Genomic DNA, 57671 nt, shown 5'->3' on the forward strand with positions numbered 1-57671 from the left:
CCGCACATAAGGGACTTTCACCCTCTGGAATAATTTGATATCTTCGATACCAGATGCCCATGCTGGGCACACACAAGGTGTATAGTGCATACCCTACGGGATACGCACCATACACAGACCGTTAGCACTCACCCTAAAAGACAAGGGCAACAATGAAGAACTTTTTTAAAAACATATTCAACAAAGAAAAAAAAGAAATAGAAAAAGTGACTGCAGAACCTCTAACAGAAAATCAGATATTAGAAATATTAGGTGACGCAATTTCTGACGTTGGATATTGGAGTTGGTGGACGACTAACTTGCCGAAAGTTATTCAAATTGAGTTTGGTGGAACACAACTTTATTTACCACCATCAAACAATTCACAACCACCTAACACCCAAATCGCAATTCAGTTTAGAAATCCCAAATCAATAAGTTTTATAACAAGAGAAGAACTTAAAATTGATAACAAAAACTGGTTTGATGACTTACATAATGACAAAATGGAACCACCAACTTGTAGTCACGGAGAATTTACTTTCACAGACCAAACCTTAATGGCACAAATTTTTAATGATGCAAAAACTATAAATACAATTCACGGCTATTCACCTAAGAACAGTTTATTTCAGACAGAAAAATATAAACTTGTCTTTTGGGCAGGTGACTATGGTTTGGCAGTCTCATCAGAAGAGATAAGACTTTTAACGAAAGACGGAGATATTGAATTAGACCAAATCCCATCAGTTCATTCTCAATGGTGGACATATTGGAGAAAATATTGGGACTTAATCAATACTAAAAATGCTTTGCCAAAAGATTACGCTTGTGAAGTAACAATACCAATAAAAAATGACTAAAAACAGAACGGACGGAAAAGAAGGGCGAAGTGCTAATCGAGTAGACGGCCTCGCCAGTTGTAACTGACGAGGTGCGCCTCTCACACCACCGTATCCCGAAAGCTTTCGGGAGGTCTCGTATACGGCGGTTCGTAAAGCAAAATGCAACGCTCTTTACACCGCTACATCTTTCCGCTACTTTTAAGATAAGGCTACGCAGAGGCTCCTTATCGAATTTTCACTTCACAATACGTTCAGTATCCACTGGATCTACCATCTAAGCACATGTTGGTTACCCAACCTTTGGACGTCAGTATGATGTGCTACCTCATCCGACTTAAATAGCCTCCGTATCCAGTTCCTGTTCGTTGGAACCAAGGTTTGCAGTCTCGCTTCCTTCAGTGCAAATCTCACGACAAACCATGCCGATAGCTATCGGCACCACTTGCTAATGCTTCGGGACGTTACCCCCGCACATAAGGGACTTTCACCCTCTGGAATAATTTGATATCTTCGATACCAGATGCCCATGCTGGGCACACACAAGGTGTATAGTGCATACCCTGCGGGATGCTACGACACAATACACGGAACGTAAGAGGCAATTATAAAAAAACGATAAGAGAATTCAGGAATTGTTATTGATGTTTTCATTTTGCCAAAAGAAATAATCGCAAACTAAAACCTTACCGAACAAATGAGAAAATCTAAAATAATAATTTCTATAATAACGTTGTTCATATCCTTCCAAGGAATAGCACAATTTAAGGAAAATGACGAAAAGCAAATAGTAATCGGGAAAGTTGAAAGCTTGTATTCTAATATACTACAAGAGCAAAGAGAAATTTGGGTACACATACCCGAAGATTTTGATAATACAAAGCAATATCCTGTTATTTACGTATTAGATGCAGCTCAAAATTTCTATGTTGTTACTGGAATGTTAAAACAACTATTACCTTGGCAAATTCCTAACTCTATTATAGTTGCTATTACAAATACAGATAGAACCAGAGATTTCACACCAACCAACGTTCCTTTTCAACGCGGACAACAATCTGAAACTTCAGGAGGTGCCAGTAATTTTATAAAGTTTATAGACGAAGAATTAAAACCATTTATAAACAACAAATACCCAACCGAAAACAACAACACAATTATTGGTCATTCTACTGGAGGTCTGTTTGTACTTTATTCATTCCTGCATCACGAAAATTCTTTTGATAATTATTTAGCAATTGACCCAAGCCTTTGGTGGGACAAAGAAAATTTGGTTAAAGAAACTCAAGAACAACTAAATAAAGGAAATCGAAAAGAAAAGTCATTATATATAGCTGTGGCTAATAGTATTGGTAAAGAAATGGATACAGTTAAAGTTAGAAAAGACAAAACAGTTCCTACTGAACAGATTAGAGCCAATTTAAAGTTTCACGACCTATTAGTGAAAAATAATAAAGAGCTTAATTTTAAATGGGAATACTTTGAGAATGAAGACCACGGAAGCATTGTTGTTCCAGCCCAGTATAATGGATTGCGGTCTATTTTCTCTTGGTTTCCATTTCCAGAAATGTGGCGTTTTAACACACCAAAAGAATATTCCGCCAAAGAATTAACAGAACCATTTAAAACCCATTATGAAAAATTGAGTATTCGAATGAAACGTGAAGTAAAACCTGATTGGGAATTACTAAATCAAATCGGGTCCTTTATGTTGGATGGGCATAATCTTCCTGAAAAAGCTTTAGCATATCTAGAATTAAATGCCGATTTCTATCCTAATGAATCAAAAAGTTTTGTCGCTTTAGGAAATTATTTTTTATCTCAAAAAAACAATTCAGAAGCAATTAAGTATTATAAAAAAGCAGTTGAAATAGATGCAAATCAAGAAGCTCAAGCTAAATTAAAGGAATTAGAATAGTAATAAATAACTGCCACTAACAACTAGAACAACTTGTATATTTCATGCTTACATTTGAACTTCAATTTAAATTTATATCTTTAAACAACTGATTTGCAACGACTGAAAATCCTGCGGATTCTAAGTCGCACAAATCATACACGAACACGTTGTTCGTCAGCTGGAATATCTAATAGTTTAACATTAAATATCTTATAATGTCAAAAACAAAAGATAAGGTAGTTTGGATAACTGGAGCTTCCTCTGGTATTGGCAAAGCGATGGCCTTTGAGTGGGTAAGATTAGGATATAAAGTGGTGCTATCTTCCAGACGCAAAGAACTATTAGAAGAGATTGCTCTTGAGATTAAGAATTCGGGTGGCGAAGCATTGGTTGTACCAGTAGATATTATGGAAGAGAAATCGATAGAAAATGCTGTTAAAAACATAATTGAGCATTGGAAACGTATAGATATTGCTGTGGCCAATGCTGGATTTGGAGTTTTTGGAAGTATTGATACGTTGACTGCAGAAGATTGGGAAAGGCAATTACAAGGTAATGTCACTGGACTAGCCTTGACAGTAAAATATACTCTACCACATTTGAAACAAAACCAGGGTCAAATTGGATTAGTTGGTAGTGTTGCAGCCTATCTTCCTAATCCTAATGTCGGAGCTTATGGAGCCTCAAAAGCTGCGGTATATTCTATTGGTCAAACCTTGCAGGTTGAATTAATGGGCACTGGTGTGAGCTGCACTACCATTCATCCTGGATTTGTGGTGTCCGAGATAGCAAGGATTGATAATGAAGGTACGTGGCATCCTGAACGACCAGACCCACGACCAGCAAATTTAATGTGGCCTACGGATAAAGCGGCAAAAGTTATGGCTAACGCAATACTCAAGAGGAAAAGAAATTATATTTTCACAACCCACGGGAGAGTTTTTGTTTGGTTGCAACGTTGGTTTCCTAGTATAATGAGAACTATTGCTTCAAAAGGCCCAAAACCAGAATAAAAAAATAAAGTGCAATCTGACTTCAACTCATGATTAAGGAAAGCCGAACTCACAATGTATAACCGCAATTATGGCGGATTCGACTAGGTCCGAATCCACTCGGAATTGCTAAAGCCAGTGCTTAACCGAAAAGTCTGCGTATATTAACCCGTAACTGACGGTTATACGAGACCCTTGGCAACAATTAAAGACATGAGACTATATTTAATTATAATCCTTTCAATAATAACTCTTAGTTGCAATAATAAAAAACAAGAGCTTAATTTACTTAGCCAAGATAGAGCCTACAATGGACCTATAATTGACATGCACATTCATGTTGATAAACCAGAAGACTTACCTCCATTCTCTTTATCCTTATGTCCTCCATTTTCCAATTTAATAGAACATTTTGACCCAATTAATGAATTTGAGGATGTGTGGAATGAAAAGTTTAATAATCCAGATTGTGAAAACCCTTTGGTTTCTCCAAAATCCTACCAAGATTATCAACAAAGAATTGAAAAACAATTAAAGCAGAATAAGGTTATTGCTGTTGCTAGTGGAGCTTTTGAGGATATTGTAAAATGGAAATTAGAATATCCAAAACAAATTATACCAAGTTTGGAATTCCGCATTGGAAGAGATAGTATTTCTCCTGAACAGATGAAAACTATTTTGATTGACAATGATATAAAAGTTATTGGAGAAATTTCTAATCAATATTTTGGGATTGCTCCAAATGACCCAAGAATGTTTCCTTATTACAAAATGGCGGAAGAATTAGATATACCTGTTGCAATTCATTTAGGAAGTGGTATTCCAGGCACTCCATATATGGGCTATCCGAAGTATGAAGCGAAATTATCTAATCCATTACTATTAGAAGACGTTTTAAAGAGATATCCCAAATTACGTGTATCAATAATGCACTATGGTGAACCCTTTATTGATGAATTGATAACAATGTTATATCACTATCCTCAAGTTTATGTTGACATTGGGGGAATCCAATGGGCATATCCTAAAGAGTATTTTTATGAATATCATCTGAAAAAAATTGTAGTTGCTGGGTTTGGAAAACGTATAATGTATGGTTCTGATATGATCATTTGGCCTGAATTAATTGAACATTCAATAAACATAATAAATGATGCTCCTTTTCTTTCTTATGAACAGAAAGCAGATATTTTTTATAATAACGCGTCTCGTTTTTTGAGGCTTAATCCAAGACAAAATTAAACAGTGCAATAATGTATATAATCCATAGCCTAACTCTTATAAGATTAAGAAAATTTACTACCTTTAATTCATGCTGATTCCTACGACTGAATTCTATTCGAATTCAGTCGCTACGGAATTATATATGAACACGTTGTATATAATTTAAAAAACGAACATCTAAATTGAATATTAGAAAAGCAATAGAAACTGATATTGACCAAGTTTGGGAAATATTTTCAAAAGTGATTGAAACTGGCGACACTTACGTATTTAATCCAAATACACCAAAAAGTGAACTAAAAAAACATTGGTTTGCTGATTATATGGAAACTTATGTGATTGAAGAAAATGGACAAATACTCGGAACATATATCATTAAACCCAATCAAATTGGTTTAGGAAACCACATTGCAAATTGCAGTTATATGGTAAACCCAAATTCTCACGGAAAAGGAATTGGAAAAAAACTTTGTGAACACTCTCTCAAAATAGCAAAGGAAAATCAATTTGAGGGAATTCAATTCAATATAGTAGTAAGTACGAATAAAGGAGCAGTTGAATTATGGAAAAAATACGGATTTGAAATAATTGGAACTACACCGAAAGGGTTTAGACACTCTAAATTAGGATTGGTTAATACTTATATTATGTACAAGGATTTAAAAGAATAAAAAACTACCTACACCGTATATATTTTATTGCTAGTTCTAGCCTTCTTACCAAAATCAATCAACCTTTTTGCCATTTGACAAATTCCGAATAAAATGCAATGACAACCTTTGTGACTATGGACAAATTAATAAACTATCTGTTGGAATTTGGGCAGCTAAATCAGCAGCAAATTGACTTGATAAAGAGAAAAGCACAGGTATTGGAGTTGAAAAAGGGCGATTACTTTTCCGAAGCAGGAAAAATACCAAACCAAGTAGCTTTCATTGAAGAAGGCATTTTACGAGTATGTTACTATAACAGCGAAGGGGATGAAATCACCAAATACTTTATTGATGAAAACAATTTTGCAGTGGACATAAACAGCTTCAATCAAAAAATCCCCTCTTCCGAATATGTTCAGGCTGTAACAGATTGTTCACTACTTGTATTTTCTTCAGAATCACTCAACGATTTATCAGCTACTATCATTCAGTGGGACGGAATAATCAATAAAATAACCGAAAAAGCATTGATTGAAAAGGTAAATAAACTAAGTCCCATGTTAGCCGAAGATGCCACAACAAGGTATCTGAGTTTTCTTGAAAAGTTTCCGGAATTAGCCAACAGAATTCCGCTTTCCTATCTCGCTTCCTATTTAGGAATCACGCAATCATCCTTAAGTAGGATTCGAAAAAGCATCTGAAATAAGCACCGAAGGCTTTCGGTACGAATTCCAAGTAACCTTTAAAATGAATTAAATTTACATGAATTCATTATTTGCCAAATGGCAAATGTTTTTGCTTTTGAAGTGCTGAGCTTTGCTTCATCATTTTAATAAAAGACAAAAAAATATGGATTCAATAATTATTACAGGAGCAACCAGTGGAATTGGCTTTGAGTGTGCTTTACAAATGGCTCAAATTGCCAAAAACGAACAAATTATCATTCCTGCCAGAAATATAAAAGCAGGAAAAGAAGTGATTGAAAAGATAAAGGACAAGACAGGTTATAAAAGCCTAAAATGCTTGGAATTGGATTTGGCTTCTTTAGAATCTATAAGAAAGTTCTCTGAATCATTTGCCAAAGAAAAAAACAATTCCATTTCTATCTTGATAAATAATGCAGGAGTACAGAATATTGGCGCCACACAATATACGGCAGATGGATTTGAGCAAACATTTGGTGTAAATCATCTCGGTTCCTTTGCCTTGACTATGCGATTGCTACCCTACATGAAAAATGAAGGGCACATAACATTCACATCTAGCGAAACACACGACCCAGCACTTAAAAAACCAATAGAACCACCTGTTTATACCAGTGTTCAAGAGCTTGCTTTCTCAAAAGAAACTTCCGAAAAACCTAACATAGTTGGACAAAGAAGGTATTCTACTTCAAAATTGTGTAACATAATGACCGCTTATGAATTGCAAGAGCGATTAAAAAATACAAATATTAGGGTAAATGCCTATGACCCAGGAATGACACCAGGAACAGGACTAGCTAAAACTTATTCACCTGTTATGCGATTTTTATGGAAAAACGTATTCCCTGTTATGACCCTATTAAAAAGCAACATACATACACCAGCTCAAGCAGGAAGAAATTTAGCAAACCTTGCGTATTCTGAGAAGTACAAAGACTTAAAGGGAATTTATTTCTCGGATGGGAAAGTTGTTAAAACATCTGTTGATTCTTATAACAGGATTTTTCAAAAAAGCCTGTGGAATGGTAGCCTCGAACTAACAAAAACCACATTTAATAAAGAAACTTCTGAAAAAAATGGCAGCAGGTAGTCGAGTAGACGGCCGTGAGCCATAAGCCCAGGGTATTTCACCCGTTGGAACGACCATCTTTTTGGTCTATATTCACCATTCAAGGCACACACAAACACTAAAATGAATATGCGAACTGAGCCTTTTGATATGACAGGTCAAACCCGAAATCACTGTGCTTCTAGCAACTGGGGCGCATACTCATTTTAGTTGGGCGTGTGTATGCCATGCGAAAAAGAAAAGCCATCGCTCATTTGACACATCTATTAAGCCACAGAGGCCAACCCACAAACCAAGCTTTGCAAAAGAGCCAAATCTCTGGCCCTCCTAGAATTCCAATATTTGCCAGTATTCTGATTTACTGGCGTTTTTTTGATTTCCAATATTAGCCAGAATTTTGTAGTTTTGGTAAAAATTGGAATTGAAATGCCAAAGATCATAGAGGATAGGTTGATTGAAGAATTTAAGGACAGGGAGTATTTTACCCGAGAAGACCTCTTAGAATTCTATCGTTATTTTGAACCTGACCTGAAAGAGGGAACCTTTGGCTGGAGAATCTACGACCTCAAAGACAAAAACATAATAAGAACACTCAAGAGAGGGCTCTATGTTATTTCATACAAACCCAAGTATAAGCCCGAAATATCGCCAGAGCTTATTAAGATCACAAAGCGAATCACAGACAAATTTGAGGACGCCAAACACTGCATTTGGGAAACAGAATGGCTTAACGAGTTTTCACAACACCAATCCAGCAGACGAATTATCCTGATTGAAATAGAAAAGGATTTCATTGAGTCCCTGTATTACGAATTAAAGGACTCGTCAAGAAACGAGCTTTACCTCAACCCTGATGATAAAGCTTACGATTTTTATATCGCTGAAAGTGACAATCCGGTGATTATTAAAAAATTGATTACGCGCTCCCCTATTGCCAGAAGATCAGAGAAAAGGGTGAAGTTTTATACTCCACTACTTGAGAAAATCTTGGTGGATCTGTTTGCAGAAGATAGGCTTTTCTATTACCTGCAAGGTTCTGAATTGATGCACATCTACGAAAATGCCATTAGCAACTATGCCATCAATTTCACCAAGCTCTTCAGCTACGCAAAAAGAAGGGAAAGAGACCAAGACATTAAGCAGTTCATGACGAACCACATGTACCACCTCGTAAAAGACATTATTGAATGATAAAGGCACATTGCTTTACTGATGAATGGTTAGAGCGTTTTAAGAAACAAAAAGACCACAAACGAATTGACAAAATCATTTTGGAAAAGATGATTTACGCTTTGCATTTGCTGGAGCGGTTGAAAAACAATGGACTTGATTTTGTTTTCAAAGGAGGTACCAGTTTGGTGCTTTTATTAGAAACAGGAAACCGATTCTCCATTGATATCGACATAATCAGCAAACCTGACCAGAAAGAACTGGAGGGTATTTTGCAAAAGGTTATAGACTCTTCCAATTTCACGAGTGTTGAACTTGACGAACATCGGAGTTACAAACCAGGAGTACCAAAAGCACACTACAAATTCAAATTTGATTCTGGCAAACAAGGTTCTGGTACCATACTATTAGATGTTCTACTCGAAGATTCAATTTATCCGGATGTGGTCGAAAAACCTGTGATAACCAAATGGATCGAAACAGAAGATGAGACTATGGTCACCATGCCATCTATTGATTCAATCACAGGAGATAAATTAACAGCATTTGCTCCAAACACCATTGGCATCCCTTACTTCAAGGGTAAAGACCAACAACCGTTCTCCATGGAGATTTGTAAACAGCTCTTCGATCTGAGCAAACTCTTCGAGAACATTCAAAACATGGAAGTGGTAGCGGCTAGTTTCCAGGTATTTGCTGAACATGAAATTGCTTACCGGAAAAATGGAAACCCAGAAGCAAAACTCACTCCGGAAATGGTACTGCAGGACACGATTGATACTTGCATAATCCTGGCCAAGCGTCATGGTGGCAATGATGATGAAAAGGCAAAATTCAAGGAATTGCAAAAAGGGATAATCGCTTTTGGTACCGGTTTTCTAATGGAAGAAAACTTTAGAATTGATGATGCGGTACCGGCATCGGCCCGAATTGCATACCTGGTAGCAAAAATCAAGGTGAATGATCTTTCCCCGATTATATATTATGAAGGCCAGGATATTAAAGGTATGACGATTGAAGATCAGGATTGGAATTTTCTGAATAGGTTAAAAAAACAGCCTGATAAATCTTCCTTCTTCTATTGGTTCAAAGCGGTTGAACTTTTGACAACCAAAAAACAATAGCTATGGGAATGAATGAGCTAGCTATGGCTTTGAAAGGAGACTCATTCAACTTGAGGGAATTTCACGAGCAATTCTTAAGCTATGGTATTGTACATGTAAAGCATATACCTGAGTTGATGATAAAAGAGTAAAGGTATTTAGGAAGGAAATATCCTTATTGGAATTATGAAAGTAACCCAAATACATACTTTTGGCATCTCGGCAAGCCTTTGGAGAGAATTTGGGTAACATTATACTAGGTAACCTGGCTGTATCCAAAATTCAAGGATACACAAAACGGTGCTGAGAGGGTCAGCTTGAGCGCCTGCCTGTCCGCTAAGCAGGAAGTCGAAGGCCCTGCACACTAGTAAGTAAAACTGGGCTCCTCGATTAAAGGTGTTAATCAATTCAGGACAATTGTAAAGACTACAGGCAAGGTAGCATATAATCATTAAAACGAGTAAAATCAAAACGCTGAGCATGGCGCAGAATCCACAATCGATATTAAAGAATGTCTTTGGTTACGATGCATTTCGCCCTTTACAAAAGGAAATAATAGACCGCACCTTAGAAGGAAAAGACAGCTTTGTGCTAATGCCAACCGGCGGTGGAAAATCGATGTGCTTTCAGATTCCCGCTTTGTGCCTGGAGGGCATTACAATTGTGGTTTCACCTCTTATTTCCTTGATGAAGGATCAGGTACAGGCCTTGCAATCCAACGGAATTAAAGCTGATTTCTTCAACAGTTCTATTTCTCCAGAAGAAGAAAAAGCGGTGATTGAACGGGCTAGAGAGGGTAAGATAAAGTTGCTGTATTTATCCCCTGAGAAATTGATTTCGGTAAGCAGAACTTGGTTGAACCTGCTGAACATAAAATTAGTGGCGATCGATGAAGCGCACTGTGTGAGTATGTGGGGCCACGACTTTAGACCTGAATATACACAGCTCAAGGTCTTTCGAAATTCCTTGCCTGAGGTTCCATTTATGGCACTTACGGCTACCGCAGATAAATCTGCAAGGGCGGATATTGAGAAACAGTTGGGACTGAGAGAATCCAAGTTATTTATCTCTTCGTTTGATCGAAAAAACCTGAGTATAGAGGTTCGCGGACAAGTACCCAAAAAGAAAAAGCTGGAAGAAATCGGGCGATTTGTAGATCGGAAAAAAAATGAAAGTGGCATCATTTACTGTCTGAGTAGAAAGAATACCGAGGAGGTGGCCAATTACTTACTAGCTGAAGGGCATTCGGTGGCGTTTTACCATGCAGGTATGAGTGCTGAGGAAAGAGAACGTGTGCAAACCGAATTCATACTTGACGATACCAAGATTATCGTAGCCACTATTGCCTTTGGGATGGGCATTGACAAATCGAACGTGCGCTGGGTAATTCATTACAATTTACCCAAAAACTTAGAGGGCTATTACCAAGAAATTGGTAGGGCTGGCCGTGATGGATTACCATCCGAAACGCGCTTGTATTACAATATGGCAGATTTTGTGATGTACAGTCAATTTGCCGATGATGGGGCAAATTCCAGTATGCAAAAAGAAAAGCTAAACCGCATGTTGCAATTTGCGGAAGCCAAGTCTTGTCGTAGAAAAATACTGCTCTCTTACTTTGGCGAACACCTCAGTAAAGATTGTGGCAATTGCGATGTCTGTGACAATCCGCCTAAAGATTTTGACGGCACTATCTTGGCTCAAAAAGCACTTTCAGGCATAGCCCGCATGCAAGAAAAAGAAGGGATAAGCATGTTGATCAATGTGCTGAGAGGCTCTAACAATGCCGAGGTTTACGAGGCTGGTTATACCCAACTTAAAACCTATGGCGTGGGCAAAGACCTCAGCTTTTATGATTGGCGAGATTACATTATTCAATTGGCCAATCAAGGGTTGATTGAGATTATGTACAGCGAAGGTTCGGCTTTGAAGATTTCACCCATTGGCTGGAAAGTACTGAAAGGCGAACAACCCATAAAACTAACTTTCCCAGTAACAGCGGAGGAGAAAAAAAGTCGCAAGCCCAAGGTACTGAGAAGTACAGAAGAAGGAGAAGTCAACAGCGATATACTTACGGAATTAAAGAAGTTGCGGTATTCTATTTCACGCGAAGAAAATGTGCCGGCTTACATTATTTTCAATGATAAATCTTTGAAAGCTATGGCCATAGAATTGCCTGTTACTGAAAATGCATTTTTGGCTATTTCTGGTGTTGGAATGAACAAAATGCAAAAATATGGTGCAGAATTTATTGAGGTAATTAAAAAGTATAAATCCGTAGCTCGTCCCAAAAAGGGATCCACCACGCTAGATACCTTTGCACTGTATAAAGAAGGTCTTACGCCAAAAGAAATTGCAGCAAAAAGAAACATACAAGTCACGACAGTCTACTCGCATTTATCACAGTTGTACACTGCAGGTAAGAATGTTGAATTAGAAAAAATGGTAGACAAGGAGGTGGTAGATAAAGTACGAGATGCTTTTAACGAACTGGATAGAGCCATATCTCTGAAACCAATTTATGAAAAGCTAGGGGAAAGCGTTTCTTATGGCGAGATACGCATGAGCTTGACCATTATTTTGAAGAATGAGTAATGCTTGGACTGTCCGATTTGGATAATAGATATGTCAAGCTATTACTCATATTAAACCTGAAAATGGTAAATCCTTCATTTCAGATTTTTCACAAAAGTTGATTTACTTGGAATTCATAACCCATAGCTACTTCAAAATGCCTTTAGGTATACAGCTGAATAAGAAGGATACCAATTTTTTAACTGATTGAAGGATTGATATAGATATAGGGGGCTTTTTAGATTATCATTATTACCTTGGTAATCAGAGTCAATATATTTAATTAACATATCCCAAACCTATTATGAGAAATACATACACTAGAAATACTACGAAGATCAAACCAAGTTTAAAACAAAGTGTTGCAATTTCGGGGACATTCGTAATCCCAAAACCTGCTAAAAATGCTAAAAAACCGCTTTAAATCAACGCTAGCACTGGTTATTTGTGCTGGGCTGATTTCTTGTAGCCCTGGAAATAATTCCAATAAATCGGTCACTATAGTAGATCGAATCCCCACAGAAAATACTAATGAATTCTATATAAGCAATCGGGCGCCTTTGGCGCCCAGTGCGCTGATCAAGCTTCCTGTAGGTGCGGTGAAACCTGAAGGATTTCTCAAGGAATACCTGATTCGCCAGAAAAATGGCTTGACCGGAAATCTCGGCGAAATCTCAGCTTGGCTTCAGAAGGATAACAATGCCTGGCTTTCCAAGGATGGAACGGGAGAATGGGGCTGGGAAGAGGTTCCTTACTGGCTAAAAGGATATGCCAATATCGGCTACATCATGGAGGATCAGCCGATGATCGACGAGTCCATGATCTGGCTAGAAGCTGTACTTACCAGTCAGCGGGAAAATGGTGACTTTGGCCCCCAGGTCATGGATGGTGATCATCCTGATTTCTGGGCAAAGATGATCATGCTTTATTGTTTGCAGTCCTATTACGAGCATTCTCAGGATGAGCGGGTGATCGCTTTGATGACCAATTATTTCAAGTACGAACTGACTGTTCCTGATGAGGAATTCCTGGAAGGATACTGGCAGAGACTGCGTGGAGGAGACAATCTACACAGCGTGTTATGGCTTTACAACCGTACAGGAGACGAATTTTTATTGGAACTGGCAGAGAAAGTTCATCGAAATACTTCTGACTGGGGAGGTAGAGATTTGCCAATAGAGCAGGTAAAAAATTACTATGAAGTGCGTGATGGCGGTGAAGTTCCAGACTGGTATCGTGATCAGGTAGATTGGCACAATGTCAATCATGCGCAGGCTTTTCGTGAGCCAGCTCAGTATTACTTGCTGACCAAAAATGAGAAAGACCTTCAAGCTACTTACGAAAACTTTAAAATCATCCGGGAGCATTTCGGTCAGGTTCCTGGTGGGATGTTTGGATCGGATGAAAATGCCAGACCTGGCTATGCTGATCCTCGCCAAGGAGTAGAAACCTGCGGAATGGTCGAGCAGATGAATTCAGATGAGCATTTGCTGAGAATCACTGGTGATCCATTCTGGGCAGATCATGCCGAGGAAGTTGCCTTCAATACTTATCCAGCAGCTGTGATGCCTGATTTCAAATCCCTGCATTACATCACTTCGCCGAATATGGCTTTGCTGGATGCAGAAAACCATTCACCGGGAATCGCCAACTCAGGCCCTTTTCTGATGATGAATCCCTTTAGCTCTCGATGCTGTCAGCATAATCATGCGCAGGGATGGCCTTATTTCATAGAAAATCTCTGGATGGCAACTCCAGACAATGGCGTAGTGGCGGCAATGTACGGAGCGAGCAAGTTGACGGTGAAAGTCGGAGATGGCACTGAAGTGAATATCGAGGAAACCACGCATTATCCATTTGAAGAAGAAATCAAGTTTGCGATAAGCACAGAAAAAGCAGTTGAATTTCCGCTTTACCTGCGTATTCCTGCTTGGGCAAAAGGAGCTTCCATCTCTGTGAATGGAGAGGTGCTGAAAGACAATATTTCCGGAATAGGCTATGCGAAGATCAGCAGAACTTGGGCAAATGGAGATCAGGTAGCTCTGATGCTTCCAATGGAAATCCAGACTAAAATCTGGGAGAAAAATAGCAATAGCCTTAGTGTGAGCAGAGGCCCTCTAACTTATTCACTGAAGATTAGAGAGAAGTACTTCAAAAAAGAAAGCGACCAGACTGCACAGTGGGACTCCAAATGGCAGAAAGGTGCTGATACTAAAAAGTGGCCTTCCTGGGAAATTCATCCGGTGACGGATTGGAACTACAGTTTGGTGGTGGACGAAAATGATCCCGCTTCCTCATTTGAAGTGATGAAAGGCCATTGGCCTAAGTCAGATTTCCCGTTCTCTCTTGAAGAAGTTCCGATTAAAATCGTAGGCAAAGCTCGTCAGATTCCTGAATGGCAATTGGATCAATACGGATTGGTAGGAGAGTTGAAAGACCTACCAAAGACTTCCGATCAGCCGGTCGTGGATGTGACGCTGGTGCCAATGGGTGCTGCGAGATTGAGAATCACCGCTTTTCCTCAGTTAGAAAATAACCCAAAGACCAATGAATAGTCTACTCAGTTTGCGAAAAATAATTACCGCAGTTTTCATTATTGTTGGCTTTTGCAGCATGAGTTTAGCACAAAGTATCAAAGTTGACAATCCTGTTTTGGCGGGCGATCGACCAGATCCATCGGTGATCAGAATCGACAAATATTTCTATGCCTCTGCCACTTCCAATGAGTGGGCACCACTTTTCCCCATTTTCAGATCAGAGGATTTGGTCAACTGGGAATTGGTGAATTATGTATTTCCTGATGGAGCACCAGATTGGGCAAAAAATAACTTTTGGGCACCAGAGCTTTCTTATGACTATGGGCAAGGCGTGCTTTATGTCTATTACACTGCAAGGGATAAGGAGAGCAATCGACTTTCTGTGGCTGTAGCAAGTGCTAGTTCTCCCCTTGGCAAATTCAAAGATCATGGCCCTTTGGTAGCACAGGAATATGGCTCTATCGATGCCTTTGAAACAAGAGATGAAAATGGAAGAAACTATGTCTTATGGAAGGAGGATGGCAATAGCAAGGGACAAAAAACTCCGATTTGGGCTCAGGAGATTGATTATGATCGGAAAAATCTGATTGGAGAGAAACACGAGCTTTTTCATAATGATCAGCCTTGGGAAGGCGGATTGGTAGAAGGCGTAGCAATTTTCCAGAAAAATGGCTATTTCTATGCGACCTATTCGGCACGGGGCTGCTGTGAAATTAGCTGTGATTATGTCACTGGGGTAGCGCGAAGCAAAACGCTTTTAGGCCCATGGGAAAAGTATGATATGAATCCGGTTTTGAAAGATAATGCTAACTGGAAGTGCGCAGGGCATGGAACCGTTGTGGAAAAAGACGGAGACTTGTGGATGCTTTATCATGCTTACAATACTGAAGGTAGCGTGTACGTGGGTCGGCAGGGAGTCTTGGAGAAAATCGAATGGACTGAGGACAACTGGCCTGTTTTGGCAAATAATGCCGGCTATGAGCGTAGCAAAAAGTCACTTGAATTTACTGATGATTTCAAGGAGAGACTAGATCCCGTATGGCAATGGCGAGTAACTCAGGATATACAATACGAAACGGGCCAAGACGGGCTCAAACTTCAGGCTTCTGAAGAGAATGAAATGCTCGGTACGCTATTGGTGCAAGGAACTAAATCATTGGATTATCAATACGAAGCTACAGTAATACCTGATTCAAAGGCGGCGGCTGGATTGGCGGTGATTGGTGCTGCAAATAATGGGTTCGGTGCGCCGCCTGCAGGAATGGGTATTTCTGTGAAAGGAAATCAGCTGATACTTTGGGAGACTATCAACCAAAAGACAAGAGAAATTGCAACACAGACAATACCAAAAAGCAAAGAAGTGAAGCTGATATTAAGTATGCAAGATGGCTATAAAATGACGACTTCAGCTATCGTGAATGGAAAGACTATTCAGGTTGGTGAGTCTCAAGATGTAAAGCATTTGGTACCTTGGGGAATGGGATTCCGACTTGGATTGGTGGCAAAAGGATCGACAGATTCCTATGCGTATTTTAAGGAAGTGAAGATTTATTAGAAGTAGCAAGTAATTAGTAGCAGGTATCAAGTATCAAGATGCAGTTTTCCATCGAGTATGTTATAGTAAACGGTGATTCAGACAATGAGTGATGTAAATAATTTTCTGCTTTATACAGCCCCCTCCGGTGAAGTTCGGGTACAAGTTTTTCTGAAGGACGAGAGTCTTTGGTTAACCCAAAAGGCTATGAGTGATTTGTTTGGTGTAAATATACCTGCGATAAGTAAGCACCTAAGCAACATTTTTGAAGAAGGTGAACTTCAAGAGAATTCAGTTATTTCCATTTTGGAAACAACTGCTTCTGACGGCAAAAATTACAAAACAAAATTCTACAATCTGGACGCTATTATCTCGGTAGGTTACCGTGTAAACTCATCAAAAGCTACTCAATTTAGAATCTGGGCCACACAGACTTTGAAAGAGTACATCATCAAAGGTTTTGTGATGGATGATGAGCGCCTAAAACAAGGAACCAACAGCTTTGGTAAGGACTACTTCAAGGAATTACTGCAGAGGATTCGTTCCATACGTGCTAGCGAACGTAGAATCTACCAACAGGTGACCGATATTTTTGCCGAATGTAGCATTGACTATGATCCTAAATCGGAAATCACCAAGGAATTCTATGCCATGGTGCAGAATAAGTTTCACTTTGCTATTACAGGTAAAACCGCAGCTGAAATCATTCATCTTTCTGCCGATTCGAAGAAAGAAAAAATGGGACTCACCACCTGGAAAAATAGCCCAGATGGAAGGGTTCTAAAATCCGATGTCATTGTTGCCAAAAACTATCTTCAAGAAAAGGAAATCCTACAATTGGAGAGAACAGTAACTGGCTACTTTGACTACATAGAAGGCCTGATAGAAAGAGAAAATACGTTTACCATGGAAGGATTAGCCGAAAGTGTAAACAAGTTTCTAGCTTTTAACGAATACAAAGTACTTATCGGCAAAGGGCGCATCTCTAAGTTACAAGCGGACAAAAAAGCTGTAAATGAATACGATAACTTTAATAAGACACAGAAAATCATTTCTGATTTTGATAAGGAAATTAAAAAATTAAAAAAGAAGTAATAGAGTTGTGCCTTGTCTAAAAACACAATTCACTTCAATCAGGAAATCGAATAATTCAATAAACCTCTTATCCCTATGAAGAATACTATTCTCATCGGAGCCTGCCTACTTTTTGCGCAGCAGCTAGTGAAAGCCCAAAGCTCCTCCTACAAACCCGTAGAAGGTAAAATCATGACTGAATGGGCTGCTCAGGTGACTCCTGAAAATGTGCATCGGGAATATCCAAGACCACAGATGACTCGTGAGAACTGGGTGAATCTGAATGGGCTTTGGAACTATGCGATCAGGTCAAAAGGCCAAGCTGTTCCGACAAGCTATGATGGAGAAATCCTCGTTCCTTTTGCCGTGGAATCTGCGCTTTCGGGTGTCGGGAAAACTGTAGGCAAAGACAATGAATTGTGGTACAACACAACTTTTTCCACACCAAAGAAATCAAGGAATGACAAAGTCATATTGCATTTCGGTGCGTCTGACTGGGAAACTGAAGTTTTTGTCAATGGTCAAAGCGTAGGAAAACACAAAGGTGGTTATGATCCTTTTGACTTTGATATCACTGATCACCTAAAGTCTGGTAAATCGCAGAGTCTGCAAGTGCGGGTCTGGGATCCCAGTGATGAGGGTCCTCAGCCACGTGGCAAGCAGGTAAATAATCCACATGGTATTTGGTACACTCCGGTGACTGGAATTTGGCAGACAGTATGGTTAGAGACTGTTCCCGAAGTATATATTTCCGGCTTAAGAAATGCGTCTGACATTAAGAGTAAGCGGATTTTGGTTACACCAGAAGTTGCTGGGATTGTGGATGGTCAGCAAGTGAAAGTATCTGCTTGGAAGGATGGAAACATGATCGCAGAGCAAACGGTGAATCCAGCTGAGATGGCAAAATTGACTATTAAAGACGCTGAACTTTGGGCTCCTGGAAATCCTGTTTTATATGATTTGAAAGTAGAATTACTTGATGGAAAGAAGGTAGTCGATGCGGTGGGAAGCTATGCGGCATTGAGAGAAATCAGCATGGCTGCAGACGAAAACGGCATTCAGCGAATGATGCTAAATGGTGAGTTTTTGTTCCAATATGGCCCACTTGATCAAGGTTGGTTTCCAGATGGTTTGTACACTGCGCCAAGCCACGAAGCCCTAGTTTTTGATATTCAGAAAACTCAGGACATGGGTTTCAATATGATCAGAAAGCATGTGAAAGTGGAGCCTGCAACTTGGTATCATGCCTGTGATAAGATGGGGATGCTCGTGTGGCAAGATATGCCAAGTGGTGATATGGGAAATGGTTGGGAGATGAAGGTCGGTGTTTTGGGTAACCAATCAGATCGAGATAGAACACCTGAATCTGAAGCGATTTTCAGAGAGGAGTGGAAAGAAGTCATGGATGATTTCTACAATTTTCCTTCGATTGTAGTTTGGGTGCCATTTAACGAAGCTTGGGGTCAATTTAAAACCAAAGAGATCACTGAATGGACGATGACTCATGATCCATCGAGATTGGTGAATAGCGCAAGTGGAGGAAACTTCGAAATGGAAGGGACTAAGATCACTGGCGACATCATCGACTTGCATAATTACCCTGATGCAAAAATGCCTGATCCTGAAATTTTCGGTAAAGATAATATCCTGGTGTTGGGTGAGTATGGAGGTTTAGGACTTCCGGTGGATGGTCACGTTTGGCAGCAAAAGGACAATTGGGGCTATCAGAGTTTTAAAAATCAGGATGAGCTCTATGCGCGCTATGCTGGATTAATTGAGCATTTGGGAAAATTGGTGGAGGCAGGACTTTCAGCAGCTATTTACACGCAGACCACAGATGTGGAAGTGGAGACAAATGGCTTGATGACCTATGATAGAAAGGTGATCAAATTCGATGTGTCGAAGATGAAGAGCTTACATTCGCCACTTTATAATAAATGAGATTATGAAGAAGCACTTTAATATAATCGTAGCTGCGGCAGCTTTAGGAGTTATCTTATCTAGCTGCGAGAGCAAACCAAAAGGAGATTCTAACGTCGAAGCACCTGTGCAAGAACAGGTTTTTGGCACAACTTTTCAAAACAAAAAAGTGGAAACATACGAGATCAAGAATGCCAATGGCATGAAAATGAAAGTCACCAATTTCGGTGCACGGGTTACAAATCTTTGGGTGCCGGATAAAGACGGAAACCTAGTAGATGTTGTCTTGGGATTTGAAACCTTGGATGAATACCTAGCGAGTGGTGAGAAATACTTTGGAGCAGCTATCGGTCGCTATGGTAATAGGATCGCTAATGGGAAATTCACGCTGGATGGCGAGGAGTATACTTTGCCTACCAATAACAATGGGCAGACGCTTCACGGAGGGCCAGGTGGTCTGGATTATGTGATTTGGGATGTAGAAAAGTCAGGAGAAAATGGATTGATCTTTAGCTACACTTCTCCAGATGGGGAGGAAGGTTTCCCTGGGGAACTGAAAGTGAAAATGATCTATACGATTACTGATGACAATGAATTCAAGGTCTCTTATGAAGCAGAAACTGATAAAGCGACGCCAGTTAACTTGACCCATCACTCTTTCTTCAACCTGAATGGTGCTGGAAATGGAACGGTGCTGGATCATACGCTGCAGCTGAATGCCAGCAAATACACTCCAGTGGATGAGGTGCTGATTCCTACGGGTGAAATACCAACTGTGAAAGGAACTCCTTTTGACTTTACGACTGCTACTAAAATCGGTGAACGTATCGATCAGGAAAATGAACAACTAAAGTTCGGTGGAGGATATGACCACAACTGGGTGCTGGACAAAACAGGAAATGACCTGACTCAAGCGGCGGTGATCTCATCGCCACAGACTGGAATCGAAATGGAGGTTTGGACTACCGAGCCAGCTATCCAATTTTACAGTGGGAATTTCCTAGATGGAACGATCAAGGGAAAAGGCGGAAAAGTCTATGAACTGAGATCAGCATTCTGCTTAGAAACACAGCATTATCCGGATTCTCCGAATCAGCCGAATTTCCCTTCTACGATCTTGAAGCCGGGAGAAAAATACGAGCAAATTTGTATCTATAAGTTTGGAACGAAGTAAAAGCAGAAAGCCATCTCGATAATTCGGGATGGCTTCCTGCTTTTATACTTTTTCGTCTTAGTGGCTCATTTCAACATTAAAATTAACTTTGGCACCTAAGGCATCAAACACTTTTAGAATAGTTTCAAATCGAGCATTTTTCACGCTGTTTTCAATTTTAGAAATTTGTGCCTTCTGCACTCCCACAAGGTCACCTAACTGCTGCTGAGTCAGATTACGTTCCTGCCTGGCTTGTTTGATTGCTTGGCCTAGCAAATCTATTCTCAACTCATTTTCAAACGCATCACGATGTTCAGTGCCACGCTCGCCAATGTGTTTTTCTATCATTGAATCAAGCGAAACGGTTTTGAATTTTTCTTCCATAATTAATTGCCTTTTTATTTATTCTTTATGTCTGATTCACGATAAGCTAGATATCCCTTTCTTATTTCTTCAGCCTTCCTAATCTCTTTCGAAGGTGTTTTCTGTGTCTTTTTCAATATTCCATGTGTTGCAACCACTATGATATCTTTTCCATCTACTTTATCCCAAAATGAAAATAACCTATACGCTTTTCCATTGTACAAAGTCCTGAATTCCCAGATGTACTCATTCAGTTTTTTGAATAGATCATTGTCCTTTACACTTAAGCTTTTCTCATATTATAATAGATTTTATCTCTTGTCTTAGGACCAAGATTTTCTAAAAACTCAACTGCATCTGGCAACAATTCTATCTCAAAATTCTGCTTCATACATTTTTTGTTAAAGCTAATAATTTCCCAATAAGGAAACAATAGTAATTTCTTTATAGAAATGGAAAGAAATTTAAACTGAAAGCCACCCAGTATAACTAGATGGCTTTCATATATTTTATTACTGAGAAAGAAGATTAAATTTTCAATCCAAGTAGGCATTCACAGCAGCTGCACGTGAAGTAGCATGAGTTTTTAGCTGATTGACGGCGGTTTGAAAATCAGAAACACGATTTAGAAAAGAATATCCTGGAATTTCAGTAGTCGCATAAGGTGAGACCAAGTCTCCATAATTGGTATACAATTCTTGCATTGCATTGGCTTCAAAAGCACCGCTTGTCACCTCTTCCACATAGCCATCGTAGATTGATTTATAATTTTCGTCAGCATACAAATAGCCGATTAGCGGCCAGCCTGCAGTATTCAGATCGGAGAAATCAAGATTTAAGGATCCTTGCATATTCCCTTCTTGCAAAGCTTCATTATTGTCCCAAGGAATCCAGGTGAGCTTGTTGTTCTCCGGATTGTTATAGAGGAAGTAATTGTGAGTCATTCTACCGTAGGTATCCCAGTTTTGGATCACGGTATTAGTCGCCAAATATTTTAAGAAAGTATCTGTATCAAATACTTTTTCCAAGTTTGTTCTCCATGTGGCAGGGTCGGTAGTTCGTGATCCGTCATGTAGAATGGCAAATAGACTTTCTATATCCGACCAGTCAGCCTCATCTTCATTATTCTCTTTGACAAAGTCAGCTTCGCTAAATGATCCGCTAGAAAAACTGGCTCCATCACCATCAGGCTTGTAGAGATTACCGTCATTATCCGAAAACTGCGTATCGATAACCGTATCGTCGACTTCCTCCACCATCGTGTAAACTCCAAAATATACTGGGCCATCTCCATGATCTACATACACTTCGTAGATGGCTGTATGTGAACTTGCAAGACCAACATTCCTGAAAATATCTGCCGCCACTTTTTCACGAAGCATAGACCTGTCATTGTAATTGTTTTTAAGGCTGAGTTTTTTGAACCCGTAGAAACGCTGGTTCTTGATTTGAGGATAATCATCTTCAAACTCATCGAAATCAAGTTTAAAAGACAATTTCATGTTTCCAGACTGCCAACTGTTCTGCAAGCTTGAATTTCCCTTAAACCGAACCCCTACTCTATACCATTCCTTGCCTTCGTAAAACACTTCTGCAGGAACAAAAATCGGATTCTCATCTGAAAATGAGCCTCCATTTCTTGTGCCAAAGGTCCCATACATGCTTGTCATATCGGACAGCATACTCGCCCAACGCGTAGAAGAGATTACGATATCCAATCTCTTTACCGTGTTGTCCTCAAATACTTCCTCAAAATCTGGATCAGCGTCGTTGCTGTGTGTCGCAACTGTCCAATCGGTAGGCTCGAATTCTGTGTCATCTGCTTCTTCTTCTATTACTTCCTCTGGTACATCGGAATCCATAGTATCGCTGCAAGAAGTCAGGACAGTTAAAAACAGAAATAGGACGGGAAGGATCCGTAGAAGGCTTTTCTTTTGATTTATCATATCTAATCTTGATTAACTTATTGTTATTTGATTAGACGCCACAAAAGTTTCTATCCCTCGCTGGGCTTGTATTTTATTTTAAAAATTGCTCTAATACAAAGTAATCAAGAAGCTAAGCCCACAGACAAAAGTTATTCTATTTACTTAGCATATAATCATAAACCGTCTTGGATATTCTTGCCAATTGATCAGTTCCTTGGTCGAAATCTTCAAGATTTTTGGAAAGTAACACCAACACATATGATCGGCCATCTGGCAAATACACTATTCCTGCGTCCTGATGCACCCCTGTGATAGACCCAGTTTTATGTGCTACGCTTACATCTTTTGGAAGGTAAGCTGGGATGATTTCATTGAATTGCTGGTCTTTTAGAATTGAAATCATTTTCTCGCAGTCATCTGGCGTTCCAGCTTGATTAGTAGCAATTGCCTTCATGATAATCATCAAGTCTTTTGCAGTCGTGGAGTTGCTCAACCCCAAGTCATAAGCTTTTTGATCTTCCACACCTCTCAGCACTTCTATTTTATCGGCTCCCAGATTACGCATTGTAGCAGTCACGTTTTTGGCACCAACTAGCTCTATCAGTACGTTGGTTGCCAAGTTGCTGCTCACCGTAATCATGGGATACAAAAGATCATTTAGGCTAACTTTTGTTCCAATTTTCCCATAAATAACATCATCGCTATCGTCACCAATATCCATGCTATAGCGGCTACTATCTACTATACTTTTGAATTCATTCTTTAGCAAGATCGTGTCGTTCAGGTTCAACTTTCCTGCTCTCTGTTGCTTGAAAAGCTCAATCATCACCGGAACTTTCATGGTGCTAGCAGCATGAAATTCCTCCTCTGCATTGATCATCAGCCTATCTGTGCTATCCGAAAGATTATAGAAGGCAATCGCCACATCACCTTGTATGGAGTCAAGTTGGGCGTCTATGGTACTAAGTAAAACTTCCTTATTGGATTGCTTCTCCTTGCAGGAAAAGAGAATGGAAATGAAAATAAGACTGGCAATGTGGAAAAACGAAAAGGTGGATCTCATGATTCTGGTGAAGACGTAAAATTGACAATAGATTCAAGATCTATCTAAGGTAGATATTTCCCCCTTGGTCTTCAAGCCAGATAAATGAACCAACAGCAATAAGCTACCCTCAGAAAATCATAAAGGAGCTCAAGTGTTTTGGGGTTTTGACTCCACTATCCCCTCTACATTCTACCAAATTCCATCTTCCCTTCATCCATATTTTTTGGTTTTAGCGACCTGTTTCAACTGTCCAAATTCCTTTCCTTCCATTTTTTCCCATTGACCCTCCCAAAAAGGGGGATTTCTCCTATCTTTGTGCCTGCTTTTGAGGGGGATGTTCTCTCAAAGCCTGAGGGATAGAAGCGGCATCCAGGCAATGGATACAGCGGATAGCCCGGCCCCGGCTTTTTCAGACGGGGACAGGTCCAAAAAATTAATTATCACCTACTTGCCCTTAAGAAAGGATACAGTGAAGACATATCAGGAATTTAAACAAGTGGATTATCCCGAAATCGGGGAGTCCGTATTGAAGTACTGGAAAGAAAACCAGATTTTCGAGCAATCAGTAGCCAACCGTGACGGTGCGGAGACCTTTACTTTTTTTGAAGGCCCGCCTTCGGCAAATGGTACTCCGGGTATTCACCACGTGATGGCGCGTACGCTGAAAGATATTTTCTGCCGATACAAGACACTTCAAGGTTTTCAAGTGAAGCGAAAAGGCGGTTGGGATACGCATGGCTTGCCTGTAGAATTGCAGGTGGAAAAAGAGCTGGGTATCACCAAAGAGGATATCGGAAAGAAAATCTCAGTAGAAGAATACAACCAAAAGTGCCGTGAGACGGTCATGCGATTCAAAAATGAATGGGATGACCTGACTGAGAAAATCGGTTACTGGGTGGATTTGGATGATCCCTATATCACTTTTGAGCCGAACTATATCGAGTCTGTTTGGAGCTTGCTAAAGAAGCTTTATGAGAAAGATCTGATCTACAAAGGCTATACAATTCAGCCATATTCTCCAGCTGCGGGTACCGGTTTGAGTTCGCACGAACTCAATCAGCCAGGTACTTACAAGGATGTAAAGGACACTTCTATCACTGCTCAGTTTAAACTGAAAGGCGAGGAAAACACCTATATCCTAGCTTGGACGACTACGCCTTGGACTTTGCCAGCCAACTCGGCTTTAGCAATCGGAGACAACTTGGATTATGTGAAAGTGAACACTTTCAATCCTTATACCTACGATGCCTGCACAGTGATTTTGGCGAAAGCTAGAATCAATGCTTATCTGAATCCAAAGGCTGCTGAGCTGAAATTGGAAGATTATAAAGGAGGCGACAAGTTGATTCCTTTCGAAGTAATCGAGGAGTTCAAAGGAAAGGATATGCTAGGTTGGGAGTACGAGCAACTCTTCCCAATAGCAGGTTTGGCACTTGCGCATCCAGCATTCACTATTGTTTCTGGTGACTATGTGACTACGGAAGACGGTACTGGTATTGTTCACCTTGCGAAAGCATTCGGTGCAGATGACTTTAGAACTTTGGCACAGAATAATGTGCCTGGTGTCTTCGTACAAGATGAGCAAGGGAAAGATATTCCGATTGTGGATAAGCAAGGAAAATTCATCACAATGGTCGGTGAGTACCTAGTGGATAAAGTAGCTGAACATGCGATCACTGCCCATAAAGAATATGGTGTGGATGATTTCTATGTGAAAAACTACACTGAGGATGATGAGAGCGCAGCGGACTTCAAAAGCACCGATGTGATCATTTCTATCATCCTGAAAAATGAAAATAAGGCCTTCAAGGTCGAGAAATATGAGCACAGTTATCCACATTGTTGGAGAACTGATAAGCCAGTACTTTACTATCCAATGGACAGCTGGTTTATCAAAACCACTGCTTACAAGGATAGACTTGTAGAGTTAAATAAGACGATCAACTGGAAGCCGGAGGCAACTGGAACGGGTCGTTTTGGCAACTGGCTGGAAAACTTGGTTGATTGGAACTTGAGCAGATCTAGATTCTGGGGCACCCCGCTTCCGATCTGGAGAACCGAAGATGGAACGGAAGAGCGTTGCATTGGGTCTATAGCAGAACTAGAAAAGGCTATTGAGGAGTCTATTGCCAAAGGTTTTATGGAGAAGTCTCCGTACGAAGGCAAGGAACTTGATCTCCACCGTCCATATGTAGATGATGTGATTTTGGTTTCTGACAAAGGTGAAAAAATGTTCCGCGAGTCAGATCTGATAGATGTTTGGTTTGATTCTGGATCCATGCCCTATGCACAGTGGCATTATCCTTTCGAAAACGAGGATATTTTCAAAGCTAATTATCCAGCGGACTATATCGCTGAAGGAGTTGATCAGACACGTGGCTGGTTCTTCACACTGCATGCGATTTCAGTAATGCTTTTTGATAGCGTGGCTTTCAAAAACGTGATTGCTAATGGACTGGTGCTGGACAAAAATGGCAACAAAATGTCTAAGAGATTGGGCAATGCCGTGGACCCTTTCAAAACATTGAAGGAATACGGACCAGATGCTGTGCGTTGGTATATGCTAAGCAATGCCAATCCTTGGGATAACTTGAAATTCAATCTGGATGGTGTAACTGAGGTGCAGCGTCGCTTCTTTGGCACACTGCAGAATACTTATAATTTCTTTGCGCTGTATGCGAATTTGGACGCTTTTGTCTATGACAAATCCAAGATAATTCCTGTGGAAGAAAGAGCTGAGCTCGATCAGTGGATCGTGTCCAAGCTTCAGTCCCTGATTGCTGAGGTCGAGGAATCGATGAATAATTATGATGCGACCCGAGCTACTCGTGCGATCATGAATTATACTGTCGATCAGCTTTCCAATTGGTATGTGAGACTTGCCAGAAAGAGATTCTGGAGAGGTGATATGAATGCAGACAAGCAGGCAGCTTACGAGACTTTGTATGAGTCCTTGTTGACGCTTACGCAGTTGATGTCCTCCTTTGCGCCTTTCTACTCAGATTGGTTATATCAGAATTTGACTGAGTCAGGATCCGACGCAAAGCCTTCTGTGCATTTGACAGATTGGGTAGCTGCTGATTCGGGCTTGATCAACAAAGATCTGGAAGAAAGTATGGAATTGGCTCAGAACATTTCTTCTTTGGTACACTCACTGAGAAAGAAAGAAAAGATGAAAGTGCGTCAGCCTTTGCAGCGTATCTTAATTCCGATCTTGAAAGAGAAGACCAAAGCTCAGATACAACACTTGGATGAACTGATCAAATCAGAAGTAAATATCAAAGACATCGAGTTCATCGATGATGCATCAGGTATCTTGGTGAAAAACGTAAAGCCAAACCTTCCTGTTCTAGGAAAGAAGCTTGGTCCAAAAATGCGTTTTGTAGTTGGAGCTATCAACAAATGGGGACAAGCCGAAATCGCTGAAATCGAACGCGAAGGCAAAATCTCCGTTGATGTGGACGGAGAAGGTCTAGAACTGCTATTGGAAGAAGTATTGATTTCTTCTGAGGATATTCCAGGCTGGTCTGTAGCTTCTGACCAAGGAGTAACTGTCGCACTAGATGTGACGCTTTCTGACGAGCTGAAGCAAGAAGGAATAGCGCGGGATCTCGTCAACCGTATCCAGAATATACGTAAGGATATGGGACTGGAAGTACAAGACAAGATCAATGTAACCCTCGCTGATGACAACGACTTGGTGAAAAATGCAGTAAAGTCTTTTGGGGAATATATCCAAACCGAAGTACAGGCCTTGAAGCTAGAACTAGCTACACAACTGGATGGCGCCACAGTACTTGATATGGATGATTTTGAACTAGCTGTTTTGGTAGAAAAAGCCTAATAGCAAAACATAAATAATGAATAAATACCTGAAATACTTTGGCATCGCGCTATTGGTGATCATCATAGATCAAGCGGTGAAAATGCTAGTTCATTTTGAGATGGATTTCGGTTCTCCTGGACAGATACCTGTTTTTGGAGACTGGTTTAAACTACACTACACCACGAATCCAGGAATGGCGTTTGGAATGGAACTGGGTTCAGACTATGGCAAGTTGCTACTCACCTCATTCCGTCTGGTAGCGATGGTGGGTATTGGATATTATCTTTATTACATCATCGATAAAAAACAGCCGACTTTATATATAGTATGTATTGCTATGATTTTGGGCGGAGCAATAGGCAACTTAGTTGATTCTGTTTTCTATGGTGTATGGCTAAACAATGCTCCTTACAATGCATCTACTCCTTGGTTCCATGGTCAGGTGGTAGATATGTTCTATTTCGACATTTGGGAAGGATATTTGCCAGAATGGCTTCCGGTATGGGGAGGTTCTTATACCGCATTATGGCCGATTTTCAATGTAGCCGATGCTGCGATATTTATTGGCGTTGCGATGATTCTGGTATTTCAAGGTCGATTTTTCCCTGAGAAAGCAGCCGAAGCTAACCACACAGTGAAAGAGGATTTAGATTAGATTTCAGCTTAATAAGTTGCCCAAATTTCACCAAAAGTCTTTAGAGTCAGAATCCCTGATTTTAGAGACTTTTGGTGTTTTATAACAGATAATTGCCTCAAAACATGAATTTGAGCAGTATTTTTTGTAGTTTTCAACTTGCTTTTCCCTTTTTTGGGATATCTAAACTCGACTTAGCTTCCTACGCTTAATCCCTAAACTATGGAAGTTCTGTCATTCCGATAATTATATGATAGTTGATTCTGATAAACCTTTTCAGATAGTTTATTCCATTTACAGCCATGAGTTTCTTGGGCTTCTCATTGAATCCTTTGTAGTACAGATAGATCCACAAGGAAGACTTTCTTTGGCCTATCAAAATATTAGTTCCGCCAATGCGAGCGAATTTGACGCTGGCTTGAACAAGGCAGATTATGATTTGATAAAAATCATGGATTCTACCAATCCAGAGGTAGTGGTGAAGCCTTTTATTAAAAGAGGAAATATCCGCCCGAAGCAATATTTGGCCAAAATCTTTGATCCAAAAACCGAGGACAAAAAGACTCAGGATGCTATAGAGGAAGTAATCGAAAAGAAGCGTTCTAAAATAATGCCTTTGCTGATTGGTAAGAGACTTTTTGAAATGGGTTCTGATGGAAACCCAGTATGGAGAGAAATTACAGTAAATGCTGAGCGTGCAAGTGTATTATTTCATTTCCACAAAAATGAAGAAAACACGCATTACTGGCCAACGATTAAATTCAAAGGTGAAAAACTTGACTGGCAATATAAGAACGGCTATTTCATCAGTAATGAACCTGGCTGGTTGATTGTCGATGGTCAACTCTACCATTTCGAAAAAGGAATTGATGGGAAGAAGCTTAGAGCTTTTCTGAACAAGAAGTTTATTGTAATCGACAAGCGAATTGAGCCTAGTTATTATCGAGGTTTTATGGCCAATTTGATTTCTCAGTTCGATGTAGAGTCAGTTGGTTTTGATATCAATATAGAACGAGGCACTCCTGAGGTATTTATCAATATCTCTGATTTGCCGGGTGGATCTGGAAAGAATCTCTTTGGAGAGGATGGAGAAAGGCTAGAGGAAGATAAAATTGTCTTCGAGCTTCGATTCAAGTATGGAGACATTGATTTCCCCGTGCAAACACCAAGTTCTGAAAAGCATGGCGCTTCGGTAAGGCTGGAAGAAGGGGATGATAGCTACACCTTCTATAAGACTATCCGCAGCACGCAAAAAGAAAAGGCCTACCTGAAATTACTTCGAGACAAAGGCTTGGAGTTTAAAATCGGAAAAGACTCTTTGCCAAAGACTGAAGCCTTTGAATGGATTGGTGAAAATGAAGATTTTCTAGATATAGAGAAGATCAAGATTGTTCAAAAGCCAAATGCTAAAGGCAAGGTTTATAACATAGGCAAAGCACAGATTTCTATTGAAGTCAATGAAAATATTGATTGGTTTGACGTCAAGGCACTGATCAAATTTGGAATTTATCTTGTGCCCTTTGCAAAGCTGAGAAAGCTACTGCTGCAAGGTAAAACAGAATTTGAATTACCAAACGGCGAGATCGCAGTGATTCCAGCTTCCTGGTTTGTGGACTATTCTGAGCTTTTCAACTTCATGGAGGATCGTGGAGATGAGAACTCTATGGTACTTCGCAAGCATCATTTGGCGCTAGCCCGCGAAATGGAAATCGGGAATCTTGTACAGGTTACCTTGAGTAGAAAACTAGAAAGGCTGAGAGATTTTGAGTCTATAGAAGAATATAATCTACCGACTGCTTTTGAAGGCACATTGCGGCCTTATCAGCATGCAGGTTACAACTGGCTTAGATTCCTAAATGAATTTAAGTTTGGTGGCTGTCTAGCCGATGATATGGGTTTGGGTAAAACCGTCCAAACACTGGCTTTGCTTGCCCATGAAATGGAAGAAAATCCAGGATTGACTTCACTTTTGGTGATGCCTACATCCTTGATATATAACTGGGAATTGGAAGCAAAGAAATTCACCCCGGAATTGAAAATCCTAGTGTATTCAGGCACGCAGCGTATCAAAGATCCCTGGAGATTTGGCGAATATGATTTAGTCCTTACTTCCTACGGTATCACTAGGTTGGATATTGCAGTCCTGAAAGATTTCTATTTCAATTACATCATTTTGGATGAATCTCAGGCTATCAAAAACCCGGGAAGTAATATTGCGGCAGCTGTAAATCAGCTGAAGAGTAAGCAAAAATTGATATTGACTGGTACGCCTGTAGAAAACAGTACCATGGATCTTTGGTCACAGATGAATTTCATCAACCCAGGATTATTGGGCAATCAGAATTCATTCAAGAAGCAGTTTCTGCAGCCTATAGAAAAGCAGGGCGATTTAGAAAAATCAGCCAAGCTGCATGCGATGATCAAGCCGTTTATCCTCAGGAGACTGAAATCACAGGTAGCAACGGATTTGCCAGAGAAAATCACCAACGTGAAGTATTCTGATATGACTGCTGCCCAAGAGGAAGTTTATGAAGAGGTGAAGAATTACTATCGTGAGAAGATTATTTCTGATATCCAGAGTACCGGAAGAAACAATCAGCAGTTCACCTTGCTTCGCGGTCTTACCCAACTTCGTCAAATTGCCAATCACCCTAAATTAGTTCGAGATGACTACGAGGGAGAATCTGGCAAACTGGAAGATGTGACTTACATGCTTCAATCTACGATTTCAGAAGGGCATAAAGTGCTTGTATTTAGTCAATTTGTGAGACACTTAGGCATCGTGAAAGAATACCTAGAGCAGGAAGGGATCCCCTATGCTTACCTCGATGGTAGCACAAAAGACCGACAGGCTCAGGTGGAGAAATTCCAAGAAAATGAAGATATCAAAGTGTTCCTAATATCTCTGAAAGCCGGTGGAGTAGGTTTGAACTTGACCAAGGCGGAATATGTATTTCTGCTTGATCCATGGTGGAATCCTGCTGTGGAAGCTCAGGCGATCGATAGAGCGCATAGAATTGGACAAGAAAATAAAGTGATCATCTATAAATTCATCACCCGAGGATCTGTGGAAGAGAAAATCATGGCACTTCAAAATCGGAAGCTTGCTCTGGCAGGCGAGCTGATCAATACAGAAGAAAGCTTTATGAAGAGCCTAGGCCAAGATGATATTGCAGCATTGCTGGATTAAAAAACATCTATTTTTACGAAAAGGGCAGAACCATAAATTCTGCCCTTTTTTTATTGGATTGATTGTCAACAGCATAGAGAATGGACACAATTAATTAACCATAAATTCTCACTGAAACCTTGTCAATAGCCCAATTATTTTTCTAAATTAAATAACATAGTACCACTACAATACCTGCGCATGCCTAGAGCCAAATCCGATAAAGATCGGAAAATCTTTGTGCTGGATACTTCTGTAATCCTTTACGCACACAACTCCATTATGAACTTTGCCGAGCACGATGTGGTCATCCCAATCACTGTGCTGGAGGAACTTGATCAATTCAAGAAAGGCAATGACTCCAAGAATTTTGAAGCCCGAGAATTCATCCGATTGCTGGACAAACTCTCAAAGGATCAAATGATTCACAATTGGACTCCTTTGAACGGGAAGACCAAAGGGAATTTTAGGGTGCTGATGAATCCAGAAAATCAGATCAACGCCAATGAGATTTTTGGTGAGGAAAAGAATGATCACAAGATTCTAAACTGTGCGCTCTACCTCAAACAGCACGAAAAGGGTAGAAAGGTGATCTTGGTCAGTAAGGATATCAACCTGCGCCTAAAGGCCAAATCCATAGACCTTTTAGCTGAAGACTACGAAACTGGTAAGATCAAAAATATCACTGAGCTGGAAAATACCGGGAAATATATTCTCGACAATATAGATACAGCGCATATTGATAGGCTTTATGACCAAGGGTATGTGGAAGCTAAGGCTGTGTTAGGAACACGAAAAAGGAAATCCAATGCCTACTATATCCTCAAAAGTGATAAGAGCTCAGTACTAGCTTATTACAATTCGGAGGAGAGTATCTTGGAGCGAGTCGATAAAAAATTGGCTTATAATATCAAACCAAAGAATGCTGAGCAGACCTTCGCGCTACATGCCATCACCAATCCTAATATCCGCTTGGTATCTATCCAAGGCGTAGCTGGAACGGGTAAAACCTTATTAGCTTTAGCGGGAGCACTGGAGCAAAGAAGAGAGTACAAGCAGATTTTCTTGGCAAGGCCGATTGTCCCCTTGAGCAATAAGGATATTGGCTATTTGCCAGGTGATATCAAGTCCAAATTGAATCCTTATATGGAGCCACTTTGGGATAATTTGAAATTCATCCAAAACCAGTATAAGGAGACAGATAAGGAGTTTCAGAAGATCACAGAACTGGTCAATCAGGAAAAGTTGGTGATACAACCATTGGCCTATATTCGAGGTCGATCACTATCTAATATCTTCTTTATTGTGGATGAAGCGCAGAACTTGACTCCTCATGAGATCAAGACGATTATCTCAAGAGCTGGTGAAAACACCAAGATTATCTTCACCGGTGATGTGTTCCAGATCGATACACCGTATTTGGACTCACAGTCGAATGGACTGTCCTATTTGATCGATCGGGTAAAAGATCATCCACTTTATGCTCATATCAAGCTAGAGAAAGGCGAAAGATCTGAGTTGGCGAATTTGGCGAATGAACTACTTTAAAAACTTTACACAATATACTTGAAATAAAAAATGCTCCATTTTGGGGCATTTTTGGTTTAATGCAGACGATTTAAGATGCACCGGAGCACAGTGCTTAGTATTAGCCTATCCCTATTTTTCAATAATTCCCGCACTTTTCTGTAACCCAGGATTTTAGAAAAAATTGTCCATCTCTGGTTTTATGCTGTTCACAATCGTACATCATCATAAGCAATAATTTACTTAAACTATTGATTACTAGGCATTTAAAATTTTGGGTCGCTTTTTGGCATATAGTAGTTATAGAAATTAAACCAACTTATTACTGCCATGATATCTTCACTATTTTCCCAAAAAAACATTTGTGCTGCACTGGGCTTGGCAATGGCATTTACCATTGTTTGGAAAGCTAAAGTAGAGACAAAACTTGCACAGCATACTGCCCTTATTGAATATACTGAACCAACTTACAATACAGGCATGACATCAAATTCTGAAGCAGATCAAGCTTTGGAATACCAAAAAATAAGGACCGAATATACGGTCCTTAGATAATCTAACTGGGTGAAAATCCCAAAACGAATACTCGTAAGGGTAGATTTGGTTGATTGGTTAATCTAAATAGGCGGGTAGTAACCCGCCTTTTTTTGTACTTAACTTTCTGTAATGGTGCTGAGTTTGGCTAAGAAACTGTTGTAGTACTGTCGACCTACTTGAACCGTTGCACCAGATTGAAGCATGATTTCCTTGGTATTGAAGCTTTCTATTTGTCCCAAGTGGACTATATATGATTTTTGCACCCTGAAGAACAACTGAGAAGGAAGTATTTCTTCGATTTCCTTCATTGACTTCCGGATATTATATTCTCTATTTTTAGTGAAAATGGTCACCATATTACCATTCGCTCCCACATAGTAGATATCAGCGTAATATACCCGCTCAAAGGAATTGTCAGACTTGATGAACACAGCGTCAGTTACTAAGTAGCTGCTCTCGGGTGTAGAGCTTACAGTAGTTTTTTCAGAAACTGGTTTTGTACGCCTATTGTAGAGCACAATCTCCACTATGGCATGAATATCATTTGTATTGAAAGGCTTTACGATAAACCCTGCTGGATTTATGCGCTTGGCTCTTTCTATAATGGTAGGATCTGAGTATGAAGTCACATAGACCAGTGGTGCATCCACCATTTGCTTCACAATTTCTCCTAGTTCAATTCCATCTTTATCACCCTTGAGTTTGATATCCATGAAGATCATATCAGGACGAAATTTCTTGATGATTTTGATGCATTGATTTGCAGAATTAGCGATGTCCGTGTTGACATAACCCAGGAGTTCTAATATTTCCTGAATATTTTCTGCGATGCTGATATCGTCTTCGACGATTAAAATCCGCTCTTCTTTCATACGTAGCTGGCAGATGTTGCGTTTTGAGGTGAAAACTAATAGTAACTACTGTTTTTTTACAGTATTTAACTAGTTACAAAATTTATCAGGGAAATCAAATGCTTTTAATTGCATGCGAAATTTTTAGAGACTCATCATTTCTTTGAATCTCGCCGCTTGTCTTCTACTGACCTCAATTCTATCTCCTCCTTTGAGCGTCACTACTAGACCACCATTGAACCATGGCTCTATTCCTTCTACCCAACCGAGATTGATGATGTGCTTGCGACTTGCCCTAAAGAAAGATTTCTCATCCAATCGCTCATCCAAAGCATTGAGTGATTTGTGTATCATTGGCTTAAAGTTGTCAAAGTACACTTTAATATAGTTGCCGTCAGATTCAAACAAACGAACATTAGATAGTCTCACAAACCAACATCTATCTCCGTCTTTCACGAAAACTTGGTCTTCAAGCGTTAACTTCTTTTGGCTATGGCTGTAAGGAACATCTTCACCTTTGGTAAAGCCGTCTATTTTTCCCTGAAGTTTGGTAATGGCTTCCTCGAGACGCTTAGGCTCGATGGGTTTCAATAAGTAGTCCAAGGCATTAACCTGAAATGCTTTCAAAGCGTATTCATCGTAAGCAGTGGTAAATATCACATGCGGAACGTTATCAAGCTCTTCCAGAAGTTCAAAGCCTGTTTTCTCTGGCATCTGAATGTCTAGAAAAATAACATCAGGGTTCAACTGATCGATTTTTTCCTTGGCATCGTCCACGTTTACTGCTTCACCTACAACTTCTACACTTTCTAGTTGATTTAATAAGTTGATCAGCTCTTTTCTTGCTAATCTTTCATCGTCAATTACAATGGCTCTCATTTTTGTTGAGTTGGTTATTCAAATGTAACTTTTTGTTTCGGAATCTTTATTTCAGTGATAACGAATTGATTTCCTGAGTTGAAGATACGGAAGCTAGCTTTAGCTCCATAAATTAACTTAAGTCTTTGTACCGTATTACTTAATCCGTGCCCTTGTTCACTATCAGAATTCAGGCTAGGCTGCCGGGTAAGCTGCCCACTATTCTTGACTTGAATATACAAATCATCGTGCAATCCTTCCCTACACTTGATTTCAATCGTACCGCCTTTCACCAGATTTGACACCCCATGTTTAATGCCGTTTTCGACGATCGTCTGAAGCATCATGGGAGGAATTTTATAGGTATATGACTCATCTTCAATATGGTACACTACTTTCAGTCTTTCTTCAAAACGAATAGACTCAAGCTCCAAGTAGTCTTTTACCGTATTCAATTCCTCACCGAATTCAATGGTTTGCTTTTTGTCCATCATCAAGGAAAACCGAAGCATATTCGAGATTCTAGTGATTGCAGTTTTAGCTTTAATTGGGTCTTCATCTACCAGCGCTCTTACGCTATTGAGTGCGTTGAAAATGAAATGTGGATTGAGCTGACTTTTTAGATGATTAAGTCTGATTTCATTGATCTTCGCCTCGTATTTCAGAGTAGAATTATAGTTGTCAAGAAAATGGACTAGGAAGTACATCAGAAACCAAAGCGCATACAATAAAACCGCCTGAAGAAGATTGGCCAGAATAAGTAATATTTTGAAATCCTCTGATGGATTCAGCGTACCGAAGGCAATATTGATTAATATCTGGGCTACAATATTGACGAACGAAAGCGCGATAATAGCCAGCAGCGATTGAAATAAAAGCTGCGAAATGCTGAGCTTAAACCAGTTGTAGGTTTTGACTATATATCGTAAAAAATGAGTAGAAATAAGGTTAGTCGCAGCTAAGACTATAAAAGCCCAAATTTGGACAGAAGTAACTCCTTTGGAAAGCGAAGCCAAGAAAATACTCACTAGGGCAAAGCCTCCCCATCCGAATATTTGTAACAACCAATACAGCCTTGTTCTATTCATAACCGCTCAAAGATAAATAACCCGATTGTCTCCTCTTTCTTAATTTGATAAAAGGGGGATTCGATTGATTATTAGCCTTCTTAGCTATTTAATTCCATCTTAAGGAATTTTCCAGTATAGCTCTTTGCATTGGAGGCGATTTTTTCGGGAGTCCCCTCCACTACAATTGTTCCTCCTTTATTTCCTCCTTCTGGCCCCAGATCTACGATATAATCAGCCATTTTGATCACGTCCATGTTATGCTCGATAATCAAGACCGTATTGCCTTTGGACACTAGCCCATTCACCACGAGCATCAATAATTCTATGTCTTGGAAATGCAATCCAGTGGTAGGCTCATCAAGGATATAGAAAGTCTTGCCCGTGTCTTTTTTGGAAAGTTCGGTTGCCAATTTGACGCGTTGTGCTTCTCCTCCAGAAAGTGTAGTGGCGTGCTGACCAAGGGTAATATAGCCCAAACCAACATCATTGAGGGTCTTAATTTTTCTGAGGATTTTTGGAAGCTTATCGAAAAATTCTACGGCTTGCTCTACGGTCATATCGAGCACATCAGATATCGATTTTCCCTTGTATCGGATCTCTAAAGTCTCTCGATTGTAACGTTTTCCTTTGCAAGTTTCACAAGGCACATGGACATCTGGGAGAAAATCCATCTCGATCAACTTCATTCCTGCACCTTCACAATCTTCGCATCTTCCTCCCTTTACATTGAAGGAAAAACGCCCTGGCTTATAGCCTCTGATTTTGGCTTCAGGAAGTTCTGTAAACAAAGTCCGTATATCGGAGAAAACGCCCGTGTAAGTCGCTGGGTTTGATCTCGGAGTTCTTCCAATCGGCGATTGATCTACTTCTATGACCTTGTCCAAGTGCTCCAAGCCTTCCACAGATGCGTAGGGCATTGGGTTTTTCTTGGAATTATAAATATGCTGATTTAGAATAGGGTAAAGAGTCTCGTGAATCAAAGTGCTTTTCCCAGATCCCGAAACACCCGTGATACAAATTAAGGTACCTAGCGGAAGATTTAGATCAATATTCTTGAGGTTGTTACCAGTTGCCCCTTTAATTACTAGGGATTTGCCTTTCCCTTCTCTACGCTCTGTAGGAACAGGAAGACCCACTTTGGCAGCTAGGTATTTTGCCGTGAGCCCATCAGTCTGTAGAATATGCGCTGGTGTGCCGCTGGCTACAATATGCCCGCCATGACGTCCAGCACCAGGCCCCATATCCAAAAGATAATCCGAGGCCAGCATCATGTCTTTGTCATGCTCCACTACCAATACCGAATTCCCCAAATCACGCAAGCTTTGAAGTGCTTGGATTAGTTTTTCGTTGTCCCGCTGATGAAGTCCAATACTTGGTTCATCCAATATATAAAGCACTCCTACCAGCTGGGTTCCAATCTGAGTAGCGAGTCGGATTCTCTGTGCTTCTCCCCCAGAAAGTGTCCTTAGCGGTCTATTGAGAGATAAATAGTCCAATCCTATATCGAGTAGAAAACCGATTCTTTTCCGAATTTCTTTCAGGACTTCTGTTGCTATCACATTTTGCTTTTCGGAAAGTCTATCTTCCAATCCTACAAACCATTCTCCCAGTGAGCGAATGTCCATCACAGCCAATTGACCAATGTGAGTATCATCTATTTTGATATGAAGAGCCTCTTGCTTCAGTCTATATCCATGGCAATCTGGACAGGTTTTGGTAATGGTAAACTCACTCACCCAATCTTGGATTTTGTCTGAGCTTCCCTCCTGATATTTTTTCAAAAAGTTTATAATCCCTTCAAAAGTAGTATGCCATTTGGTTCCAGGGTGTTTTACAGAATCTACTGCTACTTCTATTTTGTCTCCATTCAGCAGGATTTCTACGACATGATCAGGAAGATCTTTGATCGGCGTACTCATGCTGCACTTATAGTGCTTGAGAATGGCTTCTATTTTCTTGAAAATCCAGATATCTCGGTATTCTCCAAGCGGCGCGATGCCTCCTCTGGTGATACTGAGTTTGGGATCTGGGATAATGCTTTCACGGGTAATTTCCTCTGTAATACCGAGGCCTTTACAAGTAGGACAAGCACCATATGGGCTATTGAATGAAAAGGTATTTGGTGCTGGTTCTTCGTAGGAAAGACCAGTCTCCGGATCCATCAGATACTTGGAGAAATGATGAATTTCACCTGCCTCATCACGAATCATAATAACTCCTTTGCCATGCTGCAAAGCTGATTTGAGAGACTGTGTAATGCGAAAACGGTCAGATTCTTCTGCTACGATTCGGTCTATTACGATCTCAATATCATGGATTTTATAACGATCCACCTGCATTTTGGGAACCATCTCCATCACCACTCCATCTACTCGGACTTTTGAGAAACCCATTTTTCGGATTTGCTCAAAAAGCTCTCTGTAATGCCCCTTTCGCCCTTTGACTACTGGAGCTAAGACATAAAGTTTTTGATCTAAGAAATTGGTAAACAGCAAATCGATGATCTGATCTTCAGTTTGACGAACCATTTTTGACCCTGTCAAATAAGAATAGGCATCTCCAGCTCTCGCATATAGCAAGCGCATGAAATCGTAAATCTCAGTAACGGTACCTACAGTAGATCGTGGGTTTTTGGAAGTAGTCTTTTGCTCGATTGCAATAACAGGAGAAAGCCCATTGATTTTATCCACATCAGGGCGCTCCATACCTCCGAGAAAAGATCTGGCGTAGGCTGAAAAAGACTCCATATATCTTCGCTGCCCTTCGGCATAGATGGTGTCAAATGCTAGTGAGCTCTTACCGCTACCACTAAGTCCGGTGATTACCACCAGCTTATTACGTGGAATTTTAAGGTCTAAGTTTTGAAGATTATGCTCTCGGGCTCCAAAAATCTCTATGTATTCTTCCTTTGCAGGAGTGACTTGACTCATATAATCGGCGGGCAATTTTAAACGGCGAAGGTACGTATTTTCAGCTGTACACAGAAGTAAACTTCAAAGAGTATAACTCAAGAACGTCAGATTGGTTCATAGATCGAATGATAGATCCTCCACCTGTGCTTATTCTCTTTCTTCAAATGGAATAATGATGCCCTTCTCCAGGTAATTCTTTAAACTATGAAGCAAAATTGCCCAGCAATATGAAGCAACCTTAAAGTGCTCATTACATGCTGGCCATCCAGAATGACTAAAATTGACAGTAACATTGGTCCCAGACGTCTCCAAATCAAAACCAAAGGTAGTCGGATCCCAATCTGGATCTGCCTTGGTCATCTTTACATGAAAAGTTGTATTTGAATCAATCTTACTCACTCGGCCAAACCAGTTATATGACTCTCCGAAATAAAAATTGTACTGTGCATTAAGTTCTGGCTTGCCTGTGCAGCTAAGTGGCCACCAATTGATCAGGTGCTTCGGCTCCGAAATAGCCTCGAAAACCTCCCCAACGGAGGCAGAGATAATTAGTCGGTGGTAAATAGCAAAATTGTCATTAGGCGTAGTTTCCATAACATCATCAATTCAGAGAAAGTTAAGACTTGAAAGCCAATACACAAAGCCAAAGTTGTCACAAAGCAGATTTTGAGGCTGTTAGGCATCCAGTGCTAGCCTGAAATGACATCTCCGTTCTGTTTATCAATGTTGCCTTTTTACTAAACCTATCCTGTTTGTGGTCAGTGTAAGTAGCTTATATCCAATTATGGTTTTGTCTAGCCTAGCTAATTTGACTCATATGATTCCTCCACTTATTGCTATCATTCCGGCAACTGGATTTCATAACTTTTACCGCGCTTTATATTCAAATCTTTATCCCGAAGCCATGGATTGTATAGCTTCAGTTCTTTGTAAGTACTTCCATGCTCTTTAGCCCAAGAGGCTAGATTCTTGATATCACTGCTAACAGTGACTTTTTTGAAAGTAGGATTACTATAAAAATCTGAGTCGCGAAGGTGAAAACCGAATGCTCCAGGATTCTCGAAAATCACTTTGAAGGCTAGAATTCTAAACAGATACCTGCTCGTTTCATCATTCAGGTACAAGTCGTAGTAGTTTTTGGCCAATTGATCATTTTGTCTCCGCGCAAATCCTGACTGTCCCATATTATAACTTGCCGCCACAGCAGTCCAATCTCCAAATTTAGCATGTGCCTTATTGAGATATTTTGAGGCTGCAAGAGTAGCTTTTTCCAGATGATAGCGCTCGTCCACATCTTTGGAAATTTCTAGTCCATATTCTTTACCTGTAGACTCCATGATCTGCCAAAATCCTCGTGCTCCGGCAGGAGAAGCTACATTCATCAATGCAGATTCTGCCATTGCGAGGTATTTGAAATCATCTGGAATAGCATTTTCTTTAAGCATTCTTTCGATCTCTGGTAGGAATTTGCTTGATCGCTTCATTAGCAAGATCATATTGGACTGCCAATAAGCATTCACGTAGATCTCACGCTCCAATCTCTCTTTTACATCTTCTATCTCTAGTGGGACTTTCTCTCCAGCAAAGGTCAGTTCGGCAGGAATATCAAACAAGCGAACCGTATCTCTGGAGGATAAAGGCATGGTTTGTAGCATTTGTACATTGGCTACTGAGGGTTCTGCGGTTATTTCCGTCTGCGTTTTCCAAATGGCATAGGCTGCCATTGCGAGGCAAAGAATTATAAGGCTGTATAGCGGAATGAGTTGTGACTTATTCATTAAATAAATAGGATGAGTTATTAATTAAAAACCTGAGTTTGGAGGCTCAGGTTTTGGTTTGTTGATTAGAATTTGAACCAAGGATATTTGTCATCGATAAAATCCAAAGCTCGTGGCAATTTATCATCAGGCGTCCCAGCTAGGGCCGGTAGGGTAGACGGATTGGAAGGATAAGTTGTTCCATCAAACTTCACAATACGGTTTTTACCTCCACTATAAATAAGCAAATCATTCCAACCATTGGATTTGTTGGCATCGATGATCACTGGATAGCCTGACACTGAAAATATGGTAATTACATTTCCTGCTTTATCCAAAATGAATTGGGTACAACCGCCAGATCCACAAAAATACGGACCTGAAAGTCCAACAAGAATTTCATTTGTGCCATCAGCATTCAGGTCGTACTCAAACTGGACAAATTTGCGATCATTCTCTTCCAAAAAACCCTTTTCAATATCATCTGTGAACTTCTTCTGCAATGCTGACCTGACGATTTCGGCAGTTTCTATTGATACTGAGGCTTTTTGGTATTGATCCGCTGGAATATCATCACTAGGATCTGGATCGACTAATACTACTGGCTTTTCGACTAGCTCTGTGCTAGCAGTAGGATCAGCCATTTCTTCTGATTCACTCTTGGATGTTTCTTGGGAACCACAAGCTGAAACCGCTAGAACAAGAAAAAAACTAAGATAAAAGGAGCATGTTTTCATGATATCTGTGAGGTTAGTCATCATCCAATTTTGCGTTTATTCCTTCACATTCAAAGCTGCAATGCTAGAAATTTGGGCTGAGCAAATACTTGTTATAAAATTCGTCAATCACATGCACCGCTTCCGTAGCATCTTCCACCACAGAGAAAAGCTCCAAATCTTCTTCATTAATATAATGATGGCTAAGCAGCGTTTTTTTGATCCAATCAACTAATCCTGTCCAGTAATCCTTACCCACCAACACAATAGGAAACTTGCCGATTTTATTGGTCTGAATCAGTGTCAAAGCTTCAAAAAACTCATCCATTGTTCCAAAACCTCCTGGAAGCACTACAAAACCTTGGGAATATTTAATGAACATCACTTTTCGCACAAAAAAGTAATCAAAGGTCATCAACTTGTCCCGATCAATGTAAATATTATCAAACTGTTCAAAAGGCAACTCTATATTCAAGCCGACGGATTTTCCACCTTCAGAATGCGCCCCTTTATTACCAGCTTCCATGATACCAGGGCCACCACCAGTGATTACACCATAGCCGTGGCGTACCAGTTTGGCGGCGATATCCTCTGCCATTTTATAATGCTGATGATCTCTAGGAGTCCTAGCGGATCCAAAAATTGAAACGCAAGGACCTATTTTGGAAAGCTTTTCAAACCCCTCCACAAACTCGGACATCACTTTAAAAATCACCCAAGAATCTGCGCTTTTTATTTCACTCCAATCTCTCTCCTTGAAGGCAAGGCGGATTTTGTCTTCTGCATTTTTAATTTCTTGATTGCTCATATCCTTATTTTTATTAAAGAAAACGATCTCTATGCTTAAATGAACAGTATATTCTCTACTATTCGCCTGCCGTCAAGTTAACTCACTGATTTTCAATACAAAAAAATAGTCAGTTAAGAGAATCAATCGGCTCAACTTGGCGTACTTTTGCGCACCAATATGCATATAAAGAGATGAATCTCGCTGAAAAATCTCAAGCTGCCCTGGACCTGTTCGGTGAGCTTGAGTCAGATACCAAGCAATTTGTAGCTGAAAGTGGATTAAGCTGTGTATCTGGATGTGGCTTTTGCTGCGCAAATCCAAAAGTTCCAGCTTCTCCCTTAGAATTTCTCCCATTGGCCTTTGACCTCTATGACAAAGGCCTGGCCGAGTCCACCTTAGTGGATTTGGAAAGCAAAGAGGATCAGGATAGCTGTGTCATGTATAGACCACAATCTATCGATGGGAAAAAGGGTTTTTGTGGAAACCACTCCAAAAGAGGAATGATCTGCAGATTGTTTGCCAGCTCTGCGCGAAGAACCAAATATGGTAAAAAAGACCTCATAATCTGCAAAGTATTGAAGGATGAGAAGTCTGCTGAGTTTTTAAAAACAAGCGAAAGAATAAATATTGATATGGATATTCCGCTTGCAACTGCCTTTTACTCCCGTTTAGACGAAATAGATCAGTCACTTTGTCAGCAATTTACCATAAATGAAGCCATTGCTTTTGCGTTGGAACTAGTTTTGAGATATAAATTCTACGAAGAGCAAGAATTTGATGCAATTGCGTAATTTTTTTGCTCCTCCCAATTGAAGTATATTGTGACATATTTTAAAGATAACGTCTCACAAGTTTTTAATTATGCTAAAAATCGGAGAAATAATACAGACTGTCAGAGGAATAGTGGAGACCAAAATAGACATGGTCAAACTGGATATACAAGATCAGTTTGCTGGTGTGTTGACAAGGATGATTTTCTTAATCATGATGGGCGGCAGCCTTTTATTGGTGCTTTTATTCCTTAGCCTTTCTTTAGCTTTTTTTCTCAGCCAATATTTCGAATCACCTCACATGGGATTCCTGATCGTTGGCGTACTTTATCTATTTGTACTTCTAGTTCTTTTCCTGCTAAGGGACCATGATCCTACTGAAGAAAAAATGCAAAAGGGCTTGAAAAATTTTATATTTAGATCTAGAATTTTTAAAAAACGTCGTGATAATGAGTAAGGACTTAGAGAAAAAAGAAGAAGAACTAGAACAGTCTTTAGCGCGGCAGCTAGAATTATTTAAGGCTGAATCAGAAGACTGGTTAAAAATCGGCGGAGTAGTTTTAGCGGGAGGATTGATAGCCCTAGCTATCGTCAAAACGCGCAGAAATCGCAAGGATCGCAAAACCGATGAAGCACTTGCTGTGCTTGAAAGAGAAGGATTACTCACCAAGGATATTGAGAAAAAGCTTACTGAAGACTCTAAGTCCACATTCTGGCCTAGCATCAGCCAGCGCTTACTTATTTTAGGACTTGCTTTTGCCAAGGAGAAATTTCTTCCTAACCTATTTGCCTCTCAGCCAGAAGATGCCGAAGTCGAAGAAGCAGGTAAGTAAGTTATTAAAAGAGTTTCACACCACTGGTAGCAAGGGTTTAGCTTGGCTGGTAGATCCTGACAAGTTTAAAAATGCAAGTTCTTTTGAGAAAGAATATGCCTGGGTCAAAGCTTCAGCCTTAGATTTAATTTTTGTAGGTGGAAGCCAACTGAGCAGGGATAATTTCCGAGAAGTTGTCATTTCCCTCAAGAAAATCGCAGGAGAAATTCCTGTTGTTATTTTTCCAGGATCCCAAATGCAACTGGCTGAAGAAGCCGATGCCATTCTATTCCTTTCATTGATTTCGGGAAGAAATCCAGAATATCTAATAGGCCAGCAAGTGCTCGCAGCGCCACTAGTCAAGAAAATGAAACTGGAAGCTCTACCCACAGCCTACATGCTTGTAAACGAAGGTGAAATCACCAGCGTGCAATACGTGAGTCAAACACTACCCTTACCCAATTCCAAACCTAGTCTAGCCAAGGCGACAGCGCTTGCAGGACTCTATTTAGGGATGAAGTTTTTTTACTTAGATGCAGGGAGTGGCGCCAACTCTCCTGTTTCGGGAAAAGTGATAGAATCCGTAAGATCTGCGACAAATCAGCCTATTATTGTAGGGGGAGGATTAGATTCATTAGAAAAAGTAAAAACTGCCTACGAACAGGGTGCAGACCTGCTAGTAATCGGCAATGCTATCGAAAAAAACCCCAGCTTTTTGGCTGAGGTCTTAGCATATAAACGCTTGTTGAATCTGTCTTTAAACGTTAATTAAGGACTCTCTTCTCCTCATTTTACCTGCAGGAACTCCATACATCATCTTGAATCTACGGCAGAAATAAGCCGTGTCCTTGTATCCCACTTCTTTTCCAATATCCCGAATTGATTTTTTGGTCGTGCGCAATAATTCTACCGCAGCTTCCATTCGTTGGTACTCAATATAATCTTGAGGATTTATTCCGGTTAGCATTTTGAAATACTGCCCCACATAGTCTTCTGATACATTGGCAACTTTAGCCAGAATCTTATTGGACAAATCGCCTCCCAGGTTTGTTTTGATAAAATTGAACAAATCTATCAAGCGAGGATCCTTGAAGTAGGTCGCATTGGTAGAGAGTTCTTCTAAAAACAATCTATTTTTCAGAATATGTCGAAGAAGTTCGATGACTAATAATTCCGTATGGGATTTTAATGCTCTTTCTTTACCCACATTACTTACTTCTACTTCCTTCATCAGATCCTCAATAATCGTAGCGAGACGATCATTGAATCGGATAATAAAAGGAGGGATATCTAAGGAATTAAAAAAGTTGACCACATCAAACACCTTGGATTCAAAACCAAGAATAGAGATGCAATCATCCTCCGTACTCATGATATCTCTGAAAGAAATACTCTGTAGATACTTCTTTTTGTTCTCCTGAAATTTTTCTTTTGATATTTCCGCCTTCTTAGTGCTACCCCCAATGGTCAATTTTGTCTTCTGCTCAGCTGGCAAAAAAAGTACCTCACCTTCGTTAAGTATTTCTTGATCTTCACCAAATTTAAGCGTACCGTGGTGCAGAAGAATCAGAGTATTATCTGATTCAGCATAGTCATTCACCGAGATTGGTTTTTCTACTCGAAAGTTATTCCCTCGAATAAACCTTACATTGACCGATTCGATTACCTTGTTGTAATATTCCATGAATAATTATTAAAAAAACAGAATAACAAAAGTATAATTTTTCTAGCAAATATTCATAGATTTTCTATAGAAGGTCTTAAAAATAAAAAAGGGTACTGTTTTAATTAACAATACCCCTCTTGTGTATGAAATAGTTAGGACCTGAGAATTCCTCTGGATATGACTATTTTCTGAATTTCGGATGTTCCTTCATATATCTGGGTAATCTTTGCGTCCCGCATCAGTCGCTCTACATGATATTCTCTAACATAGCCGTAGCCACCATGAATCTGTACTGCCTCGATACTCACATCCATTGCGACTTGAGAAGCATATAGTTTTGCCATAGCAGATGCATGTGAATAATCTACTCCCTGATCCTTGAGCCAAGCGGCTTTGTACACCAATAGTCTCGCTGCCTCAATAGAAGTTGCCATATCAGCCAACTTGAATTGGATTGCTTGATGCTGAGAGATGGCTTTGCCAAAAGTCTTTCGTTCTTTGGAATAAGCTAGGGCGAGTTCATAGGCTCCAGCGGCTATACCGAGTGCCTGAGCAGCAATCCCTATTCTTCCTCCATTCAAGGTTTCCATGGCATATTTGAAACCGAATCCCTCCTCGCCTATCCTATTCTCAACGGGTACTTTCACATCCGTAAACATCAGCGAAGTGGTGTCAGATGCTCTGATTCCTAGCTTATCTTCTTTGTGACCAGGAGTGAATCCCTCCAAACCTTTTTCCACGATAAAAACTGATATTCCTTTATGACCCTTACTGTTGTCAGTTTGGGCGAATACTAGGTAAGAATCTGCTTTCGAACCGTTGGTAATCCAATTTTTGGTGCCGTTTAGGACATAATGATCACCTTCAAGATAGGCTTCGGTTTTTTGCGAAGTGGCATCCGAACCAGCTTCTGGCTCCGACAAGGCAAATGCACCGAGTTTCTTTCCAGATGCAAGTGGTTTAAGGTATTTCTCTTTTTGGGCTTCTGAAGCGTATTTTTCCATTCCCCAACATACCAGAGAGTTGTTTACCGACATGGCTACCGAAGCAGAGGCGTCGATTTTTGACAATTCTTCCATGGCGATGACGTAGGAAACGGAGTCCATTCCACCTCCATCGTATTTGGGGTCTATCATCATTCCCATGAAGCCTAGTTCTCCCATTTTTTTGATTTCCTCAGCGGGAAATCTTGACTCAATATCTCGTTGGATTACACCTGGAAGTAGCTCGTTTTTTGCAAAATCTCTCGCCGCTTCTTGTACTGCCAAATGCTCCTCTGTAAGTTCAAAATGCATAATATTCTCTTTGGGTTTAGCTATCTGCTAGGAATATATGGCAAAAAAAGAAGAGGGACAACGCTTGCCCCTCTTCCAATATTTTATTTGATCTGTATCAATCCCGATTGCCAAAAAAGATGAAAATGTAATAGGCTAAGGTTGCCATGGAGGCTAAAGCTGCCACAACATAAGTCATTGCTGCCCACTTCAGTGAATCTTTGGACATGGCATATTCGTCAGGTGTCACGATATTTCTAGTCTTGATCCAAGCAAGAGCACGGTTACTGGCATCAAACTCTACCGGCAAGGTAACGATGGTAAATAGCGTCATCACACTATAGGCTCCTACGACGATATATCCTACCCACTCATAAGGAAGTCCTAAAGCAAAGCTTCCAAAAAACGAAGCGATCAAGACTATGTTTAGGATTTTACCAGCACTATTTTGAAGTGGCACAAGGGTAGATCTTAAATTAAGCCAAGCGTAGGAAGTGGCATGCTGTACAGCGTGACCACACTCATGCGATGCAACTGCTGCTGCAGCAGCATTTCTACCATAGAAAACATCTGGACTAAGGTTGACTGTTTTGTTGGCAGGATTGTAATGGTCTGTCAATTGTCCTTCCACCGAAAGCACTTGTACGTCTGTGATGTTATTGTCAGCAAGCATAAGCTTGGCTATTTCCGCTCCCGAAAGGTTAGCTTTTAGCGCTACCTGAGAGTATTGCTTGAATTTACTCTTGAGCTTTCGGCTCACTAGAAATCCAGCAAGTCCAAATACGACTACGATTAAAATAAGGAGTATCATAAGTTATGTTGTTTGCAGGGTTGAATACGTGTTAAGCTTCCTCGGGTTTTGTCCAAGAGGGTAATTTCATCATAATTAGCCAGCTTACAAGACCAGCGACTAATACAAGTATTACCTGAGTCCCATGGATAATTGCTGCGAAAATTTTCCCATCTACCTCCGAGATACCCAATTGTATCAAAATGAAGGCCACGAGTGCATGGAAGGTCCCAATACCTCCCTGCACAGGAGCTATCATGCCAATACTACCCATTACCATGACTAAGAGCACCTCGCCTGAAGACAAATTGGCAGTGCTGGGTATCCCAAAGGCAATGGTGTACATCGTCAAAAAATAGATAAGCCAAAGCATAGCTGAGCTGATCCAGAAACCTGCAGGATTGGATAAGGTGCCAATTCGTTTTAGCCCTGATATGATTTCTCTGAAAAAATGCTGGGCTTTATTAATTAACCCATGATCACGAAACCTTCTAAATATGTACCAAATCAACAGTACAAAAACTGCTAATGCTCCAATTACCAGGGGAAGGTTTGATAGTACAGCTTGTCCCAAGGATTGTAGATCGACTAATTGGCTAGCGAGATTTAGGAATAAGTCCCTTTCTATAAAAAAAGCTAGCGTAATCGTAAAGACTAGAAACAATAAATCCACACTACGCTCTACGATCACTGTCCCAAATAGATAGCCTAATGAGATCCCATTGGTACGGGTAAGTACTCCGCATCGCGCCAGCTCTCCAGCTCGTGGAAGCAACATATTGACTAGGTTGCCAACCATTACTGCATGATAGGCCCGTGGCACAGATACCTGCTTTCCCTCATCTGTTTGGATCAGCAGAGTCCAACGCCAACTTCTCAGTAGATATCCGAGCATAGAGATCGACAGTGATAAAATAATCCAAGCCCAATTACTTGATTTGATTTGCTCAATCAGTGACTCTAGCGCAATGTCCTTATACAAAAACCAAAAAATCCAGACTGCAATTCCTAAAGAAATTACGATCTGGATAAATTGCTTCATGTATTTATTACTCATCAGATGAGTTTATTTTGCTCATCGGGAAAGACCAAAACAGGCTTGAATTTTTTGGCTTCTTCTAATTCCATTCCAGCATATGAAATAATGATGACAATATCTCCTACTTGCACTTTTCTAGCAGCTGGACCATTCATACATATCTCTCCTGAGCCTCTTTCACCTGTAATCACGTATGTCTCTAGTCGCTCGCCATTATTGACATTGACAATTTGGACTTTCTCATTTTCGATAAGATTCGCAGCGTCCATCAAGTCTTCGTCGATGGTGATAGAGCCTACATAGTGCAATTCCGCCTGGGTAATCTTCACCCGGTGAATCTTAGATTTCAGTACCTGAATTTGCATTGGTTTAATTTTGCGGCAAAATTAAGGAATTATTGGCAGGTTGTCGATTAATCTAATATTTCCTAGATAAGCAGCGACACATATGGATGACTTCTGGGTAGGGTCAAAATCTGAATAACTCGTAAAGCTTTCAGGATGAATCAGTTCGAAGTATTCTAAACTAGCCAAGGGTGTTTCCTCAAAATCGCGTTTGATTTGATTCTGCACCTCAAACCATGGGCTATTAGCTAAAAGTTCCTGCTTAGCCTTGGACAAACTATAAATCAAAATCAGAGCTTGGCTTCTTTCCTCTGCAGAAAGCCGCAGATTTCTAGAAGACATCGCCAGTCCGTCTTCTTCCCGTCTAGTTGGCACGATTACCAGTTGTACGTCCATTGAAAGGTCTTTGACTAAGCGATCAATAATCGCCGTTTGTTGAAGATCTTTCTGTCCAAAGAAAGCTTTATTAGGTTTGATAATATGGAACAGCTTCGCTACGACTATTCCTACTCCATTAAAATGTCCAGGACGAAATTCCCCTTCTAAGCAATTCTCCAACTCACCAAAATTGATGCTTAATTTAGGTTTTTCAGGGTAAACAGTTTCTGTTTTAGGAATGAAAACAAAGTCTACTAGTTCACCTTTAAGCTTAGCTAAATCCTCTACTAAGGTATTAGGATAGTTATCAAAATCTTCCTGCTTATTGAACTGTGTGGGGTTGACAAAGATAGAAACGATCACTACATCAGATTCTTCCTTAGCTTTTCTTATGAGGTCAAGATGCCCCTCGTGAAGCGCTCCCATCGTAGGTACTAAACCAATGGATTTGTCACTTTTAAGAGATTCAAGCCAGTATTGGTGCCAATCGGCTCCAGTATAAACTACTTGCACTGGTAAAGGGTTTAGAATGGGTAAATAGGGGCAAATGTATATTATTAATCAACAAAACAAGGCTTTTATCGCTTTTTTTATTATCTTTGCGCAGTTGTTTTTTCACCTCAACATTAAAATCCAATAAGCATGTCCAAATTACGTATCCTCTACGTTGCCAGTGAAATCAACCCTTTTCTCGAAACATCAGCAGTCGCCAACTTCCTAAGATCACTTCCTCAAGCTATGCAAGAGCGTGGAATGGAGATTAGAATCTTGGTACCTAGATTTGGACTGATCAACGAGCGAAAGAATAGACTTCATGAGGTGGTTAGATTATCAGGAATTAATATAGCAGTAGGAGAAGAAGAGAAACCATTGGTAATTAAAGTGGCTTCCATACCAAACGCGAAGCTGCAAGTTTACTTCATTGATAATGAAGATTATTTCCAGCGCAAGCATGTATTCCATGATAAGCAGCAGAAATTCTACGAAGACAATGACGAGCGTGCGATTTTCTTCTGTAAAGGAGTAATCGAAACTGTCAAGAAACTAGGCTGGGCGCCGGACATCGTGCATTGCAACGACTGGATGACAAGCTTAATCCCAATGTATTTGAAGACCACTTACAAGAGCGAGCCTTTATTTAAAGACACGAAGTCTGTATTTGCGATCTACAACAACGGATTTTCTCATACCTTTGGCGATGATTTGTTAAACAAGGTTAAGATGGTAGATATAGATGACGCTATTTTAGCACCTTTGAAAAGCAAAGATTTTACAGGATTTATCAAGTTAGGCATGGAGTACGCCGATTTGGTAGTCAAAGGCGGTGAAGTTTCCGCAGAATTAAACCAACTAATCGAGGATTTCTCAAAAGACAAGAAGTTTGACATCAGCATTGAAGCAGAATCAGAAGCACAGGCTCACGAAGAGCTATTCGGCATTTACAACGATCTCGCCGGTTAAATTGGCCTTTGGGGCCATCTTGTCCCTATTTATCATCAGTTCTTGTAGTGACCCTGCCAGAGTAGGTATTGAGCTTGCTCCCGGAAACAACCAAATCGGTGTGGTTTTCGAGGAGTTTGAGCTTCCTGCTGAGGTAGTATTACTCGACTCATTTAAGACGACTAATCAAGCAATTTTGATTGCAGGAGAAGAAGTGGATCCGTTCTTCGGTAAGACTTCTGCTACTGGCTATTCCAGATTGTTTATCAGCTCGGCAACAGCAAGACCAACTTCTGATGCAATGTTAGACTCTGTTCATTTCAGTCTTAACATTGCAAATGTGGATGGGACGGATTTAGATGAGCCAAAGTATTTCGCTATTCATAAGTTGGCAGAGCCAATCTTGGATACGACGTATTACAACTTTGATAAGCTAGAATATGAGGCCAGCCCATTCTCTTCTGGAGAATTAGTATTTGGAGAAGAGACCGATACACTTGCCACTTTCCAAGTAGACGAAAAGTTTGCTGAGGAGATTTTCAGCAAGATGCAATTTGGCCTTGAGTTCAACGATTTATTCACCTTTAGAGATTATTTCCCAGGCATTGCTGTGAAAGCAAGAGAAGGAGATAATTCATCCATTGGAATTGCAATAGGTAGTTCTACGGGTTTGAAAGTGTATTATCATTATGAAGGGGATACTTTATCTACTTTGTACAATATCTCCACAGCCTCTTCTAGAAGTTTTAATGGTATTAAAAATGATAGGGCTGGAACGCCAACTGCGGTAGTGACAGAACCCAAAACAGCATATGATGTTGGTCCAACAGTAGGTATGAAGGCTGGATTGGGAATGGTCATCAAACTAGACACGAGTCCCTTTGATGCCTTTTTGGATACACTTGTAGGAATTACTTTCAATCAAGTAGCCCTAGAAATCGGAGAGCTGGAACCGCAGGATGAAACCCAACATGTCCCGGCCAATATTGCAATGTATTTCACGGATTCAAATAATGAAGTGTTAACAACCTCCACAGGAATACCATTGAGTGTACAAACTGACGGTTATCCACAGGTATACACAGATGAAAATGGAGATGAAGTTCCAAATACAAATTCTCCAGCTGCATTAATTTACGATTCGGAATCAAGGGAATATAGCCAACTTATTACCTCCTACGTCAATGCAATTTTCAGGGGACAGTTAACCAGAAAAGACTGGCTACTTTATGGAGGATTTCTATCAAATGATGGCAGTGATGCTTTCAAAAAATCTACGCGCCAATTTGTAGTAAATAAAAATAACGTGAAAGTGAAAGTGATTTACTCCAAATCCAAGTAACACAATCGATTTCGACTAAGATCAGCTAATCCACTTTCTAATTTTTAGGAAGTGGATTATTTTTTTTGGCATGAAAGCTGTTTCTTTGCCGAAGTTTAATTTAACATTAAGAATTTTTCAGTATGTGTGGAATCGTAGCTTATGTAGGGAAGCAAGAAGCCTTACCTATAATTATCAAAGGACTTAGAAGATTAGAATATCGAGGGTATGATAGTGCTGGTGTTGCATTATTGGACAAAAAAGGCCTCAGTATTTACAAAAAGAAGGGAAAAGTCTCCGAATTGGAAAAGCACCTTGGATCGAATACTGATCTAAGCTCTTCTATCGGAATTGGTCATACCCGCTGGGCAACTCACGGCGAGCCTAATGACACCAATGCCCACCCGCATTACTCTTCGTCCGAAAAAATTGCAATGATCCACAACGGAATCATTGAAAACTACGAGGTACTCAAGCAGGATCTGCTTAAGAAAGGCTACACTTTTCAATCGGATACAGATACCGAAGTCTTCATTAAGTTTATAGAAGATATTCAGCTCAATAATCATTGTAGCCTAGAGGAAGCTCTAAGACTTGCCCTTCACAAAGTAGTAGGAGCTTATGCGATCGTATTAATCAATAAAGAAGAACCTGATACGCTAATTGCCGCGAGAAAAGGATCTCCACTAGTCATTGGTGTAGGAGAGGATGAATACTTCCTTGCTTCTGATGCCACCCCAATTATAGAATATACCAACAAGGTCGTTTATTTGGATGATTTCGAAATCGCTGTAATCCGCAACAATCGTCTTCAAATAAAAACCATTGAAAACGTAGAGACCAATCCATATATCAATCAACTCGAAATGGAGTTGGAAGCCATCGAAAAAGGAGGCTATGAGCATTTCATGTTGAAAGAAATCTATGAGCAGCCAAAATCAATTGCAGATTGCTTGAGAGGTCGATTAGACGCCAAGTCAGGACGCTTAGTTCTTGGCGGCCTACGAGATTATATGAATAAATTTCAAAATGCTGAGCGAATCATTATCACTGCTTGTGGTACTTCTTGGCATGCTGGACTAGTAGCAGAATATCTTTTCGAAGAATTTGCACGCGTACCCGTAGAAGTGGAATACGCCTCCGAATTCAGGTATAGAAATCCAGTTGTAAGAGAAAAAGACTTTATTATTGCTATTTCTCAATCTGGGGAGACGGCGGATACTTTGGCTGCTATTGAGCTGGCCAAATCTAAAGGCGCTACTATTTTTGGAGTGTGTAACGTAGTTGGATCTTCCATTCCGAGAACTACTCATGCAGGATCCTATACACATGCAGGCCCAGAGATCGGGGTAGCATCTACGAAGGCGTTCACAGCTCAAATTTCGGTTCTTGCTATGATGGCGCTGAAGCTGGGATATCAGCGAGGCACTTTGCCAGAAAGTAGATATATACAGTTGCTACATGAGCTTGAAGCAATTCCAGGAAAAGTAGAACAGGCATTGAAAACAAATGAGGCGATTAAGTACATCGCTGAGGAATACAAGGATGTAAGAAATGCTCTCTACTTGGGTAGAGGATACAATTTCCCAGTTGCACTTGAAGGCGCATTGAAGCTGAAAGAAATTTCTTATATCCATGCTGAGGGATATCCAGCGGCGGAGATGAAGCATGGCCCTATTGCTTTGATAGATGAGGAAATGCCTGTATTCTTCATTGCTACCAAGGATAGCTCTTATGAAAAAGTAGTGAGTAATATTCAGGAAGTAAAGGCTAGAAAAGGAAAAGTAATCGCAGTGGTCACAGAAGGAGACACTCAAGTGAAGGCCATAGCCGATCACGTGATTGAGATCCCTGAAACCCATGAAGCTTTTGCCCCACTAGTAGCAGTGGTTCCGCTACAACTCCTCTCTTACCATATCGCAGTCATGAGAGGCTGTAACGTAGATCAGCCAAGGAATTTGGCGAAATCGGTAACGGTAGAATAAATAGTAAAGGCTGTCTGAAAAAGGCAGCCTTTTTACTTGCGCTTGTCTCTCGTATATATTCTGACTCCCATTCCAGCTTAAATACATTTAAAGCGCCCCTCTTTTTTCAGTCATGCAGACTAAGGGGAAACTATTACGATTTAGGACTGGATATTCAGTTTTATTAGTTGCACTGTATATTCAGCCTCCGGATAAATTTGCATACTTTTGCGCAGCGATTAAAATACTATGCTGGACAAATTACAATCAATCAAAGAACGTTTTGAAGAAGTAGGTCAACTCATCATTATGCCTGAGTCTATGGCCGATATGAGCAAATACACCAAGCTTACGAAGGAATACAAAGAGTTAGAAAAAATTGTAGCAGTATATGATGAATACAGCTTAGTCTTGCAAAATATTGTCAGTTCCAAGGAAGTTCTCGATAAGGAAAAAGATCCAGATTTCAGGGAAATGGCCAAGGCCGAACTGGACGAACTAAGACCTAGGAAAGAGGAGCTTGAAGAGGAGCTCAAGCAGTTGCTGATACCGAAGGACCCTAATGATTCCAAAGATTGTATCTTGGAAATCAGAGGTGGAGCTGGTGGTGATGAAGCATCTATTTTTGCTGGAGACCTATTCCGTATGTATGAGCGCTTCTGCGAAAGACAGAATTTGAAGCTAACCGTGTTGGATTTGACCTTTGGATCAGCTGGAGGATATAAGGAAATCATTGCCACTATTTCTGGAGGAGAAGATGTGTATGGCAGAATGAAGTACGAGTCAGGTGTTCATCGTGTACAGCGAGTGCCTACCACAGAATCTCAAGGCAGAGTTCATACCTCCGCTGCCTCTGTGGCAGTTTTGCCAGAAATGGATGATGTAGAAGTAAACATCGATATGAATGATGTGCGAAAAGACACCTATTGTTCTTCAGGTCCTGGTGGACAATCTGTGAACACTACCTACTCAGCGGTACGATTGACACATGAGCCTTCTGGATTGATTGTGACTTGTCAGGATGAAAAGTCTCAAATCAAGAACTTTGAAAAAGCGCTGAAAGTATTGAGATCAAGACTGTACGAGATAGAACTAGCAAAACACAACGACGCTGTAGGAGCTCAACGCAAGTCGATGGTGGGATCTGGGGATAGATCGGACAAAATTAGAACCTACAATTACCCACAGTCGAGAGTAACGGACCATAGAATCAATAAAACTGTGTACAATCTCCCCGAGGTAATGGATGGACACATTGAGGATTTTATATCCGCATTACGATTTGCAGAAAACCTTGACCGTATGAATAACAGCGGATTAGAAGAATAGGCTGGGCATTTGCATAAAATATAGTAGAATTTTATTGATTCTGCGATTAGCCTATTATCTTGAAGAATTAACCATCAGACTTTTATGATTATTACTGGAGAAAGAGAAATTCGATTAGTGACCTGGAATGAGGCTCATTTTCATCAGCTCTATCCTTTGGCCAATAATCCCAAGATCGCAATGAATCTTAAGGATAGCTTTCCGCAGCCTTATACTATTCATGATGCACGCTATTGGATAGAACACAATCAAAAATTCAATCCTCCACAAAATTTTGCTGTGGAATTTGAAGGTAAATTGGCAGGCTCTGTTGGCTCTGAAAGAGGAAAGGATGAACTCCGCACCAACATGGAATTGGGATTTTGGATTGGCGAGCCATTTTGGGGCAAGGGTATAGCTACGGAAGCGGTAAAATTATACAGTAAGTATATTTTTGAGAAATTTGATATTGAGCGAATCTTTGCCCAAGTCTATGATTTCAACGGACAATCCATGAATGTCCTAGAGAAAGCTGGCTATTTCCCTGAGGCTATTTTGAAAAAAGCTTTTGTGAAAAACACCACCGTGGGAGATATCTTCCAATATGTGAATATCCGTGGAGAGCAGTAAAAAGCAACTTTAATTCTCATTAATTGACCATCACTTTTCTTACCAAAACATTGGACTCAGTATAGACTTGGATTAGATTCATGCCTCTTGGTAACTGTTCCAACTTGATCTCTTTGGTATCAGCACTCAAGTCAATCGTCTGGATCACTTGCCCAAAAGCATTGATTACTTGCAGACTTTTATAATTTCCGGCTCCTAGATGAAGGTTTACGGTGCCTGAAGATGGATTTGGAAATAAACTAACGCTTAAATCTTCCTTTTCTGGCAAGGCAGTGATTACGTTGACGTTTACGTCCAGCACTCTGGCTTCACCATCATTGCAGTCGTTTTCGGGCGTAACGATTAGCTGGAAATCCCCTTCTTTTTCCCAAAGCACAGTAATTTTTTCTGTGCCCTGCCCCTGTAGTATTCTTCCGCCTTGATTTGAAATTGTCCATTTTAAGTTCACCTGATCTTGTGCAGGTACCTCATAGCTTGTTTCCCAAAGCCCTGTTTGAGTTTCTCCTGTTATTTCTCCAGGCTGTGCTGGAGGTATATTCACTGCAATTGGCAGAAGTACTGGACTTGCTTTTCCGCAAGCATTTTCTTGAATTACCCGCAATTCCTGCGCTCCAGCAGTATTCCATTTCACGCTTATAGCAGCAGAACCTTGACCTTGCAGTATTTCACCTCCACTTGCTTCCCAGGTGTAGCTAATTCCATCTAACTTAGGCAGAGAATAATTTGTTGTTTCATTCAAGCACACTGCTCCATTTCCTGCTATTTGTACCTCTGCAGATGGAATCGCTGTAACTATAACTTCCAAAGAGGAGGTATTTCCATTGCCGCAGAAATTCTCCATACTCACAAAAACACCATTTCTTCCTGGGGTTTTCCAAAGCACCTCAACCTCATGAGTACCCTGCCCTGAAATAATTTCACCACCATCCACACGCCATACTAATTGCGCTCCAGGAAAATTAGGGTCTTCAATTGAATAGATGTTAGTTGTAAGGCAGACTTGGTTCTCGCCAGAAATCTCACTTACCTCGATAGGAGGAATGCATTCATATCTCAAAATTGTTCCATCATCTCCGACCGCGAATGCTACTGTAGGTGTACCTACACTTATGCCGGTGATATTTCGAGTCGTTCCACTCGGAATTTGTACCCAGGATTCTCCCCCATCTTTGGTCTGAAGAATAAGCCCATTATCGCCAGAAATAAATCCTAAGTATTCATCCCAAAAATCCACAGAATTGAAATTGTCAGAGAAGGGAACATTGATCTTCTTCCATGTTTTGGCCATATCCACTGACTTGAGGATTACTCCTGCATCTCCTACGATCACGGCAGTATTGGAGTCTAGTTTCGATAAGGCATTCAGATCTTCATCCGTCAGTTTTGGAAGGTTTTCCCAGACACTTCCTCCATTCGTCCAGCTGATCTGCCCATTATCTCCCATTGCAAAACCCACTTGATAATCAAAATAAGCGAGGTCTCTTAGGTTTTCACTCGTATTGGTCTCAATACCCGCCGCATCCC

The 57671-nt window shown here is 40.3% G+C and carries 48 protein-coding genes (1 of these 48 running past the window's edge); 29 read left to right on the forward strand and 19 right to left on the reverse strand.

Annotated features, from left to right (window positions below; translation table 11 throughout):
• Positions 1-152 precede the first annotated feature (152 nt).
• From LV85_RS00005 to LV85_RS00075, 15 genes are all read left to right on the forward strand, one after another.
• Entirely contained in the window at positions 153-842 is a 690-nt protein-coding gene (locus tag LV85_RS00005) for a hypothetical protein (RefSeq protein ID WP_111316137.1), read from the forward strand.
• A 676-nt stretch (positions 843-1518) separates the two neighbouring features.
• Positions 1519-2739, forward strand: coding sequence for an alpha/beta hydrolase (locus tag LV85_RS00010; RefSeq protein WP_111316138.1), 1221 nt, complete (start codon positions 1519-1521; stop codon positions 2737-2739).
• A 197-nt stretch (positions 2740-2936) separates the two neighbouring features.
• A complete protein-coding gene (locus LV85_RS00015) occupies positions 2937-3734 on the forward strand; it encodes an SDR family NAD(P)-dependent oxidoreductase (protein WP_111316139.1) in 798 nt (265 codons plus the stop codon).
• Between the two features lie 192 nt (positions 3735-3926).
• On the forward strand, positions 3927-4955 hold the full coding sequence (locus LV85_RS00020) for an amidohydrolase family protein (RefSeq protein WP_111316140.1): 1029 nt from the start codon (positions 3927-3929) through the stop codon (positions 4953-4955).
• 164 nt (positions 4956-5119) lie between these two features.
• Positions 5120-5608 (forward strand): GNAT family N-acetyltransferase, encoded by a 489-nt coding sequence (locus LV85_RS00025; RefSeq protein WP_111316141.1) that lies wholly within the window; start codon positions 5120-5122, stop codon positions 5606-5608.
• 116 nt (positions 5609-5724) lie between these two features.
• Complete coding sequence (locus LV85_RS00030; protein WP_170125590.1) at positions 5725-6291, forward strand: Crp/Fnr family transcriptional regulator; 567 nt, start codon at positions 5725-5727, stop codon at positions 6289-6291.
• Between the two features lie 148 nt (positions 6292-6439).
• Positions 6440-7384, forward strand: a complete 945-nt coding sequence (locus LV85_RS00035; protein WP_111316143.1) for an SDR family NAD(P)-dependent oxidoreductase — start codon at positions 6440-6442, stop codon at positions 7382-7384.
• 405 nt (positions 7385-7789) lie between these two features.
• Positions 7790-8554, forward strand: a complete 765-nt coding sequence (locus tag LV85_RS00040; protein WP_111316144.1) for a DUF6577 family protein — start codon at positions 7790-7792, stop codon at positions 8552-8554.
• Positions 8551-9657 (forward strand): nucleotidyl transferase AbiEii/AbiGii toxin family protein, encoded by a 1107-nt coding sequence (locus tag LV85_RS00045; protein WP_111316145.1) that lies wholly within the window; start codon positions 8551-8553, stop codon positions 9655-9657. Before LV85_RS00040 ends, LV85_RS00045 begins: the two co-directional genes overlap by 4 nt.
• Before the next feature lie 459 nt (positions 9658-10116).
• On the forward strand, positions 10117-12231 hold the full coding sequence (gene recQ, locus LV85_RS00050; RefSeq protein WP_111316146.1) for a DNA helicase RecQ: 2115 nt from the start codon (positions 10117-10119) through the stop codon (positions 12229-12231).
• A gap of 383 nt (positions 12232-12614) precedes the next feature.
• The gene (locus LV85_RS00055; RefSeq protein ID WP_170125591.1) at positions 12615-14765 is read left to right on the forward strand and encodes a beta-L-arabinofuranosidase domain-containing protein; all 2151 of its coding nucleotides are present in this window, start codon (positions 12615-12617) and stop codon (positions 14763-14765) included.
• Positions 14758-16302, forward strand: coding sequence for a glycoside hydrolase family 43 protein (locus LV85_RS00060; RefSeq protein WP_111316147.1), 1545 nt, complete (start codon positions 14758-14760; stop codon positions 16300-16302). Before LV85_RS00055 ends, LV85_RS00060 begins: the two co-directional genes overlap by 8 nt.
• A gap of 186 nt (positions 16303-16488) precedes the next feature.
• On the forward strand, positions 16489-17376 hold the full coding sequence (locus LV85_RS00065) for a virulence RhuM family protein (RefSeq protein ID WP_317046418.1): 888 nt from the start codon (positions 16489-16491) through the stop codon (positions 17374-17376).
• Positions 17377-17451: 75 nt separating this feature from the next.
• Entirely contained in the window at positions 17452-19296 is a 1845-nt protein-coding gene (locus tag LV85_RS00070; protein ID WP_111316149.1) for a glycoside hydrolase family 2 protein, read from the forward strand.
• A 4-nt stretch (positions 19297-19300) separates the two neighbouring features.
• Positions 19301-20449, forward strand: a complete 1149-nt coding sequence (locus LV85_RS00075) for an aldose epimerase family protein (RefSeq protein ID WP_111316150.1) — start codon at positions 19301-19303, stop codon at positions 20447-20449.
• Positions 20450-20506: 57 nt separating this feature from the next.
• Here the strand turns inward: LV85_RS00075 and LV85_RS00080 are convergent, their stop codons facing one another.
• From LV85_RS00080 to LV85_RS00095, 4 genes are all read right to left on the reverse strand, one after another.
• Positions 20507-20812, reverse strand: coding sequence for a helix-turn-helix domain-containing protein (locus tag LV85_RS00080; RefSeq protein WP_111316151.1), 306 nt, complete (start codon positions 20810-20812; stop codon positions 20507-20509).
• Between the two features lie 14 nt (positions 20813-20826).
• Complete coding sequence (locus LV85_RS22280; protein ID WP_245942064.1) at positions 20827-21015, reverse strand: type II toxin-antitoxin system RelE/ParE family toxin; 189 nt, start codon at positions 21013-21015, stop codon at positions 20827-20829.
• Between the two features lie 312 nt (positions 21016-21327).
• Complete coding sequence (locus LV85_RS00090) at positions 21328-22737, reverse strand: CotH kinase family protein (RefSeq protein WP_111316152.1); 1410 nt, start codon at positions 22735-22737, stop codon at positions 21328-21330.
• 136 nt (positions 22738-22873) lie between these two features.
• On the reverse strand, positions 22874-23782 hold the full coding sequence (locus tag LV85_RS00095) for a serine hydrolase (RefSeq protein ID WP_111316153.1): 909 nt from the start codon (positions 23780-23782) through the stop codon (positions 22874-22876).
• Positions 23783-24233: 451 nt separating this feature from the next.
• Here LV85_RS00095 and ileS point away from each other — a divergent pair, with 451 nt between their 5' ends.
• The 5 genes from ileS (at position 24234) to LV85_RS00120 (ending at position 33475) form a co-directional block, all read left to right on the forward strand.
• Positions 24234-27608: an isoleucine--tRNA ligase gene (gene ileS, locus LV85_RS00100; RefSeq protein ID WP_111316488.1), complete on the forward strand. Its 3375-nt coding sequence runs from the start codon at positions 24234-24236 to the stop codon at positions 27606-27608.
• A gap of 16 nt (positions 27609-27624) precedes the next feature.
• Positions 27625-28245 carry a lipoprotein signal peptidase gene (locus LV85_RS00105; RefSeq protein WP_111316154.1) on the forward strand — a complete coding sequence of 207 codons (621 nt, stop codon included), beginning with the start codon at positions 27625-27627 and terminating at the stop codon, positions 28243-28245.
• A gap of 229 nt (positions 28246-28474) precedes the next feature.
• The gene (locus LV85_RS00110) at positions 28475-31414 is read left to right on the forward strand and encodes a DEAD/DEAH box helicase (RefSeq protein ID WP_111316155.1); all 2940 of its coding nucleotides are present in this window, start codon (positions 28475-28477) and stop codon (positions 31412-31414) included.
• Positions 31415-31594: 180 nt separating this feature from the next.
• Complete coding sequence (locus tag LV85_RS00115; protein ID WP_111316156.1) at positions 31595-32941, forward strand: PhoH family protein; 1347 nt, start codon at positions 31595-31597, stop codon at positions 32939-32941.
• 309 nt (positions 32942-33250) lie between these two features.
• Positions 33251-33475 (forward strand): hypothetical protein, encoded by a 225-nt coding sequence (locus LV85_RS00120; protein ID WP_111316157.1) that lies wholly within the window; start codon positions 33251-33253, stop codon positions 33473-33475.
• 98 nt (positions 33476-33573) lie between these two features.
• On the opposite strand, the gene LV85_RS00125 is transcribed toward LV85_RS00120, so the two are convergent.
• The 8 genes from LV85_RS00125 to LV85_RS00160 form a co-directional block, all read right to left on the reverse strand.
• Positions 33574-34329: a LytR/AlgR family response regulator transcription factor gene (locus tag LV85_RS00125; RefSeq protein ID WP_111316158.1), complete on the reverse strand. Its 756-nt coding sequence runs from the start codon at positions 34327-34329 to the stop codon at positions 33574-33576.
• A 123-nt stretch (positions 34330-34452) separates the two neighbouring features.
• A complete protein-coding gene (locus LV85_RS00130; protein WP_111316159.1) occupies positions 34453-35187 on the reverse strand; it encodes a LytR/AlgR family response regulator transcription factor in 735 nt (244 codons plus the stop codon).
• A 14-nt stretch (positions 35188-35201) separates the two neighbouring features.
• Entirely contained in the window at positions 35202-36254 is a 1053-nt protein-coding gene (locus LV85_RS00135; RefSeq protein WP_111316160.1) for a sensor histidine kinase, read from the reverse strand.
• An 80-nt stretch (positions 36255-36334) separates the two neighbouring features.
• Positions 36335-39166, reverse strand: a complete 2832-nt coding sequence (gene uvrA, locus LV85_RS00140) for an excinuclease ABC subunit UvrA (RefSeq protein ID WP_111316161.1) — start codon at positions 39164-39166, stop codon at positions 36335-36337.
• A 129-nt stretch (positions 39167-39295) separates the two neighbouring features.
• Positions 39296-39742: an SRPBCC family protein gene (locus LV85_RS00145; RefSeq protein ID WP_111316162.1), complete on the reverse strand. Its 447-nt coding sequence runs from the start codon at positions 39740-39742 to the stop codon at positions 39296-39298.
• Between the two features lie 245 nt (positions 39743-39987).
• Positions 39988-40926 carry a lytic transglycosylase domain-containing protein gene (locus tag LV85_RS00150; RefSeq protein ID WP_111316163.1) on the reverse strand — a complete coding sequence of 313 codons (939 nt, stop codon included), beginning with the start codon at positions 40924-40926 and terminating at the stop codon, positions 39988-39990.
• A 65-nt stretch (positions 40927-40991) separates the two neighbouring features.
• The gene (locus tag LV85_RS00155; RefSeq protein WP_111316164.1) at positions 40992-41666 is read right to left on the reverse strand and encodes a hypothetical protein; all 675 of its coding nucleotides are present in this window, start codon (positions 41664-41666) and stop codon (positions 40992-40994) included.
• 40 nt (positions 41667-41706) lie between these two features.
• Entirely contained in the window at positions 41707-42429 is a 723-nt protein-coding gene (locus tag LV85_RS00160) for an LOG family protein (protein WP_111316165.1), read from the reverse strand.
• Positions 42430-42602: 173 nt separating this feature from the next.
• Here LV85_RS00160 and LV85_RS00165 point away from each other — a divergent pair, with 173 nt between their 5' ends.
• The 4 genes from LV85_RS00165 to LV85_RS00180 all read left to right on the forward strand — a co-directional run bounded on the left by LV85_RS00165 (position 42603) and on the right by LV85_RS00180 (position 44765).
• A complete protein-coding gene (locus LV85_RS00165) occupies positions 42603-43202 on the forward strand; it encodes a YkgJ family cysteine cluster protein (RefSeq protein ID WP_111316166.1) in 600 nt (199 codons plus the stop codon).
• A 70-nt stretch (positions 43203-43272) separates the two neighbouring features.
• Positions 43273-43638: a phage holin family protein gene (locus LV85_RS00170; protein ID WP_111316167.1), complete on the forward strand. Its 366-nt coding sequence runs from the start codon at positions 43273-43275 to the stop codon at positions 43636-43638.
• A complete protein-coding gene (locus LV85_RS00175) occupies positions 43631-44014 on the forward strand; it encodes a hypothetical protein (protein ID WP_111316168.1) in 384 nt (127 codons plus the stop codon). The genes LV85_RS00170 and LV85_RS00175 overlap by 8 nt, the downstream gene beginning before the upstream one ends.
• On the forward strand, positions 43986-44765 hold the full coding sequence (locus LV85_RS00180; protein WP_111316169.1) for a geranylgeranylglyceryl/heptaprenylglyceryl phosphate synthase: 780 nt from the start codon (positions 43986-43988) through the stop codon (positions 44763-44765). Before LV85_RS00175 ends, LV85_RS00180 begins: the two co-directional genes overlap by 29 nt.
• Here the strand turns inward: LV85_RS00180 and LV85_RS00185 are convergent.
• The 6 genes from LV85_RS00185 to panC form a co-directional block, all read right to left on the reverse strand.
• The gene (locus LV85_RS00185; protein WP_111316170.1) at positions 44751-45677 is read right to left on the reverse strand and encodes an AraC family transcriptional regulator; all 927 of its coding nucleotides are present in this window, start codon (positions 45675-45677) and stop codon (positions 44751-44753) included. The two genes, LV85_RS00180 and LV85_RS00185, sit on opposite strands and share 15 nt — an antisense overlap.
• 134 nt (positions 45678-45811) lie before the next feature.
• Positions 45812-46954 carry an acyl-CoA dehydrogenase gene (locus LV85_RS00190; protein WP_111316171.1) on the reverse strand — a complete coding sequence of 381 codons (1143 nt, stop codon included), beginning with the start codon at positions 46952-46954 and terminating at the stop codon, positions 45812-45814.
• A gap of 97 nt (positions 46955-47051) precedes the next feature.
• The gene (locus LV85_RS00195; protein WP_211318351.1) at positions 47052-47744 is read right to left on the reverse strand and encodes a zinc metallopeptidase; all 693 of its coding nucleotides are present in this window, start codon (positions 47742-47744) and stop codon (positions 47052-47054) included.
• A gap of 31 nt (positions 47745-47775) precedes the next feature.
• Complete coding sequence (locus LV85_RS00200) at positions 47776-48780, reverse strand: lysylphosphatidylglycerol synthase transmembrane domain-containing protein (protein ID WP_111316172.1); 1005 nt, start codon at positions 48778-48780, stop codon at positions 47776-47778.
• A complete protein-coding gene (gene panD / locus LV85_RS00205) occupies positions 48780-49127 on the reverse strand; it encodes an aspartate 1-decarboxylase (protein WP_111316173.1) in 348 nt (115 codons plus the stop codon). The genes LV85_RS00200 and panD overlap by 1 nt, the downstream gene beginning before the upstream one ends.
• 21 nt (positions 49128-49148) lie before the next feature.
• Complete coding sequence (gene panC / locus LV85_RS00210) at positions 49149-49997, reverse strand: pantoate--beta-alanine ligase (RefSeq protein WP_111316174.1); 849 nt, start codon at positions 49995-49997, stop codon at positions 49149-49151.
• A 129-nt stretch (positions 49998-50126) separates the two neighbouring features.
• Here panC and LV85_RS00215 point away from each other — a divergent pair, with 129 nt between their 5' ends.
• The 5 genes from LV85_RS00215 to LV85_RS00235 all read left to right on the forward strand — a co-directional run bounded on the left by LV85_RS00215 (position 50127) and on the right by LV85_RS00235 (position 56147).
• Positions 50127-50945 (forward strand): glycogen/starch synthase, encoded by an 819-nt coding sequence (locus LV85_RS00215; protein ID WP_111316175.1) that lies wholly within the window; start codon positions 50127-50129, stop codon positions 50943-50945.
• The gene (locus LV85_RS00220) at positions 50866-52266 is read left to right on the forward strand and encodes a DUF4270 family protein (RefSeq protein ID WP_158531111.1); all 1401 of its coding nucleotides are present in this window, start codon (positions 50866-50868) and stop codon (positions 52264-52266) included. The genes LV85_RS00215 and LV85_RS00220 overlap by 80 nt, the downstream gene beginning before the upstream one ends.
• 122 nt (positions 52267-52388) lie before the next feature.
• Positions 52389-54230 (forward strand): glutamine--fructose-6-phosphate transaminase (isomerizing), encoded by a 1842-nt coding sequence (gene glmS / locus LV85_RS00225; protein WP_111316177.1) that lies wholly within the window; start codon positions 52389-52391, stop codon positions 54228-54230.
• A 228-nt stretch (positions 54231-54458) separates the two neighbouring features.
• Complete coding sequence (gene prfA / locus LV85_RS00230; RefSeq protein WP_111316178.1) at positions 54459-55538, forward strand: peptide chain release factor 1; 1080 nt, start codon at positions 54459-54461, stop codon at positions 55536-55538.
• Between the two features lie 84 nt (positions 55539-55622).
• A complete protein-coding gene (locus LV85_RS00235; protein WP_111316179.1) occupies positions 55623-56147 on the forward strand; it encodes a GNAT family N-acetyltransferase in 525 nt (174 codons plus the stop codon).
• Positions 56148-56166: 19 nt separating this feature from the next.
• Here the strand turns inward: LV85_RS00235 and LV85_RS00240 are convergent, their stop codons facing one another.
• Positions 56167-57671 carry the 3' portion of a YCF48-related protein gene (locus tag LV85_RS00240; RefSeq protein WP_158531112.1) on the reverse strand. Its footprint extends 1306 nt past the window's final position, so the window shows 1505 of its 2811 coding nt (coding positions 1307-2811); its start codon lies beyond the right edge, outside the window; the stop codon is at positions 56167-56169.

This window comes from Algoriphagus chordae (genome assembly GCF_003254055.1).
Classification (GTDB): domain Bacteria; phylum Bacteroidota; class Bacteroidia; order Cytophagales; family Cyclobacteriaceae; genus Algoriphagus; species Algoriphagus chordae.

Coding starts and splice junctions, on each gene's coding strand:
- LV85_RS00005 (WP_111316137.1), top strand. CDS start 153: ATGAAGAACTTTTTTAAAAACATATTCAACAAAGAAAAAAAAGAAATA.
- LV85_RS00010 (WP_111316138.1), top strand. CDS start 1,519: ATGAGAAAATCTAAAATAATAATTTCTATAATAACGTTGTTCATATCC.
- LV85_RS00015 (WP_111316139.1), top strand. CDS start 2,937: ATGTCAAAAACAAAAGATAAGGTAGTTTGGATAACTGGAGCTTCCTCT.
- LV85_RS00020 (WP_111316140.1), top strand. CDS start 3,927: ATGAGACTATATTTAATTATAATCCTTTCAATAATAACTCTTAGTTGC.
- LV85_RS00030 (WP_170125590.1), top strand. CDS start 5,725: ATGGACAAATTAATAAACTATCTGTTGGAATTTGGGCAGCTAAATCAG.
- LV85_RS00035 (WP_111316143.1), top strand. CDS start 6,440: ATGGATTCAATAATTATTACAGGAGCAACCAGTGGAATTGGCTTTGAG.
- LV85_RS00040 (WP_111316144.1), top strand. CDS start 7,790: ATGCCAAAGATCATAGAGGATAGGTTGATTGAAGAATTTAAGGACAGG.
- LV85_RS00045 (WP_111316145.1), top strand. CDS start 8,551: ATGATAAAGGCACATTGCTTTACTGATGAATGGTTAGAGCGTTTTAAG.
- recQ (WP_111316146.1), top strand. CDS start 10,117: ATGGCGCAGAATCCACAATCGATATTAAAGAATGTCTTTGGTTACGAT.
- LV85_RS00055 (WP_170125591.1), top strand. CDS start 12,615: ATGCTAAAAAACCGCTTTAAATCAACGCTAGCACTGGTTATTTGTGCT.
- LV85_RS00060 (WP_111316147.1), top strand. CDS start 14,758: ATGAATAGTCTACTCAGTTTGCGAAAAATAATTACCGCAGTTTTCATT.
- LV85_RS00065 (WP_317046418.1), top strand. CDS start 16,489: ATGAGTGATTTGTTTGGTGTAAATATACCTGCGATAAGTAAGCACCTA.
- LV85_RS00070 (WP_111316149.1), top strand. CDS start 17,452: ATGAAGAATACTATTCTCATCGGAGCCTGCCTACTTTTTGCGCAGCAG.
- LV85_RS00075 (WP_111316150.1), top strand. CDS start 19,301: ATGAAGAAGCACTTTAATATAATCGTAGCTGCGGCAGCTTTAGGAGTT.
- LV85_RS00080 (WP_111316151.1), bottom strand. CDS start 20,812: ATGGAAGAAAAATTCAAAACCGTTTCGCTTGATTCAATGATAGAAAAA.
- LV85_RS00090 (WP_111316152.1), bottom strand. CDS start 22,737: ATGATAAATCAAAAGAAAAGCCTTCTACGGATCCTTCCCGTCCTATTT.
- LV85_RS00095 (WP_111316153.1), bottom strand. CDS start 23,782: ATGAGATCCACCTTTTCGTTTTTCCACATTGCCAGTCTTATTTTCATT.
- LV85_RS00105 (WP_111316154.1), top strand. CDS start 27,625: ATGAATAAATACCTGAAATACTTTGGCATCGCGCTATTGGTGATCATC.
- LV85_RS00110 (WP_111316155.1), top strand. CDS start 28,475: ATGATAGTTGATTCTGATAAACCTTTTCAGATAGTTTATTCCATTTAC.
- LV85_RS00115 (WP_111316156.1), top strand. CDS start 31,595: ATGCCTAGAGCCAAATCCGATAAAGATCGGAAAATCTTTGTGCTGGAT.
- LV85_RS00120 (WP_111316157.1), top strand. CDS start 33,251: ATGATATCTTCACTATTTTCCCAAAAAAACATTTGTGCTGCACTGGGC.
- LV85_RS00125 (WP_111316158.1), bottom strand. CDS start 34,329: ATGAAAGAAGAGCGGATTTTAATCGTCGAAGACGATATCAGCATCGCA.
- LV85_RS00130 (WP_111316159.1), bottom strand. CDS start 35,187: ATGAGAGCCATTGTAATTGACGATGAAAGATTAGCAAGAAAAGAGCTG.
- LV85_RS00135 (WP_111316160.1), bottom strand. CDS start 36,254: ATGAATAGAACAAGGCTGTATTGGTTGTTACAAATATTCGGATGGGGA.
- uvrA (WP_111316161.1), bottom strand. CDS start 39,166: ATGAGTCAAGTCACTCCTGCAAAGGAAGAATACATAGAGATTTTTGGA.
- LV85_RS00145 (WP_111316162.1), bottom strand. CDS start 39,742: ATGGAAACTACGCCTAATGACAATTTTGCTATTTACCACCGACTAATT.
- LV85_RS00150 (WP_111316163.1), bottom strand. CDS start 40,926: ATGAATAAGTCACAACTCATTCCGCTATACAGCCTTATAATTCTTTGC.
- LV85_RS00155 (WP_111316164.1), bottom strand. CDS start 41,666: ATGATGACTAACCTCACAGATATCATGAAAACATGCTCCTTTTATCTT.
- LV85_RS00160 (WP_111316165.1), bottom strand. CDS start 42,429: ATGAGCAATCAAGAAATTAAAAATGCAGAAGACAAAATCCGCCTTGCC.
- LV85_RS00165 (WP_111316166.1), top strand. CDS start 42,603: ATGAATCTCGCTGAAAAATCTCAAGCTGCCCTGGACCTGTTCGGTGAG.
- LV85_RS00170 (WP_111316167.1), top strand. CDS start 43,273: ATGCTAAAAATCGGAGAAATAATACAGACTGTCAGAGGAATAGTGGAG.
- LV85_RS00175 (WP_111316168.1), top strand. CDS start 43,631: ATGAGTAAGGACTTAGAGAAAAAAGAAGAAGAACTAGAACAGTCTTTA.
- LV85_RS00180 (WP_111316169.1), top strand. CDS start 43,986: ATGCCGAAGTCGAAGAAGCAGGTAAGTAAGTTATTAAAAGAGTTTCAC.
- LV85_RS00185 (WP_111316170.1), bottom strand. CDS start 45,677: ATGGAATATTACAACAAGGTAATCGAATCGGTCAATGTAAGGTTTATT.
- LV85_RS00190 (WP_111316171.1), bottom strand. CDS start 46,954: ATGCATTTTGAACTTACAGAGGAGCATTTGGCAGTACAAGAAGCGGCG.
- LV85_RS00195 (WP_211318351.1), bottom strand. CDS start 47,744: ATGATACTCCTTATTTTAATCGTAGTCGTATTTGGACTTGCTGGATTT.
- LV85_RS00200 (WP_111316172.1), bottom strand. CDS start 48,780: ATGAGTAATAAATACATGAAGCAATTTATCCAGATCGTAATTTCTTTA.
- panD (WP_111316173.1), bottom strand. CDS start 49,127: ATGCAAATTCAGGTACTGAAATCTAAGATTCACCGGGTGAAGATTACC.
- LV85_RS00215 (WP_111316175.1), top strand. CDS start 50,127: ATGTCCAAATTACGTATCCTCTACGTTGCCAGTGAAATCAACCCTTTT.
- glmS (WP_111316177.1), top strand. CDS start 52,389: ATGTGTGGAATCGTAGCTTATGTAGGGAAGCAAGAAGCCTTACCTATA.
- prfA (WP_111316178.1), top strand. CDS start 54,459: ATGCTGGACAAATTACAATCAATCAAAGAACGTTTTGAAGAAGTAGGT.
- LV85_RS00235 (WP_111316179.1), top strand. CDS start 55,623: ATGATTATTACTGGAGAAAGAGAAATTCGATTAGTGACCTGGAATGAG.